The sequence below is a fragment of the Natronosalvus caseinilyticus genome (genome assembly GCF_017357105.1).
GTDB lineage: Archaea > Halobacteriota > Halobacteria > Halobacteriales > Natrialbaceae > Natronosalvus > Natronosalvus caseinilyticus.
The window spans coordinates 848,086-904,327 of the sequence record NZ_CP071596.1 but is presented as its reverse complement, the minus strand read 5'-3'; the positions used below and the strand labels follow the sequence as shown (position 1 = coordinate 904,327).

Annotated in this window: 54 protein-coding genes and 6 pseudogenes (2 of these 60 running past the window's edge); 36 read left to right on the top strand and 24 right to left on the bottom strand. The window is 64.0% G+C overall.

Annotation, left to right across the window (positions count from 1 at the left end):
* Both J1N60_RS04345 and J1N60_RS04340 read left to right on the top strand, forming a co-directional pair.
* Positions 1-813, top strand: partial view of a zinc-binding dehydrogenase gene (locus J1N60_RS04345; RefSeq protein WP_312910998.1) — the 3' portion only. Its footprint begins 231 nt before the window's first position; 813 of the gene's 1,044 nt are visible here — the last part of the coding sequence; the start codon falls outside the window, past its left edge; the stop codon is at positions 811-813.
* Positions 814-915: 102 nt separating this feature from the next.
* A complete protein-coding gene (locus J1N60_RS04340; protein ID WP_312910996.1) occupies positions 916-1,257 on the top strand; it encodes a DUF7977 family protein in 342 nt (113 codons plus the stop codon).
* Positions 1,258-1,370: 113 nt separating this feature from the next.
* Here the strand turns inward: J1N60_RS04340 and J1N60_RS04335 are convergent, their stop codons facing one another.
* Complete coding sequence (locus J1N60_RS04335) at positions 1,371-1,904, bottom strand: hypothetical protein (RefSeq protein ID WP_312910994.1); 534 nt, start codon at positions 1,902-1,904, stop codon at positions 1,371-1,373.
* A gap of 195 nt (positions 1,905-2,099) precedes the next feature.
* On the opposite strand from J1N60_RS04335, the gene J1N60_RS04330 reads away from it, so the two are divergent.
* The 4 genes from J1N60_RS04330 (at position 2,100) to J1N60_RS04315 (ending at position 5,741) form a co-directional block, all read left to right on the top strand.
* Positions 2,100-2,558: a Tfx family DNA-binding protein gene (locus tag J1N60_RS04330; protein WP_312910992.1), complete on the top strand. Its 459-nt coding sequence runs from the start codon at positions 2,100-2,102 to the stop codon at positions 2,556-2,558.
* A 987-nt stretch (positions 2,559-3,545) separates the two neighbouring features.
* A complete protein-coding gene (locus J1N60_RS04325) occupies positions 3,546-4,331 on the top strand; it encodes an SDR family oxidoreductase (RefSeq protein ID WP_312910990.1) in 786 nt (261 codons plus the stop codon).
* A 92-nt stretch (positions 4,332-4,423) separates the two neighbouring features.
* Entirely contained in the window at positions 4,424-5,041 is a 618-nt protein-coding gene (locus J1N60_RS04320) for a DUF8215 family protein (RefSeq protein ID WP_312910988.1), read from the top strand.
* 25 nt (positions 5,042-5,066) lie between these two features.
* Positions 5,067-5,741, top strand: a complete 675-nt coding sequence (locus tag J1N60_RS04315; RefSeq protein WP_312910986.1) for a hypothetical protein — start codon at positions 5,067-5,069, stop codon at positions 5,739-5,741.
* Positions 5,742-5,774: 33 nt separating this feature from the next.
* Here the strand turns inward: J1N60_RS04315 and J1N60_RS04310 are convergent, their stop codons facing one another.
* A complete protein-coding gene (locus J1N60_RS04310) occupies positions 5,775-6,086 on the bottom strand; it encodes a DUF7091 family protein (RefSeq protein WP_312910984.1) in 312 nt (103 codons plus the stop codon).
* Positions 6,087-6,291: 205 nt separating this feature from the next.
* Here J1N60_RS04310 and J1N60_RS04305 point away from each other — a divergent pair, with 205 nt between their 5' ends.
* The 3 genes from J1N60_RS04305 to J1N60_RS04295 all read left to right on the top strand — a co-directional run bounded on the left by J1N60_RS04305 (position 6,292) and on the right by J1N60_RS04295 (position 8,461).
* Complete coding sequence (locus J1N60_RS04305; RefSeq protein ID WP_312910982.1) at positions 6,292-7,221, top strand: replication factor A; 930 nt, start codon at positions 6,292-6,294, stop codon at positions 7,219-7,221.
* Positions 7,222-7,848 carry an RPA family protein gene (locus J1N60_RS04300; protein WP_312910980.1) on the top strand — a complete coding sequence of 209 codons (627 nt, stop codon included), beginning with the start codon at positions 7,222-7,224 and terminating at the stop codon, positions 7,846-7,848.
* A 214-nt stretch (positions 7,849-8,062) separates the two neighbouring features.
* Positions 8,063-8,461 carry a DUF8146 domain-containing protein gene (locus J1N60_RS04295; protein WP_312910978.1) on the top strand — a complete coding sequence of 133 codons (399 nt, stop codon included), beginning with the start codon at positions 8,063-8,065 and terminating at the stop codon, positions 8,459-8,461.
* A gap of 54 nt (positions 8,462-8,515) precedes the next feature.
* Here the strand turns inward: J1N60_RS04295 and J1N60_RS04290 are convergent, their stop codons facing one another.
* Complete coding sequence (locus J1N60_RS04290) at positions 8,516-8,971, bottom strand: DUF5814 domain-containing protein (RefSeq protein ID WP_312910976.1); 456 nt, start codon at positions 8,969-8,971, stop codon at positions 8,516-8,518.
* A gap of 727 nt (positions 8,972-9,698) precedes the next feature.
* Between J1N60_RS04290 and J1N60_RS04285 the strand changes: the two genes are divergently transcribed.
* Entirely contained in the window at positions 9,699-10,166 is a 468-nt protein-coding gene (locus tag J1N60_RS04285) for an HNH endonuclease (protein WP_312910974.1), read from the top strand.
* 30 nt (positions 10,167-10,196) lie between these two features.
* Here the strand turns inward: J1N60_RS04285 and tatC are convergent, their stop codons facing one another.
* The gene (gene tatC, locus J1N60_RS04280; RefSeq protein WP_312912533.1) at positions 10,197-11,141 is read right to left on the bottom strand and encodes a twin-arginine translocase subunit TatC; all 945 of its coding nucleotides are present in this window, start codon (positions 11,139-11,141) and stop codon (positions 10,197-10,199) included.
* 815 nt (positions 11,142-11,956) lie between these two features.
* On the opposite strand from tatC, the gene J1N60_RS04275 reads away from it, so the two are divergent.
* Together J1N60_RS04275 and J1N60_RS04270 are read left to right on the top strand one after the other, a co-directional pair.
* Positions 11,957-14,293 (top strand): twin-arginine translocase subunit TatC, encoded by a 2,337-nt coding sequence (locus tag J1N60_RS04275; protein WP_312910972.1) that lies wholly within the window; start codon positions 11,957-11,959, stop codon positions 14,291-14,293.
* Positions 14,294-14,380: 87 nt separating this feature from the next.
* On the top strand, positions 14,381-14,557 hold the full coding sequence (locus J1N60_RS04270; RefSeq protein WP_312910970.1) for a ribbon-helix-helix domain-containing protein: 177 nt from the start codon (positions 14,381-14,383) through the stop codon (positions 14,555-14,557).
* A gap of 51 nt (positions 14,558-14,608) precedes the next feature.
* Here the strand turns inward: J1N60_RS04270 and J1N60_RS04265 are convergent, their stop codons facing one another.
* The 4 genes from J1N60_RS04265 to J1N60_RS04250 all read right to left on the bottom strand — a co-directional run bounded on the left by J1N60_RS04265 (position 14,609) and on the right by J1N60_RS04250 (position 18,987).
* On the bottom strand, positions 14,609-15,454 hold the full coding sequence (locus J1N60_RS04265; RefSeq protein WP_312910968.1) for an arsenite methyltransferase: 846 nt from the start codon (positions 15,452-15,454) through the stop codon (positions 14,609-14,611).
* Positions 15,447-15,818, bottom strand: a complete 372-nt coding sequence (locus tag J1N60_RS04260) for an ArsR/SmtB family transcription factor (RefSeq protein ID WP_312910966.1) — start codon at positions 15,816-15,818, stop codon at positions 15,447-15,449. Before J1N60_RS04260 ends, J1N60_RS04265 begins: the two co-directional genes overlap by 8 nt.
* Before the next feature lie 165 nt (positions 15,819-15,983).
* Complete coding sequence (locus J1N60_RS04255) at positions 15,984-18,389, bottom strand: DEAD/DEAH box helicase (RefSeq protein ID WP_312910964.1); 2,406 nt, start codon at positions 18,387-18,389, stop codon at positions 15,984-15,986.
* 85 nt (positions 18,390-18,474) lie between these two features.
* A complete protein-coding gene (locus J1N60_RS04250; RefSeq protein ID WP_312910962.1) occupies positions 18,475-18,987 on the bottom strand; it encodes a PH domain-containing protein in 513 nt (170 codons plus the stop codon).
* A 204-nt stretch (positions 18,988-19,191) separates the two neighbouring features.
* Between J1N60_RS04250 and J1N60_RS04245 the strand changes: the two are divergent.
* From J1N60_RS04245 to J1N60_RS04220, 6 genes and pseudogenes are all read left to right on the top strand, one after another.
* Positions 19,192-19,377 (top strand): annotated as a pseudogene (locus J1N60_RS04245) (DUF91 domain-containing protein); the annotation flags it as partial.
* A gap of 99 nt (positions 19,378-19,476) precedes the next feature.
* On the top strand, positions 19,477-19,629 hold the full coding sequence (locus J1N60_RS04240) for a DUF2080 family transposase-associated protein (RefSeq protein WP_312910960.1): 153 nt from the start codon (positions 19,477-19,479) through the stop codon (positions 19,627-19,629).
* A 243-nt stretch (positions 19,630-19,872) separates the two neighbouring features.
* Positions 19,873-21,375 (top strand): transposase, encoded by a 1,503-nt coding sequence (locus tag J1N60_RS04235; RefSeq protein WP_312910958.1) that lies wholly within the window; start codon positions 19,873-19,875, stop codon positions 21,373-21,375.
* Between the two features lie 28 nt (positions 21,376-21,403).
* A pseudogene (locus tag J1N60_RS04230) lies at positions 21,404-21,997 on the top strand (DUF91 domain-containing protein); the annotation flags it as partial.
* Positions 21,998-22,092: 95 nt separating this feature from the next.
* On the top strand, positions 22,093-23,172 hold the full coding sequence (gene endA / locus J1N60_RS04225) for a tRNA-intron lyase (RefSeq protein WP_312910955.1): 1,080 nt from the start codon (positions 22,093-22,095) through the stop codon (positions 23,170-23,172).
* A gap of 164 nt (positions 23,173-23,336) precedes the next feature.
* Positions 23,337-24,953: a tryptophan--tRNA ligase gene (locus J1N60_RS04220; protein WP_312910953.1), complete on the top strand. Its 1,617-nt coding sequence runs from the start codon at positions 23,337-23,339 to the stop codon at positions 24,951-24,953.
* A 198-nt stretch (positions 24,954-25,151) separates the two neighbouring features.
* Here J1N60_RS04220 and J1N60_RS04215 read toward each other — a convergent pair whose 3' ends face one another.
* Together J1N60_RS04215 and J1N60_RS04210 are read right to left on the bottom strand one after the other, a co-directional pair.
* Positions 25,152-25,622 carry a DUF5518 domain-containing protein gene (locus J1N60_RS04215; RefSeq protein WP_312910951.1) on the bottom strand — a complete coding sequence of 157 codons (471 nt, stop codon included), beginning with the start codon at positions 25,620-25,622 and terminating at the stop codon, positions 25,152-25,154.
* 125 nt (positions 25,623-25,747) lie between these two features.
* Positions 25,748-26,803, bottom strand: coding sequence for an aldo/keto reductase (locus J1N60_RS04210; protein WP_312910949.1), 1,056 nt, complete (start codon positions 26,801-26,803; stop codon positions 25,748-25,750).
* 226 nt (positions 26,804-27,029) lie between these two features.
* On the opposite strand from J1N60_RS04210, the gene J1N60_RS04205 reads away from it, so the two are divergent.
* The 3 genes from J1N60_RS04205 (at position 27,030) to J1N60_RS04195 (ending at position 29,320) form a co-directional block, all read left to right on the top strand.
* Positions 27,030-27,701, top strand: a complete 672-nt coding sequence (locus J1N60_RS04205) for a DUF7344 domain-containing protein (RefSeq protein ID WP_312910947.1) — start codon at positions 27,030-27,032, stop codon at positions 27,699-27,701.
* Positions 27,702-28,015: 314 nt separating this feature from the next.
* Positions 28,016-28,927, top strand: a complete 912-nt coding sequence (locus J1N60_RS04200) for an acyltransferase (RefSeq protein WP_312910945.1) — start codon at positions 28,016-28,018, stop codon at positions 28,925-28,927.
* Positions 28,928-29,008: 81 nt separating this feature from the next.
* On the top strand, positions 29,009-29,320 hold the full coding sequence (locus J1N60_RS04195; protein ID WP_312910943.1) for a DUF7577 domain-containing protein: 312 nt from the start codon (positions 29,009-29,011) through the stop codon (positions 29,318-29,320).
* An 85-nt stretch (positions 29,321-29,405) separates the two neighbouring features.
* Here J1N60_RS04195 and J1N60_RS04190 read toward each other — a convergent pair whose 3' ends face one another.
* Positions 29,406-30,179 carry a hypothetical protein gene (locus J1N60_RS04190; protein WP_312910941.1) on the bottom strand — a complete coding sequence of 258 codons (774 nt, stop codon included), beginning with the start codon at positions 30,177-30,179 and terminating at the stop codon, positions 29,406-29,408.
* Positions 30,180-30,727: 548 nt separating this feature from the next.
* On the opposite strand from J1N60_RS04190, the gene J1N60_RS04185 reads away from it, so the two are divergent.
* Positions 30,728-31,006, top strand: coding sequence for a hypothetical protein (locus J1N60_RS04185; RefSeq protein WP_312910939.1), 279 nt, complete (start codon positions 30,728-30,730; stop codon positions 31,004-31,006).
* 88 nt (positions 31,007-31,094) lie between these two features.
* Positions 31,095-31,937: a polyprenyl synthetase family protein gene (locus J1N60_RS04180; RefSeq protein ID WP_312910937.1), complete on the top strand. Its 843-nt coding sequence runs from the start codon at positions 31,095-31,097 to the stop codon at positions 31,935-31,937.
* Between the two features lie 9 nt (positions 31,938-31,946).
* Here the strand turns inward: J1N60_RS04180 and J1N60_RS04175 are convergent, their stop codons facing one another.
* Both J1N60_RS04175 and J1N60_RS04170 read right to left on the bottom strand, forming a co-directional pair.
* Positions 31,947-34,880: a PAS domain S-box protein gene (locus tag J1N60_RS04175; RefSeq protein WP_312910935.1), complete on the bottom strand. Its 2,934-nt coding sequence runs from the start codon at positions 34,878-34,880 to the stop codon at positions 31,947-31,949.
* 148 nt (positions 34,881-35,028) lie between these two features.
* Entirely contained in the window at positions 35,029-36,123 is a 1,095-nt protein-coding gene (locus J1N60_RS04170; RefSeq protein WP_312910933.1) for a DUF373 family protein, read from the bottom strand.
* 225 nt (positions 36,124-36,348) lie between these two features.
* On the opposite strand from J1N60_RS04170, the gene J1N60_RS04165 reads away from it, so the two are divergent.
* The 8 genes from J1N60_RS04165 (at position 36,349) to J1N60_RS04130 (ending at position 41,425) form a co-directional block, all read left to right on the top strand.
* Positions 36,349-36,927, top strand: coding sequence for a cysteine hydrolase family protein (locus J1N60_RS04165; protein ID WP_312910931.1), 579 nt, complete (start codon positions 36,349-36,351; stop codon positions 36,925-36,927).
* 112 nt (positions 36,928-37,039) lie between these two features.
* Positions 37,040-37,597: an RNA 2',3'-cyclic phosphodiesterase gene (gene thpR / locus J1N60_RS04160; protein WP_312910929.1), complete on the top strand. Its 558-nt coding sequence runs from the start codon at positions 37,040-37,042 to the stop codon at positions 37,595-37,597.
* Between the two features lie 319 nt (positions 37,598-37,916).
* Positions 37,917-38,039 carry a hypothetical protein gene (locus J1N60_RS04155; protein WP_312910927.1) on the top strand — a complete coding sequence of 41 codons (123 nt, stop codon included), beginning with the start codon at positions 37,917-37,919 and terminating at the stop codon, positions 38,037-38,039.
* Positions 38,036-39,061, top strand: coding sequence for a hypothetical protein (locus J1N60_RS04150; RefSeq protein ID WP_312910925.1), 1,026 nt, complete (start codon positions 38,036-38,038; stop codon positions 39,059-39,061). The genes J1N60_RS04155 and J1N60_RS04150 overlap by 4 nt, the downstream gene beginning before the upstream one ends.
* A 96-nt stretch (positions 39,062-39,157) precedes the next feature.
* On the top strand, positions 39,158-40,243 hold the full coding sequence (locus J1N60_RS04145) for a hypothetical protein (RefSeq protein WP_312910923.1): 1,086 nt from the start codon (positions 39,158-39,160) through the stop codon (positions 40,241-40,243).
* Positions 40,244-40,324: 81 nt separating this feature from the next.
* The gene (locus tag J1N60_RS04140; RefSeq protein ID WP_253431754.1) at positions 40,325-40,477 is read left to right on the top strand and encodes a 50S ribosomal protein L39e; all 153 of its coding nucleotides are present in this window, start codon (positions 40,325-40,327) and stop codon (positions 40,475-40,477) included.
* 2 nt (positions 40,478-40,479) lie between these two features.
* Positions 40,480-40,758, top strand: a complete 279-nt coding sequence (locus J1N60_RS04135; RefSeq protein WP_312910919.1) for a 50S ribosomal protein L31e — start codon at positions 40,480-40,482, stop codon at positions 40,756-40,758.
* Position 40,759: 1 nt separating this feature from the next.
* The gene (locus tag J1N60_RS04130) at positions 40,760-41,425 is read left to right on the top strand and encodes a translation initiation factor IF-6 (protein ID WP_312910917.1); all 666 of its coding nucleotides are present in this window, start codon (positions 40,760-40,762) and stop codon (positions 41,423-41,425) included.
* 102 nt (positions 41,426-41,527) lie between these two features.
* Here J1N60_RS04130 and J1N60_RS04125 read toward each other — a convergent pair whose 3' ends face one another.
* Positions 41,528-41,851 carry an ASCH domain-containing protein gene (locus J1N60_RS04125; protein WP_312910915.1) on the bottom strand — a complete coding sequence of 108 codons (324 nt, stop codon included), beginning with the start codon at positions 41,849-41,851 and terminating at the stop codon, positions 41,528-41,530.
* A gap of 220 nt (positions 41,852-42,071) precedes the next feature.
* Here J1N60_RS04125 and pfdA point away from each other — a divergent pair, with 220 nt between their 5' ends.
* Positions 42,072-42,548, top strand: coding sequence for a prefoldin subunit alpha (gene pfdA / locus J1N60_RS04120; RefSeq protein WP_312910913.1), 477 nt, complete (start codon positions 42,072-42,074; stop codon positions 42,546-42,548).
* A 14-nt stretch (positions 42,549-42,562) separates the two neighbouring features.
* Positions 42,563-43,981: a signal recognition particle-docking protein FtsY gene (ftsY, locus tag J1N60_RS04115; protein WP_312910911.1), complete on the top strand. Its 1,419-nt coding sequence runs from the start codon at positions 42,563-42,565 to the stop codon at positions 43,979-43,981.
* A gap of 59 nt (positions 43,982-44,040) precedes the next feature.
* On the opposite strand, the gene J1N60_RS04110 is transcribed toward ftsY, so the two are convergent.
* The gene (locus J1N60_RS04110; RefSeq protein ID WP_312910909.1) at positions 44,041-44,679 is read right to left on the bottom strand and encodes a DUF502 domain-containing protein; all 639 of its coding nucleotides are present in this window, start codon (positions 44,677-44,679) and stop codon (positions 44,041-44,043) included.
* Positions 44,680-44,846: 167 nt separating this feature from the next.
* On the opposite strand from J1N60_RS04110, the gene J1N60_RS04105 reads away from it, so the two are divergent.
* Positions 44,847-45,224, top strand: coding sequence for a thiol-disulfide oxidoreductase DCC family protein (locus J1N60_RS04105; protein WP_312910907.1), 378 nt, complete (start codon positions 44,847-44,849; stop codon positions 45,222-45,224).
* Between the two features lie 180 nt (positions 45,225-45,404).
* Positions 45,405-48,923 carry an LAGLIDADG family homing endonuclease gene (locus J1N60_RS04100; protein WP_312910905.1) on the top strand — a complete coding sequence of 1,173 codons (3,519 nt, stop codon included), beginning with the start codon at positions 45,405-45,407 and terminating at the stop codon, positions 48,921-48,923.
* A 55-nt stretch (positions 48,924-48,978) separates the two neighbouring features.
* Here J1N60_RS04100 and J1N60_RS04095 read toward each other — a convergent pair.
* The 5 genes and pseudogenes from J1N60_RS04095 to rio1 all read right to left on the bottom strand — a co-directional run.
* Positions 48,979-49,521: pseudogene (locus J1N60_RS04095) on the bottom strand (transcription initiation factor IIB); the annotation flags it as partial.
* 10 nt (positions 49,522-49,531) lie between these two features.
* A complete protein-coding gene (locus J1N60_RS04090; protein WP_312910903.1) occupies positions 49,532-50,755 on the bottom strand; it encodes an RNA-guided endonuclease InsQ/TnpB family protein in 1,224 nt (407 codons plus the stop codon).
* A 9-nt stretch (positions 50,756-50,764) separates the two neighbouring features.
* Positions 50,765-50,908 carry a DUF2080 family transposase-associated protein gene (locus J1N60_RS04085; protein WP_312912532.1) on the bottom strand — a complete coding sequence of 48 codons (144 nt, stop codon included), beginning with the start codon at positions 50,906-50,908 and terminating at the stop codon, positions 50,765-50,767.
* Between the two features lie 141 nt (positions 50,909-51,049).
* A pseudogene (locus J1N60_RS04080) lies at positions 51,050-51,394 on the bottom strand (TFIIB-type zinc ribbon-containing protein); the annotation flags it as partial.
* 110 nt (positions 51,395-51,504) lie between these two features.
* Positions 51,505-52,371 (bottom strand): serine/threonine-protein kinase Rio1, encoded by an 867-nt coding sequence (rio1, locus tag J1N60_RS04075; RefSeq protein ID WP_312910901.1) that lies wholly within the window; start codon positions 52,369-52,371, stop codon positions 51,505-51,507.
* A gap of 162 nt (positions 52,372-52,533) precedes the next feature.
* Between rio1 and J1N60_RS04070 the strand changes: the two genes are divergently transcribed.
* The gene (locus J1N60_RS04070; protein ID WP_312910899.1) at positions 52,534-53,712 is read left to right on the top strand and encodes a M24 family metallopeptidase; all 1,179 of its coding nucleotides are present in this window, start codon (positions 52,534-52,536) and stop codon (positions 53,710-53,712) included.
* Positions 53,713-54,004: 292 nt separating this feature from the next.
* Here J1N60_RS04070 and J1N60_RS04065 read toward each other — a convergent pair whose 3' ends face one another.
* The 4 genes and pseudogenes from J1N60_RS04065 to J1N60_RS04050 all read right to left on the bottom strand — a co-directional run.
* Complete coding sequence (locus J1N60_RS04065) at positions 54,005-54,304, bottom strand: type II toxin-antitoxin system PemK/MazF family toxin (RefSeq protein WP_312910897.1); 300 nt, start codon at positions 54,302-54,304, stop codon at positions 54,005-54,007.
* A pseudogene (locus tag J1N60_RS04060) lies at positions 54,258-54,893 on the bottom strand (RNA-guided endonuclease InsQ/TnpB family protein); the annotation flags it as partial. The pseudogene J1N60_RS04060 and the gene J1N60_RS04065, both read right to left, overlap by 47 nt.
* 226 nt (positions 54,894-55,119) lie before the next feature.
* Positions 55,120-55,719, bottom strand: a pseudogene (locus J1N60_RS04055) (RNA-guided endonuclease InsQ/TnpB family protein); the annotation flags it as partial.
* Positions 55,720-55,921: 202 nt separating this feature from the next.
* Positions 55,922-56,242 carry the 3' portion of a MarR family transcriptional regulator gene (locus tag J1N60_RS04050; RefSeq protein WP_312910895.1) on the bottom strand. Its footprint extends 30 nt past the window's final position, so 321 of the gene's 351 nt are visible here — the last part of the coding sequence; its start codon lies beyond the right edge, outside the window; it ends in the stop codon at positions 55,922-55,924.

Genomic DNA, 56,242 nt, shown 5'->3' with positions numbered 1-56,242 from the left:
CGATTCGAGGAGGGCGACCGGGTCGCCCTCTCCGCGGGCGTCTCCTGTGGCGAGTGCGAGTTCTGCCGCCGCGGGAAGTACCCGCTCTGTGTCTCCTACCACGTCATCGGCGAGCACGTCCCCGGCGTCCACGCCGAGTACGCTGCCGTCCCCCAGGACAACCTGATCCCCGTTCCCGAGGGCGTCGACTGGGTGACCGCGGGGTCGACCACCCTCGTCTTCCAGACCGCCTGGCGCATGCTGATCGACCGCGCGGACCTCTCGGCGGGCGAGTCCGTACTCGTCCTGGGCGCCAGCGGCGGCGTCGGCCACGCTGCCCTCCAGATTGCCGCCCACGCGGGCGCGGAGGTATACGCTACGGGTAGTAGCGAGGAGAAACTGCGATACGCCGAGGCCCACGGCGCCGACCACGTCGTCGACTACGAAGAGGAGAACTTCGCCGACTGGGTGCGCGCCGAGACCGGCAAGCGCGGCGTCGACGTCGTCGTCGACTACATCGGCGCCGGCACCTGGCGCGACTCCATCCGGAGCCTCGCGAAGGGTGGCCGCCTCGTCACGTGCGGGGGCACCGCCGGGCCGAATCCCGAAACCGACATCCCCCGCATCTTCTGGAACCAGCTCACGATCCTGGGCTCGACGATGGCCACCCCCGGCCAGGTCGATGACGTGATGGAACTCGTCTGGGACGACACCTTCGAGCCCGCCGTCCGCGAGGTGCTCCCGATGAGCGAGACCGGCCGCGCCCATGCCCTCCTCGAGGACCGCGAGGGGTTCGGGAAGGTTGTCGTCCGCCCGGACAGCGAACTCGAGTAGTCGAAGACGGGCCGTGGTGGACGGACGAGAAAGTCGGAGACCGGCCCTGACGTACGAACGAGAACCGTGAGGGCTATGCAGATGCGCTCGTAACACTCACACGTGACCTCGAGCGACGACGGCGGCTACGTCCACGATCCGAACGCGTTCGACCGGGAGGGTCGTCGTAGTGCGGACGACCGAAAGGCGAGCGCGGACGCCGAAGACGAGCCGAACGACGACGCCTGGCTCGAGCGACCGATCCACCCCGAGGCGGGCGACCGGGAGTTCGGCCGTCGCGGCTGGATACTCGTCGGGATGATCGTCCTCGCGTTCATCGTCGCTCCCGGCCTCATCCTGCTGACGCCGCCGGACATGGACTACTGGTTCGCGCTGTTGATCCTCCCGCTCCTGCCGGCGACGATGCTGGCGCTGACGGCGGTGTGGGCGACGACGCGGCCCTGAGCCCGAACGGGGCGGTTCTCCGTCTCCTTGAACTGCGACTTTTCACTTCTTTGGCGCGAACGTACTTCCTCCTCGAGGCTCGTCTCGAGTCGAACCGTCCTCTCCCTCCCCTCTCACTCCTCGACGTCCACGAACGCATCGTAGAACGCGCTCGTGAGGTGGCGCCGTTCCCACCGCTCCCGAGCCTCGTCTCCGATCAGCGACGCCCAGGCCGTCAGGACGACGGTGCAGGCGGCCAGTCCCGGGAGAACCGCGATCGCGGTCGTGATCAGTGGCTCGAATACGAAGAAACCGACGAACCTCGATCGGAGGCCGGAGACGTCCGGGCCGAACAGGAGCCACCGCGCCGGATACGGCGCGAGGACGACGATGGCGACCGGGTACGGGAGCACGTTCAACACCGGCCCGCCGTAGCCGCGGACGAACGCGAGCGAGAAGTACGTCCAGACGGCGACGCCCGCAACCGCGCCACCCACCCGTTGCGGGTCGATATTCGACTCGAGCGCGAGCACCGAGAGGTCGCCGTAAACGACGGCGACGGCCCCGAAGTACGCGAGGAGACAGACCGCGATCCCGCCGAGTACGGTCGACGCGTGTGCGAGTCGCGACTGGGTGGCGAACGGGTCGAAGCCGAGCGGGCGTTTCATCCTCACCTCGAGTCGTGGTGGAGACGGAGGTTGAAGGTTGCGAGTGCGGCGGTGGAACGTGAGGTGACGAGAGCGGCGACGGGACCTCATAGACCGCCCAACGACCGGAGACGCTTTGGGGATCCCCTCACCTAGGTCGGGTATGGACGCGATCACGGCCGCGACGGCCGCCGTCGAGTCGAGGGGGTATCGACCGTGATCGAGGACGCCGAGGAAATCCTCGAGGAGGTCGGCTTCGACCCCGAGGCGAGCGTCCTCACCCACCGCCAGGCCCAGGTGCTGGCGCTCCGCGAGCGCGGCTTCTCTCAGGCGTCGATCGCCGACGCGCTCGGGACCTCCCGCGCCAACGTCTCCTCGGTGGAGGGGAGCGCCCGCGACAACCTCGAGCGCGCACGCGAGACCATCGCGTTCGCCGAGGCGCTTCGAGCCCCGGTTCGCGTGCAGGTCGAGGCGGGAACGGACCTCTACGACGTCCCCGAGGCGGTGTACGCGGCCTGCGACGAGGCGGGCGTCAAGGTCGAGTACACCGCGCCGGACCTGATGAAGGTGGTTTCGGACGCCGCGGGCGACGCGGTGACCGGTCGACGGGTGGCGACGGACCTCGTCGTCGGAGTCACGAGCAATGGATCGGTCCGGGTTCGCCAGTCCGATTGAGCGAGCGCGCCGTCGAGCGACTCGAGACCCACGACGGCAATGCTCGTGCGACGGCCCTGTTCACCGACTATGAACGGCGAAGTTTTTGCGCCTGTTCATCCCATAATCACGGTAATGGTCCGGAAGAGATGTACAGAGGTAGCCTATGGACGAATCTAGGAAGAGATCCTGGAGTTGGGTGGTTATCGCTCGAGATGGCTTCAAAAAGCAGTGGCAGGCGTGAGCAAGACGAAGAGAAAGAATATGAGCAGCCCAAAAAGAGGGGAAATCACGCTCTCAAAAAGTCATAATCGGTTTCCGTCTTGCGTTTTCTGAGTTAGCGGTCACTAGGAAGAGAAACGCTACGAAGAGCGTCTCAGATCCATTCTACGAAATTGAATTCGGCGATATAGAGCCTTCTCTGTAGGGAACTCACTTTCCCACTCGAGTCGAACGTGTGGCCGACCAGTACACGATTCAAAAGTTCATAATCGGATTCCTGCTATCGGTTTTGAGGTCCTGGAAACTACTGAACGTACTGAAGAGATTGAGACAGCGTTTGAGAGTAAATCGGGCTATAGAGGACATTTCGAACCGGTTATGCGCGTTTGACGCTTGGAGACCGGGATTCACTCTGTAAGTCCCAATCACGAAATCGAATCCGCTCGGCCACCAGTGTCGGCAATCATCAAAACAGACGAGAAAGGTCACGGATTGCCTCGAGAGCCCCCGTACTCGTCTATTGTGAATTGAATCACTCTCTCGAGTGAAATCGCCATCGTATAATCTCTCCTAGACTCTCTTCATAATCGGCCCTCAGAGCAGAGACTAGACCTATTCTTCCGGACAGAGAACCCGATTATGAACGATCTGAAGCGTAAGTAGAGGTATTCTCCGATATTGAATCACGATCGGTCGTGAGCGACCCGAGTCCGTACCCGACCGTCTGCTTGCAGACCGACTTGCCACGGCCCCGAGAGATTTGTCCTCGGCGAGCGTAGTCGCCCCATGGACCTCGACGTCGACGGCAATGCGGCACTGGTAACGGCATCCTCGAGCGGCCTCGGCCTGGCGAGCGCGGCGGTGCTCGCCCGCCAGGGCGCGGACGTCGCTATCTGCGGACGCGACGCGGACCGACTCGAGACGGCTCGCGAGCACGTCGATTCGCAGGGAGACGGCGACGTGCTGGCGAAGCAGACCGACCTCACGGATCCCGATCAGGTGTCGGACCTGGTCGAGACCACTGCGGAGGCCTTCGGTGGCATCGACCACCTCGTCACCTCCGCGGGCGGCCCCCCGAGCACGACCTTCCTCGAGACGAGCGAGCGCGAGTGGTACCAGGCCTACGACCTGCTGGTGATGAGCGTCGTCTGGACGATCGAGGAAGCCCACCCCCACCTGCTCGAGTCCGACGAGGGATCGATCGTCTGTATCACCTCCCGGACGGTCCAGGAGGTCGCCGACGGCCTCCTGCTCTCGAACGCAGTCCGACGAGCGGTTATCGGCCTCGTCAAGACCGTCTCGCGGGAGTTCGCACCCGAGATCCGGGCGAACGCAGTTCTCCCCGGTACTATCGAGACGCCCCGCATCGAGGAACTGATCGAGGCTCGCGTCGAGAACGGCACCTACGAGGACTACGAGTCGGGCCTCGCGGCGATGGCCAACGACATCCCGATGGGCCGGATCGGCGATCCGGAGGAGCTGGGAGCCGTGGTGGCCTTCCTCTCGAGCCCCCACGCGAGTTTCGTCACCGGGGTCGAGGTGCCCATCGACGGTGGGCTGTTGCGGAGTTAGAGCGCCTCACGGGAGGCGACTCGTGAACACCAGTCGCAGTTCGTGCGGACGCCCCTCCCAGCATTTGTGTCTCGAAGTGGTAGCCGCCAGCGATGACGCGCGAGTCAGAGCCCGGACGGGGCCGGACGTCGGATCACGACCGGGCGTCGAGCGATCGACCATCGGAGCCGAACCGGGCGCCCGGACGGGCCACCCGCCCTGCCTACTCGAGCGAGCGCCGAACCTGGTACGGCCACGGCACGCTGGCTCGAGCCGAGAAGCCGCCGGTTCGGCGCTACCTCCATGACGTGACCACCGTCTTCGCGGAACTCGCCGTGCTGGGACTGCCGGCGATCACCCTGGCCTTCCTCTCGCCCGATCCGCGCGTCTACGGCGTCTCGAGCGCGATGCTCGTCGCCTGGCTGACGATGACGGCGGTCGCCGCCGGGGTTCGCGGCGGCTGGGTTCGCCCCCTCGGGACGGACGTTCGAGGCTGGCTCTCGCTCACGCCGTGGCTCGTCGGGCTCCGGATCGCCTACTACAACCTCGTGCTCGGTACGATTGCGTTCGGGAGCCCCGCAGTCGGGGACGCGGTCGGGTTTCCGCCTATCTCGCTCGTCGTGGTCGTCGGGTCGAGTGCCCTCGCCGCCCTCGCGTTCCCGCGACTGGGCGAGTGGATGTATGGGCGACTCGAGGGCGAGCGAGCCCGCGCCAGGGAAGACGGCGTTTGAAGGTGCTGGTCGTCGTACACTCCCTATGTCGAACGACGCCACAACGACCGGACGGACGATCGAACGAGAACCAGCGAATACGAGTGCACTCGATAGCGCCGCGTTCGTCGCAGCCGCGATCACGTTCCTCGCTGGCGGCGTTATGGTAATCTGGGCAAGTCCGCCCCCGTCGGAGTCACCAGTGTTCGGGATACTCGCCCACGGCCTGTGGGCGCTCGCCGCCGCGCTTCTGGCGATCGGTGCGATCGCACTCGTCCTGTCGAACGGCCGCCTGCGACGGAGCCTCGCGGGGACGCTTTCCATCGGGGCACTCGGACTCGGTGTCGTCGTCGGCCTCCAGTGGGTGACCTGGGCCTACGTGGACCTGCGAGCGGCCGAGGCGGACGGGTACGATCTCGCCCTCGAGACCGTGATCACACCCTTCGGTGCCGGCCACCTCCTCATGTACGCGATCCTGATCGGCGGCGGGGTCGCCCTCCTCGCCTGGGCGCTGGCCCGCACGCGAGCGGCCCGCCGAGGACTGAGTCTGGCGGGGGTCGCCGTTGGCGCGCTCACCGTCGGGACCGCGGTCCTCTCGACGCTGGCCGGTCTCGGGGGCGGCAGCGAGGGCCACTGGCTGTTCGACGTCGCGACGCTGCTGATCCCGCTCTGTTACCTCTGGGCAATGGCGGTCGGCATCGACCTGTACCGTCGGTCGTAGCACCGTCGATCCCGAAAAACCCGCTCCCACCGATCACCAGGTCTCGATACGTCCCTCGTGAACGTCCTCGACGCAGCCCTCGCAGTCGGGGTGGTCCGCCTCGTAACACGCCGGGCGGAACTCCTCGTCCAGTTTCGCGGCTCGTTTCTCCGCGAATCGGCGGCAGACGATCTTCGTCCGTCCCGCGTCGTCCGTCGGGAGACTCCGCGCGTTTCGCGCCACGCGATACGCTTCCCGTGCCTCCTCGAGCTGACCGTCCGCCGACCGACGAACCTCCGCGTACTGGGTTCCCGCCTGCTCGAGTTTCGAGCGCAGAAATCGCTCGAGTCGACGCCGATCTGCCATTGTGGGTTGCGTTCGTGGGCCGGACACATATACTGTTGGCCAGAGCAGCTGCTCGAGTCTCTTTCTCGATCGAGGAAGGGACGAAGACGACCGACGCATCGAACACGCTCGAGGACCACTTTCACCCCGGTAGCGGCAGTTTAAATACGATCGGGCACGAACACCGGCATGCCTCCCATGGATACACAAGAGGAGGCGTGATCCGATGAGCGACGTACGCCAACACGCAGAAGACATACACGCGCAGTTTTCAGACCACATCGACCTCGAGGTCGAAGACGTCGAGAAGCGACTCACCACGCTGGTCGACGAGTACAAAGTCCCGATGGACGAGGCTCGCCGATCCGTGACGACGCACTACCTCGACGAGGCCGGCCTCGAGCGCGAGGACATCTCGAGCGGCGGCAGCGAGCGCGCCCAGATCGAGGACGTCGACGAACCCGAGGAGTGGATCGACCTCACCGCCAAGGTCATCGAACTCTGGGAGCCCCGCAGCGACTCCATCGCACAGGTCGGCCTCCTGGGCGACCCGACGGGCACCATCAAGTTCACCAAGTGGGCCAAATCCGACCTCCCGAGCCTCGAGGAGGGCGGCGTCTACGACCTTCGTAACGTCGTCACCGACGAGTACCAGGGCCGGTACTCGGTAAAACTCAATTCGACGACCGTCGTCGAGGAACTCGAGGAGGACCTCGAGGTCGGCGACGACACCAGCGAAATCGAGGGGGCGCTGGTGGACATGCAGAGCGGCAGCGGCCTCATCAAGCGCTGTCCCGAGGAGGACTGTACCTACGTCCTCCAGAACGGGCGCTGTCCAGACCACGGCGAGGTCGAGGGCGACTTCGACCTCCGCATCAAGGGAGTCGTCGACGACGGCCTCGACGCCCACGAGGTCATCTTCGACGCCGAGGCCACCGAGGGGCTGACGGGGATCAGCCTCGAGGAGGCCAAGGACATGGCGATGGACGCCCTCGACACGACCGTCGTCGCCGACGAGATCCGCGAGCGAGTCGTCGGCACCTACTACCACATCGAGGGCCCGACCTTCGGCCGCTACGTGCTGGCCGACGAGGTCGAGGAGCTTGACGGGCCGGTCGACGCCGAGGAACTGCTGATCAAAGCGAGGTCGATGTAAATGTCTCAGACGCAACTCACCCGCGAAGTCGCCAAGCGCGTCTTTGCCTCCGAATTCAACGACTCGACGTACGCGTTCAAGGAATCCGACGACGAACGCGCCCCGAACTACGCCCTGCTGCCGACCGGCGACCGCGCCAACCGCGTGTTCTTCGTCGGCACGCTCACCGAGACCGAGGACGTGGGCGACGAGAGCGAGTACTGGCGCGGGCGCGTCGTCGATCCCACGGGGACGTTCTTCGTCTACGCCGGCCAGTACCAGCCCGAGGCCGCCGCAGTCCTCCGGGACACGGAGCCGCCGGCGTACGTGGCCATCGTCGGCAAGCCACGCACCTACGAGACCGACGACGGTACCGTGAACGTCTCCGTCCGACCCGAGTCCATCGCGGTCGTCGACGAAGCCACCCGCGACCGCTGGGTCGTCGAGACCGCCGAACGGACCCTCGACCGCGTCGAGGCGTTCCAGACGTGGGAAGCCGAGCAGGAGGCGCCCGAAAGTGGATCCACCGTGCCCACCAACGAGTACGCCCAGATGGCCCGCGAGCAGTACGACTCGCCCGTCGAGAACTACCGCCGCGACGTCATCCAGGCCCTGGAGAGCCTCGAGGACCTCGAGGCCTCGGCCTGAATCGGGACTGAATCGCACCACCCTGTCGTATTCCCTTTTTGTGGACGACGATCCGTCGGCTAGCAGCGATTCGAGCGAAGAGAGAGGAGAGCCCATGCTGGAAATCGTCACCCCATCGCCAACGAAGCGAACCGACGGCGGCGATGACGTGTCGTAACCGGTCGTCTGACAAACGGTTAAGTGCCTCGCGCGACGATAGGTCATCGATACCGACATGGGCAACAAGAACAAGACCATCTCGTTCCGGGTGAACGAGGACGCCTTCGCGGCCCTCCAGGAGATCGCCGAGGAGCGCGACATCTCGTTGTCCGCCGTCTTCCGGGACTACGTCGACCTCCTGGTCGACCACGACGGGCAGGTGGCCGTCGTTCCCGAGGACGAACTCGAGGCCCGAAGTGAGAACGAACAGTCGTTCCCACCCACGGTCGAGGTTCCGAAGAGCTTCGTCCGCGAGCACGAACGCCTCGAACTCGAGGCCGAACACCTGCGAGAACAGCTCGAAGAGCACAAATCCTACGTCACCGACCTTCGGGACCGCCTCGAGGACGAGGAAGACGAGGTCCTCCTGCTGGACGACCTCGACGACTCGGGCGACTCGCCGACGGTTCGATAGCTCGTCGGACGAGCACCGAAGCCGGCGTCGAAGCTGTCGAACGGGCTCGTGCAGTTACCGCGACAACTCCCGCTTCACGCGTCGAATCTCTTCTTCGGCCTCGCCGTCCCCTTCGACTCGAGCCAGTCCCTCAGCGGCCTCGAGCGTACGGACGCCGCTGTCGAGAAACGAGAGAACGTCCCCGGAGTAGGCGTAGACCATGTAGTCGTCGCTCATCACGTCCACGATGGCGTCCGGACCAAGCCCCTGAGCGCGTAACTCGAGCAGGTAGCGGACGAACTTCCGCTCGGGACACCCGCAGTAGGGATTGTTGTCGCAGTCGCAGTCCAGGAAGTCCGTCGCGAAGTCGAGCACCCGGTCGCGGGTAGCGTCGTCGAGTTTCTCGAGGCCCTGACCCTGGAAGAGCACGTCCAGTGTCGCCCCCTTGAACGCCCCCTTCGGGATGTTCGTCTCGAGCTGGGAGCTGAGCTGGCGGTGGTTCTTGACGTAGATCTTGTCGGTGATGGCCACGCGTTACCGTCGATACTCGCGGCACGGGCAAAAACGGCTCGGATAGTTCGCGGCAAGGAGAGACGGAAATTCGATTACGCTATAGATAATATAGTATTTAACCGACTGTCGAAGTACGAACGCGCTAGAGATCCCCACGGTGTCTCGAGAGTCGTAACGTATTTGAAGTTGACCGGGCTAGAAGCGCTTGCAAGCGTGTCCGGGTTGGGGTAGTGGTTATCCTTCAGCCTTGTGGAGGCTGAGAGGCGGATTCAATTTTCGCACCCGGACTACATCAAATTATTTACAAGAATTCAGGTAGTCACGACTGGTGCTATCCGCTAATTTATATAGGAAAACAGGGCCAGAGTGAGCGATGCATGACTGTCCGACGTGTGGCAGGCGATTCGAAACGAGACGTGGACTCGGCGTTCACCACAGTTCCGTACACGGCGAACGGCTTCCAAATCGAACCTGTGATCGCTGTGAATCCCGATTTTACTCCGACTATCAGAAGAAGTACTGTTCAGACGAGTGTCTCGACGCATCCGTTTCCTTCGCCGGGTCCGACAACCCAAACTGGAAAGGAGGAAAGGAACAGGCGAAATGCGAGCTGTGCGAGTCTACGTTCGAGTATTATCCGTCCGACAAGCCAGGTTTGTACTGTCCCCAGTGCGTTGAAAGCGAACAATGGCGCGAGCACCCATCAGTTGAGGGGAATGCTAACGGACAGTGGCAAGGCGGTAAAGTGACCGTCGAGTGCACCGTCTGCACCGACTCGATCGAACGATACCCGAGCGCGATCGGCGACGTCGTCGTCTGTGGCGAAGACTGCCGAAGACGCTGGCTCTCGGAGTCGTTCACCGGCGAAGGGCACCCCAACTGGAAGGGTGGGGACACCGGCCCCTACGGGAAAGGGTGGGCAGCGATCAGACGACAGGCACTCGAGCGCGACGGCTACCAGTGCGTCCACTGCGGAACGACGAAGGGCGAACTCGGTCGCAACCCGGACGTTCACCATCTGATTCCGGTTCGAGCGTTCGCCGAGGCTGACAGCGTCGAACGGGCCGATGCCCACGTCCTCGAGAACGCCGTCTCGCTCTGTCTGCCGTGTCACCGACGAGCGGAGTTCTGCCAAATTAGCGTCGAGACGCTTCGAGCGGACGCAGGACTCGAACCGTCAGGAGCGTTCGGTGAGTTGCTCGAGGGTGCGTAACGAGCGTTTTGTGAAAAGTGGCGATTCTGATCACTCCCGCCCGGTCCACTTGAGCAGGAGCAAGGTCCCCTCGAAGAGGATGATCATGATGATCGCGACGATGATCGGCGCCATCAGCGTCGGGTCGATCGTGAACATGAACGACAGGCCGGCGAACGCCGCCCAGAAGTACAGCCGTTTGTCGGCCAGCCACCGACGGGTCGTCACCCCCATCAGGACCGCGAGAATGACGAGCAGCGGGATCTGGAAGACGATCGCGAGGAAGCCCGTCAGCGTGATTATGAGGCCGAACGTCTCGCCGAGGGCGTACGCGATGTCCGCACTCCCCTCCGAGTAGAACGTGAAGTACTCGAACAGGATCGGTAACACGACGATGAACGAGACGAACATCCCGATCCCGGCGAGGACGACGCTGGTCGGCACCGCCGCGAGGTAGTACTTGCGCTCGTTGGGGTACAGCCCCGGGCGCATGAACAGGTAGCCCTGGTAGACGAGCATCGGAATCGCGGCCATGATCCCCGCCAGCGCGGCGACCTTGATCCGGGTCAGCCAGAGCTCGAGCGGGGCGTAGACGTGCGGCGGCGGCACCTCGGCGGCCGGTCCGGGGAAGACGTTCTCCCAGATGAGTCCGATGGCCTGTGAAGACCACAGCAGGGCGATGGACGTCGCGGCCGCGCCCACGAGGAAGACGACGGCCAGCCGGAGAACCATCTCCTCGATGTGGTCGGCCAGGGGCATCTCCTCGTCGTCTGGCGGGGTCGAGATGCCGCCGATGTCGTCGTCGGGGTCCGGATAGCTCGGCTCCTGGCGGTCTCGCGCCCCGTCGTGGTGGCCGTGGCCGTCGGTCTTCGCCTCGGGGCTGGCGGTCGCATCGGCGTCGGTGTCGGTCTCGCCCGGCGGTTCGGGGGCGGGTTCCTCGAGGTGGCTGAGGTCGGGATTGGTGCCGACGCCGGCGGGGTCGTCTTCGTCTTCGATATCGTCGACCTCGTCTTCGCCGTCGAGGTCGTCGTCATCGACGTCAGCATCGTCCTCAGACTCCTCGTCCTCTTCGGACGATTCGAGACTGGGGCCGAATTCGAATTCGGTATCGGTTTTGGCTTCGTACGCGGCCTCGTCATCGCCACCGGTACTCGAATCCTCGGCGCTCGAACGGCCCCTCCCCTTTGGACCGAGTTGTGGGCGTTCGTCGAGCGGAACGTCTTCGAACCCGCTGGGCGCGTCGCGGTCATCCGTCCTCTCACGATCCGTGAGTCCGGTCGGTTCGTCGTCAGCCGCGTCCGGAGTATCGGGGTCGCCGTCGCTCGAGGGTTCGTCGGCCTCCCCGTCGGCACCGCCGGAGGGATCGTCACCACTGGTGCCATCGGCAGTGGTGTCCTCACCGGCGTTCGCGTCCCCATCGTGGTCACTCGTGGCCGTGGCGACGTCGTTTTCGGATCGGGAATCGGTAGCGGCCTCGCCGCTCGAGTCCCGCGGCTCCTCGGCCTCATCGGTGTCCGACCCAGCATCCGACTCGTCCGACATCTATCGGGATATAGATAGACGCCCGGTTATAGGCCTTTTTCTTACGCCACGGGATTGAGAGTCGAGGAAGGTGACACAGTCGGGCGCCGAAACGACTCTTCAGTCGCCATCGTCCCGGCCGGCCTGGCCCACGGTACCGGCCTCAGTGGAGCGAATTCGGTCGAAGGCCATCGATCCAAAACGGCCTCCGAGAGACCGAAAACGGACGTCCATCACGAGTGTTGACTCGAAAAGTTGATAACTGTATATAAGCTACCCAGGGACACCGAATGAGCGCTATCGACGAGGACACCGTCCGGACGATCAACGCCGGACGGGACACGCTCGGGGCGATGCTCTCGAGTGCCCAGGCGAATCTCCAGAAGGTCTTTATCATCTTCGTGATCGGCTTCATCGGATCGTTCTACGCGCTCCGACTGTACATCTGGGGCTTCCTCAAGGCGACGGCGAAAGCCGAGATGGCGCCAAACGTCGCCGACCAGGCGACGGTCATCACGCGGACGCCGTTCGAGGTGATACTGCTCCAGGCGAAAATCGGCATGATCGTCGGCGTCATCGTCGCGATTCCGGCGCTGCTTTACTTCTCGCGCGACAAACTTCGAGAACGCGGCATCGAGAGCGCCGTCCCGATTTCGGCAGCTTACCTCGCCACCTTCGTCCTCCTCTCGCTCGTCCTCTTCGTCGTCGGACTGATCTACGCCTACGGGGTCTTCTTCCCCTACGCGTTCGGCTTCCTCGCCGGGAACGCCGTCGCGATGGGCGTCAACCCCAGTTTCGGGATTACCGAATTCACCGAATTCATCGCCCTCCTCACGGTGTCGTTCGGCCTGGCCGCCCAGCTCCCGCTGTTCATGAGCGCCCTCTCGTACACCGAAATCGTCCCCTACGAGACGTTCCGGGACAAGTGGCGCCACGCCATCGTCGCCATCACGGTCTTCGGCGCGCTCTTCTCACCGCCCGACCCGTTCACCCTCGTCATGTGGGCAGCACCGATGGTCATCCTCTACGTGTTCAGCCTCGGCCTCGCGAAACTCGTCGCCAACGTCCGCCGGAAGGGCGAAGCCGAACTCGAGAGCGGAACCGGCCTCGTCAAACGCCGGGTCCTCCAGTTCGGCCTCGGCATTCTCACGATCGCTGGCCTCTCGAGCCTCGCCATCAGTTACGGCGCGTTCGAGTACCTCGAGGAGGAGGTCTACCCCGCCCTCCCCGCCTGGATTCGACCCGGCGGCGGCACGATCCTCGAGACCCTGCCGGCCGAACACGGCCTCACGGGAACGATCGTCGCGGGACTGATCGTCGGCCTCGGCGTCGCGCTCGTCGCGCTGATCGGCTACACGATCGTGGTCCTCCAGCGGCCGATCTATCCCCGCGAATCCGCGCTTCGAACCGCGACGGACCCCTCCGAGATCGATCTGCAGATACTCGACGCCGACGCCATCGAGCGCGCGCCGCCACAGGTCTTCCTAAAGATGACCGAGGAGGAGGCCATGGAGGAGGCCCGCGAGGCGATGTACGACGACGACAAGGCGAAGGCGCAGGCGATCCTCGACCGGTACGATTCGCTGAACGCGGCCGCTGACGCCGACGCCGACGCCAGTGCGTCAGCGACGGCACCCGGCGAATCCGCCGAAACCGAAGGCGGCGACACCGGCGACGCCGACGAAAGCGGCGGCATCCTCTCGAGCACGGCCGCCGGCATGCTCGACCCGTTCACCGAAGACGAGACGACCGAGGAGGACATCGGCGGCTACGCGTACGACTTCGCGTTCATCCTCAACAGCCTGACCTCGAAGATGTTCCGGCTGGTCGGCCTGTTCATGGTCGTCATGGCCGGAACGTTCTTCTGGCTCTACCAGGGCGGCGTCGGCGACGTCCTCGAACTGTTCCTGAGCCGTATGCCCGAGTCCGTCCTCGAGGAGGTCGCCGTCGAGAGCGATGTCGATCCGAGCGGCATGGATCTGCAGACGTTCCTCGAACAGACCGACCTCGTGGTCGCGATCCACCCCGTCGAGGTGCTGATCTTCGCCGTGAAGGTGAGCGTCATCGCGGGCTTCGTGGCCGTGCTTCCCCTCTTGCTCTACTACGCCTGGCCCCCAGCCAGGGAGCGCGGCCTGGTCCGGGGCGACCGACGCGTGTTCCTCGTCTGGGGCGGGACGATCGCACTCGGGTTCGCCGCCGGGACCTACCTCGGGTTCTTCTGGATCGCCCCCTCCGTGATCTCCTACCTCGTTGCGGACGCGCTCGCCAACGGGATGGAGGTCTCCTACCGGATCAAGAGCTTCTTCTGGCTCGTGATCTACACGACCGTCGGCATCGGGTTCCTGTTCAACATCATCGTCACGATGGCGCTGTTCCACGTCGGCGGTATCGTCAGCTATCGGACGATGCTCCGGCGCTGGCGACCGGTCGTCGTCGGTATCTTCACCGTCGCCGCGTTCGCGAGTCCGAAGGGGATCTTGACGATGTTCCTGATGGCGATCCCGCTCGCGGTGACTTACATGCTGGGGCTGGCCGTCCTCTACGTGCTCACCGGCGGCGGGCGGTTCTTCGGCGGCGGTGGCTCGACGTCGGCACCCGATCCCGATGCCGAGCGAGAGACGGCCTGACACCTATCACAGACAACCACTCGCCAGCGTTCTGGCCCGCCAATTCGTCACAAACCGCTTAATAACTCCGCCTCCAAAGTGGGGCACATGCCGAAGATCAGCGTCGAGATTCCCCAGGAACTCCTCGAGGACCTCGACGAACACGTCGGCGACGAGGGAAAGTTCGTCAACCGCAGCGACGCGATTCGCGCCTCGATCCGCAAGACGCTCGACATCCTGGACGAGATTGACGAGCGACACGACCGGCTCGAGGAGGAGTCGTAGGACGCCGTCGCCTTCGTTTCCGATTTCGTCGCGTCGACTCTGGCCGATGACTCACCGGACCGGCTTCCGTGCTTCGATGGTCGCGGAGACGACGTACTCGCTCAGATCGCGCTCGTCGTCCCACTCGCGAATGAACGACTCGCTGTCCGCCTTCGGTTCGATGGAGATGTTCTCGAACCCTGCCTCGATAAGCATCGACTCGAGGGCCGAGATCGACGACGCGCCCGCGACGCAGGCGGCGACCGAGGACGGATCCGCTCGCACCTGATCTGAAAGCGGAGCAGTGGTCACCACGTCCGAGATGGCGAGGCGTCCACCTGGTCGAAGTGCGCGAAACGCGTCGGCGAACACCTGCGGTTTGTCCGGCGAGAGGTTCACGACGCAGTTCGAAATGATCACGTCGATGGACCCGTCGGCGACCGGAAGGTGCTCGATCTCGCCGAGGCGGAATTCTACGTTCGTCGCGTCGTTTTCTCGCGCGTTCTCACGAGCCTTCTCGACCATCTCCGGCGTCATGTCGACGCCGACGACGCGGCCCTCTGGCCCGACTTCCTGTCCGGCGAGGAAGCAGTCGAAGCCCGCACCAGAGCCGAGATCGAGGACGGTCTCGCCCAACTCCAGACTCGCGATTGCGGTCGGGTTTCCACAGCCGAGTCCCAGGTTCGCGCCCGACGCGACGCTCTCGAGGGCATCCTCGGCGTAGCCCATCGACCGCGACCGGTCGTCGTACGTCTCCGCATCGTCGGTGTCGCTCCCACACGGCGACTCGCCAGTGTCGCCACAGCAAGTTGCTGAATCGGTGGCGATATCGGCGTACCGCGCTCGCACCGCCTTTCGCTGTTCGGCGGCGCTGAGTCCGTCGCTTCCCGTTTCCGTGGCCGATCGATCTTCACTCATCCTCGAGCCTCCGGGTTTCGTCGAGGACCGCGAGCAGTCTGTCGGCTCGCGACGTCGTGTCGTAGTACCGCCACCGGCCGTCCTTGCGCCGCGTCACGAGACCGGCGGCATACAGTCGCGAGAGCGCCTGGCTGACCGCACCCTGGCTCACGCCGAGGGCGGGCTCGAGTTCGCAGACGCAGACGTCCTCGTCGCTGTCGGCGATGAGCCGAAGCGCCTCGTACCGCGTGTCGCTCCCGGCCGCCGACAGCGTTCGGACGTCGGCGGCCAGTTCCCGTTCCGTCAAGGCGTGTTCCGCCGCGGGACAGCAACTCGCGTCTCGATTCGACCGAGTGGATTCGTTCGTCGAGTGGTGCGCAGTCATTTTAGCTATCTCTAATATTATCATGTGCTAATATAGATGTTTCGACGGAGATGGCTCGTATCGACGTCTACTGGAGAACATACTACGCTCGCTCGTTCGAACTATCTACATGAGAAGTACCCCCGAGCCTCAAAAACCGTTCGCAGACAGCCCTCGAAGCCGACGCTACCGACGAACCTCGACCGTCCGCCGCTCCTCGAGCGGGCGTAGCGGCTCGTCGGGGAAGGCAACGCTGACGGTGTACTCGAGTTCGTCCGCGTTCGCGCCGAAGACGCCAATGGGGACGGTCTCCGAATCACGGAGGTACGTGCTGGTGCTGGTCATCTCGACGCCGTTAACGGTGACGCGAACGCCGGCCCTGGCCGGTTCCCCCACGTTTCGAATCCGGACCTCCTGGACGGCGTTCTCGCCTGCGCCGATGGTCTCGGGAAAGTCTCCCCACTCGAGTTCGACCGCGGGGAGCGTCTGTGCGCCCTCGTAGACGCGTTCGGCTATGCTCTCGCCCAGCCCCGCGTCGACGAGCCCCGAGACGCCGGCCGCGACGACGTCACCGGGCGTCGAGAGCCCCTCCGTCGAGAGCTTGCTCGCCCGACCGGCGGCGACGCCGTCGATGGCCGTCAGGCCGACCGCGTTGTCGGTGACGCCGTTCTCGATCCGTGCCTCGAGGCGGCGAGCGAGGTTGGCGTCGTGGGGCGTCGCGAACCGGTCGAGGAACGCGCGCAAGGCGGCGAGCAGGCGGAGCGCGTTCTGCCGAATCACCCAGGCGTCGCTCCGGAGGTCCGGTGGAGTATTGCCGGTGTCGGCGGCGCTTCGCAGGATGGCGAGTACCTTGCGCTGACCGGCGTCGAGGTCGCCGCTCTCCTGGCTGACGAGCGCAGCGTTGATCGCATCGCGCTCGGACTGGCGGGCCGAGACGGAGTCGAACTCGCCAGCCGTGGCGACGGCTTCGAGGACGTCGTCGGCCTCGAGGGTCGTTCCCGGCGCCGACGCGCTAGTGGCGGCGGTGTCGTCGTCTCCCCCGGCGCCCACGGCCCGGTCACACAGCGCCGCAAAGCCGGCGGCCGTCTCGAGGCGCAGGTAGTACGTGGAGGCGAGCACCCCGCGGGGCGTCGCCTCGACCGAGAGGTCCTCGCCAGTCTCGACGAAACCCTGCTCGACCAGCTCCTCGAGGCAGTCTCGAACCCGCCGACGGAGGTTCTGGAAGTCGTATGACTCCGGACGCGACTGGCCGCGGACGTAGTAGAAGGTGGTCTCGAGCCAGTCCATCACGTCCTCGAGGTCGGTGATGGTGCCCATCGCAATTTCGGCGTTGAGGTGGGTCTGGAGGCTGTCGGCCAGCCGGGACTCGATCTCTTTCCCCTCTCGAAGGAGTCGGCGGTAGTCGTCCGCCTCGGCGCCGTCGCAGACGACCCAGCCGTAGCCGACGTCGTCGTAGCCGGGTCGGCCCGCGCGCCCGAGCATCTGCAGGATGTCGAGCGGACTCATGTCCACCTCGCCCTCGAGCGGGTCGTGGTACTTCGTGTCCCGGATGACGACGCAGCGAGCGGGAAGGTTGACCCCCCAGGCGAGCGTCGAGGTCGAAAAGAGGAGTTCGATCTTGCCCTGTTTGAACCACTCCTCGATCAGGTCCTTGTCGTTCTTCGAGAGGCCCGCGTGGTGAAAGCCCACGCCGTCGAGCGCCGAGTTTCGCAGGGTATCGTTCTCGAGGCGTTTGGTTTCGGTGTGAAAGTCGTAGTCGCCGCGAGCCCCCATCGGGATATCGCGCTCGCCGATCTCGTCTCTGGCCTTCTTCGCCGCCTGGACGGTGTCCTGGCGGGAGGCGACGAACACCAGCGCCTGACCGTCCTCCCGAAGGTGGGGTTCGGCGAGGTCGAGCGCCCGGTAGAGGCGACGGTACTTGTCGGCGAAGGAGTTCTCGCCGTGGGTGTAGGTCTTGACGCCCGTTTTGAGGTCGACCGGGCGGTACTCGTCGCCGAACTCGAACGTACACGCCGGCGGGGCGTCGAGCCAGGCCGCCACGTCGTCGACGTTCGGCATCGTCGCCGAGAGCGCGACGACACGAGGATCACAGAGCCGACGGAGGCGGGAGACGGTCACCTCGAGAACCGAGCCGCGCCGGTCGGCGTCGAGCAGGTGGACCTCGTCGATCACGCAGACGTCGACGTCCGTCACGAAGTCGTACCGCGGCGAGTCGTGTTTTCGAGTCGCGGAATCGAGCTTCTCGGGTGTCATCACGAGGATGTCCGCGCGCTTCGCCCGGCGGGGATTCAGATCGCGCTCGCCCGTGACGACGTACACCGAGTAGCCGAGCGAGTCGAAGCGGTCCCAGTCGGCTTCCTTCTCGTTTGTCAGCGCTCGCAGCGGCGCGATAAAGAGGGCAGTACCACCGTCGGCCAGTGCGTTACAGATCGCGAGTTCGGCCAGGGCCGTCTTCCCCGACGCCGTCGGCGCGCTCGCGACCACGTTCTCCTCGCGCTCGAGTAACGCGGGCAGGGCCTCGCGTTGCATCTCGTTGAACGCCTCGAACGCGAAGGCGTCGGCAAAGTCGGGTAGAACCTCGGCGACCTCCATCACTCGGACACGGGGTGTGCCCGGTGAAAGGCGTTTCTGTCCCGGCCAGCGACGGGGGCGCGAGGCGTCTCGTACCGAACCCTGCTCACGTCGGCTGAATACCCGAATCGCCCTCGAGCTCGGCGCTCAACCGGCCCGCCGCGCGCTCGGGGTTCGGTACGTGCGTGAACGTGAGTTCGGGGTCGGCCGAGCCCGCCGTGTAGACCGTCAGCTGCCCGTACCCGAGCAACCGCTCGAGGACGCCCTGCTCGAGGGTCGTGTTCTGGACGCGCTCGAGGCGAAACTGGGTGACGTCCCGGGAGAGGATGCCACGTTTTCGGTACAGTTGACTCGTGGTGAGGACGTAGCGCGTGCTCGTCCAGCGGAGGTAGGTCGCAGTGACGACGACGAGACCGACGGCCCCGACGCCCAGTCCGATCACCCTCGCGAGGCCGTACTCGGCCCCGGCCGACAGGCCGAGGACGACGATCCCGAAGAGCATCAGTCCGAGACCCATCGGCAGTTTCCACCCCATGTCGATCGGATGCGGCCGGCTCTCCCAGACGACGGTTTCCCCGTCGGCGAGGTGGAGCCAGTCCGCCTCGTACGTCTCCCCCATACTAACCGGTATCACGACCGGGGTCAAAAAGTCTCGTCTCGCTCACATCGAACGCGAAGCCGGACGTGATAGGAGACGCGAGTAGAACGGATACGAACGCGAACACAAAACACGAGCGCGAATCGGGGCCCGGTAAGCGTCGAGGAAACGTGCCGAAACACACCGCCTCGAGAGTTTATATACCATCACGCGGCCAGACCAGTCATGCCCGACAGCATTCGCGTCCTCTCCGGTGACTGCACTGTGATCGCCGACGGAACCGACCGCAAGGAGTACCGCGGCCGCGTCACGACCATCGTCAAGCCCGACAACACCGTCCTCGTCCACGACGTCGACGGCTACCAGCCCGTCGCCTGGCTCACCCGCGCCGATAGCGTCTCGAGCGACCGCGAGGGTTGCGTAACTGCTACAAAAATCAGCAGTGAACAGCAGTCATTCAACACAAATCGAATCCAAACGCTTAATAGATACTGAGTATATATAGTGGATATGGCTGAGTTCACGTTCGAGGGTCGGGAAGCCCTCGAAAAAGAAGCGAAACCCGTTGGCGGCGGCGCACACGTCCACGTCCCAAAAGACTGGATTGGTGAAAAAGTCGCCATCATCCGCCTCGAACAACACGAGCCCGAAGACGAAGAGTGACTCAAGATGGCGTCCACACATCTCTCACTCCCGATACGACTCCCTAACGAAGAGCGAGAGCGCCACGCTCGATTAGATACGCTTACGACCCGCGTAGCCAACACGCTCCTCGAGCGATACTGGACGCCAGACCACCTCATCGGGATTGACGAACACCCCTACCAAGCGTGGAAATACTTCGACGAGGATGACGCCTTCGCAGGCGTTGACCTGTATCTCCCAAGTCGATACAAGCGATGCGTGATGCAGAAAGTTGGTGAGACGCTACGGAGCCACGCCGACAAACGCAACGCATTCCAGTCCATCCAGCCGGTTCTTCCCGACCACAAGATTCGACGCATCGACACCCGTCGAATCAAGGAACAACTCTGGGACTCCGAGGAATACCTCAAATCAGGGTACGTTGACCTGCTTATCGGGCAACTCAACTCGTACTACGACCGCCACGGTCGATACCCCGACTCGTATTTCGAGATGCAAGACCGCCCCTCGTACTCGAAAGGCGTTCTCCCATATTCTGCTGACGATGGCCCGACGAGTGGACAGGCCGTGAAATACGAGTATGATGAATCTTCTCAGACGCTCACAGTCGAACTCAAAACACCCGACACACTCGAACCCGAAACTCGGGGAGATTGGACGTGGACGGAACACGAATCGGGTGGGTACGAAGCGTTCCACGAATTGCTCGAACACGGCGGTCTCTCCGCACCTTCGTTCCACCCCACACAGACCAAAACCGATGACGAGTACTACGAACTGTCGTTCCCCGTCGAAGTCGAACCCCGAGAGAAATCCGACGACGTAGAAACCGCCTTGGCGATTGATGGTGGCCTCCGAAAAGATGCCACCACCGTCGTCGTCAACGAGGCCGGGGAGCAACTCTCTGTACCGTATTTCATCCAGAACACGGAGCGAGAACGGATGCAAGCCCTTGCTTGGGAACGCAACCAACTCAACGCCAAACTTGCGTATTTGCGTCAGCAAGGGAACGACCACACGGACTCATTCGAGCAAGTCCACGCAGAGTACGAGCGGGTTAACACCAAGATTCGTCACAAGCGCGAGCAACTCGTCCACGACGTAGCCAACCAAGTCCTCGCACTCGCTCTCGTGTACGACGTGGACGCGATTGTTCACGAAGACTTGCGGAGCCTTAGCCCACCGCGTGGTGAAGGTCAACTCTCGTGGGAACTCTCCTCGTGGGCGCGTCGAGAGATTATCTCGAAAATCGAGTATCGGGCCGACATCGCCGGACTGAACGTGAAGCGGGTGCGTCCGGGTAACACGTCCCGCTCGTGTCCTCGATGTGGCTCCACCGGCCACACTACGAAGTCGCCCGACCACTTTCACGAGGTGTGGTGGGGCGGGCACTTCCGCTGTGACAACTCCCGATGCGGCCATCAAGCCGATCGCGACTACGTTGGTGCGGTCAACGTGGCCCGCGTGTTCTTCGGCGAGACGGCAACACTGGACCACGAGTTCACGTCTTCCTATACGGGAGATTCTGAAATCGTGCCAGCACGCCGTTCCGCTGGCCCGCGTCTCGCGTTCGGTGACGCCCCCGTGGCGTATCTCGGACAGTCGGAGAAAGATGTGACTGCTGGTGGCGGGTCGTGCTTCATAGCGCCCGCTGTCACCCCGACAGAGACGAAAAACGATAGCAGTAACCATTCAGTGGCAAGCCCAGCGACACACAGCACCACTCGATTCGTCAAGCAGACTGCTGTTTACTGCCGAAAATAGGAACGGTGAGAATGGAGACGGGGACGGATTCACCCTCGTCGCGAAGAAGGACACCCAGACGCTCCGGGTCGCCGCCCACGTCGAGGACGGCTTCGCCACCTATCCGGCCTCGAGCGCCGGTACCCCCGTGGGCGAGTGTCCAGACGACGACTGTACCGGCGTCCTCGTCCGGTCGAACAGCATCCACTGCGTCGGCTGTGGCGACCGCTACGGCATCCCGCGGGATGCGACCCTCCGCGACGACCGCTGTGAGTGTGGCCTCCCTCGCATGCGCGTCGAACGCGGCCTCGCCTTCCACGTCTGTCTCGACCGTGGCTGTGAATCGCTCGACGACGCCGTCCGCGAGGCGTTCGACCGCGAGTGGGACTGTCCGAACTGCGAGGGCGACCTGCTAATCCTCCGGCGCGGCGGCCTGATCGCTGGCTGTGAGCACTACCCCGACTGCGACACCGGGTTCGTCATCCCGACGGGCGTCGTCGACGGCGAGTGTGCCTGCGGCCTCCCCACGTTCGACACCATGACCGGCACTCGCTGCCTGGACGCGACCTGCGACCGCGGTCGAGCGGGGGTGCTCGAGTCCGAGGCGACAGCCGAAGAGGGGTCGGTGACGGCCGATCACTGACGACTCGCCGCATAGACGCCTGCCCGGCGACGTGACCCACCAGCACCGACGACGGGATCCGCAGGGGCTTTGTGGCCCGCCCGACACCTCCGGGTATGGAACTCGAGGGACGGTTCGATGGCGACGTCGTCCGCGTCGGCAACGACGCCCGCCAGCGGTTTCACGACTCGCGTGGCTACGGCTACCCACTCGAGGGCAACGAGATCTCCCTCGCGCCGGTCGAGGCCGCCCACTTGCTGTACCGGGGCGACCTGGCGGCCGTCCGCGACGGCAACGAGCGACTGTCGTTTCGCTCGTTCCTCGCCCGCGAACCGGGACCGGAACCTGACTTCGGCGTTCGGTTCCTCGTCTACGCCGACCTCCGCTCGCGCGGGTTCTACCTCGCCCCCGCTCGCGAACCGTGGGTGACGGACCCGCCTCGAGCCGAGTTCGCCGTCTTCCCCCGCGGGAAGGGGCCGGGAGACGGGGAGATCGAGTACGCACTGAGCGTGGTCGGCGAGCGAACCGACGTAGCCGCGAGCGACCTCGAGAGCGGCGCCCTCGCCGTCGTCGACGAGGAGAGCGAGATCACGTACTTCGACGTCGGCCGGCCCGAAATTTCGGGAACGAGCGAGACGGCCCTGCCCGAGGACGTGGACGCCGACCTGCTCGCCGACCGCGTCGTCATCTGGAACCCCCCACACGAGCTCTACGAGCGGACGTTCTACGGCCAGCCGCTCGAGGGCCGGGAGTACGACCGACCGACCCTGCAGTGTTCGTTGCTCGAGGCGGCCCACCTCGCGGCGGCGGGCGCGATCGACCTCGACCCGGCGGCGGTGCTCGAGCGCGGTCGCGACGTCGAGGGCGAGCGATTCGACCGGCGACTGGCCGTCTACACCGCGCTCCGTGAGGCCGGCGTCGTTCCCAAGACGGGCTACAAGTTCGGCGCGGACTTCCGGACCTATGCGAACGTCGAGTCGGTCGACGACCTCGGCCACTCCGAACTCCTGATCCGGGTGCTACCGGCCGACCACGTCTTCGAGCCACGAGACCTCTCGCTCGACGTGCGGCTGGCTCACGGCGTCCGGAAGACGATGGTGTTCGCGCTGGTCGGCGAAGTGGGTCCGGGAGGTGACGCCGACGGCGACGTTGACGCCGACGTCGAGTGGCGGTCGCTCGAGCGGCTGACCCCCTGATCGAGCCTGATTGGAATTCGGTTTTCGTTTCGGTTTCGGCTTCGAGACCCGCTACAGCGGTCGATCTCCCACCAACGCGGTTGCCGCCTCGATGGCACCGACGCTCGAGGCCCGGACGCCGGGGAAGCGAAGGTTTTTGCGCACCGGGCGGCGAATCCGGGACAATGACCGGGACGGGCACGGATACCATCGAGGACGCCGAGGCCGACGAGGCCGCCGAGGAACCGCTGACTGACGGAGGGGGCGCTGGCGCCGACGAGGTCGCCCTCGACCCCTGGGGCTCTTCGAGCGTCTCCGACTACCGCAAACTCTTCGAGGAGTTCGGCATCGAGGAGTTCGACGAACTCCTCGCGGACCTGCCCCACCCTCACTACCTGATGCGTCGGGGCGTCATCTTCGGTCACCGCGACTACCGGCCGGTGCTCGAGGCCATGCGCGAGGGCGACCCCTTCGCCGTCCTCTCGGGGTTCATGCCCACCGGCGACCCCCACATCGGACACAAGCTCGTCTTCGACGAGATCATCTGGCACCAACAGCAGGGCGGGGACGCCTACGCGTTGATCGCCGACCTCGAGGCGCACTCCGCGCGCGGGCTCACCTGGGACGAGATCGACGAACACGCCCGAGACTACCTGCTCTCGCTGCTGGCGCTCGGGTTCGACCTCGAGGACGGAACGATCTACCGCCAGTCGACCGAGCGCGAGGTGCAGGACCTGGCGTTCGAACTGGGGATCGAGGCCAACTTCTCCGAACTCGGGGCCATCTACGGCTTCGACGGCGAGACCGACGTCTCGCACATGCAGTCGGTCGTCACGCAGATGGCCGACATCCTCTACCCCCAACTCGAGGGGCCAAAGCCCACGGTGATTCCCGTCGGTCCCGACCAGGACCCCCACGTCAGGCTCGCCCGGGATCTGGCCTCCAGGATGCGCTACTTCGGCGTGACGACGGCCTACGCGAGCTTCGAGGCGACCGAGGACGAACTCGAGATTATCGGCGCGGCCTACGACGCCCGGGAGTCGTACGCGGACGACGCCGACCAGCCGCGGTGTGTGGAGGCTGCCGAGTGGCTCTCGTCCGCCGACAGCGAGGTCGGCCCAGGACTCGAACTCGAGGCTGACACGGACGACGTCCTCGAGCGCGCCATCTCGAAGCTCGAGAACGCTGGCATGGAACCCCTTCGTCCCCGAACGCGGTTCCTGAACCGCCGGGCGACCGACGAGGCCTTCGAGGCGCTGATCGACACCGTCGAGGGCGAGAAACGGGTCTTCGAGGAACACGTCGACGCCTTCGACCTCGATCACGACGAGGCCGCCGAAATCGCCCGTACGATCGAACTCGCTCACGACGGCTACGGCTTCCAGCCGCCGTCGTCCATCTACCACCGGTTCATGACCGGACTCACGGGCGGGAAGATGTCCTCCTCGATTCCGGCCAGCCACATCTCGCTGCTGGACGACCCCGAAGACGGCTACGACAAGGTGAAGGCGGCGACCACGGGCGGACGCGAGACGGCCGAACTCCAGCGCGAGCTCGGCGGTAGAGCCGACGAGTGTCCCGTCTACGAACTCTACGCCTACTTGCTCGCCGGTGACGATGACGAGTTCGCGAAGCAGGTCTACGACGAGTGCGTCGGCGGTGAGCGCCTCTGTGGCGACTGCAAGGAGCAGGCTGCCCACCTCATGAAGGAGTTTTTGCGAGACCACCAGGAGAAACGCGAGGAGGTCGCCGATCTGCTCGAGGCTGCGGACATCGAACTCGAGTCACCGCGGAGAGGGTGATCGCGTCGCGACGGAGGAATTGGGGGAGCAGAACGCTCTTTCTCTCACGGCGGTAGCAAAGTTGGAACGCGAGGGCCGTCTCTGTTCGGAATACAGGATATTGGTCCGTGAGTCGAAATCGAAGTCGAGTCGAACACGGCTCTCGAGAAGAAGTGGCGTGAGCGACGCCCGTGGCGAGCGGTCAGCAAACCGTTTCCGCTAGAGACGACCGAACACGTCGCCGAACTCCGCGTTCAGGTACGCGCCGACCCAGCCGCCGAACCCGCCGGCGAACGTACTGTAAAACACCATGAAGAGGATCAGGCCACCGTCGACGAACTCGAGTCCGCCGACCAGTTCGCCGACGCCAACGACTGACCCCAGCCCGAGCACGAGCGGCAGGACGATCAACGCGGCGTAGACGAAACCCGCATACAGACCGGCCATGATCCCGTCTTCCCTGTCGGCCCCCTCGAGGTAGCCGGCGACGATGCCGCCGAGGAGCACCGAGAACGTGAGAAAAGAGGCGAAGACGGCGACGAGGCCGCCGAGGAGGCCATTCATCGTGGCTGGACGGGTCTCCGGCGCGTTCGGTTCGCTCGAGGGGGCTTGTTCGACCGGTTTGACCGCGTGTTCCATTTCGTCCGTTCCCTTCGGTCCGTCCGGGGGAGAGGTTTCGGGCGACGACATGGCCGTCACTCTCGGGCCGACCGACGAGAATGTTCGTATTCGTGTGTAGTCCGTAATCGAAGAAGTTCGTCAGATCAGGACCGCCACCACTCGAGCGCCACCGTCCTTCTCAGGGCGGGGCGCGATCAGTCAGCAGCCAGTTTGTCCAGACCCGCCGAGCGGATGTCCTCGCCGTCGATCGACGACCGAAGCGAGTCCATGCCGTCCTCGCGGTCGATGCCGAAGTCGTTCTCGTATAGGTCGGCGACGCGAGCCAGTTCCTCGTCGCTTAGTTTCGGCACGTCGCTGGCGGCCGTCCACTCGTCGATGTCCGCCGCGGTGCGGAACGTCGGCGTGACGCTGGCGACCGACTCGTGGCTCAGGAGCCAGGCGATGGCGGCCTGGCCCATGGTTCGCTCGCCGTCGCGCTCCAGGAAGCGCAGGGCCTCGAGTTTCTCCCAGCCCGTCTCGTACCAGGCGTCGGGGCGGAAGCCGCGGTGATCGCCCGCGTCGAGTTCCGTCTCCGGGGTCACTTGCTCGTTCAGGATGCCCGAGGAGTGAGGCACGCGGGGAATCAGGCTCGTCGAGGAACCGGTCCGGTCGATGGTCTCGAGGAAGTGGTTCCCGACCTCCTGCTCTAAGACGTTCCAGACCAGTTGCACGGAGTCGAACTCCGCCTCGATGGCGAGGTCGCCCTCGGCCAGCCAGCCGATGGAGGGACCCAGCGCGAGGCCGCGGGCGCGAATCAGCCCATCCTCCTCGAGTTCGTCGAGGAACTCGAGGACGTCCGGGGTGATTTCGTCGACGTTCGCGTTGTGCAACTGGAGGACGTCCAGGTAGTCGGTGTCGAGTCGCTCGAGGCTCTGCTCGACGGCCTCCCGGAGGTAGTCGGGGTCCATCTCCTTGGGCAACTCGCCGTGGCCTGCCTGTGGGTTGTTGTAGAAGTCGTAGCCGACTTTGGTGGCGATGGTGACGTCTTCGCGCACGTCCGCGAGGGCCTCCCCGACGAGTTCCTCGCTTCGTCCGTGGCCGTAGACGTCGCCCGTGTCGAAGTAGGTGATCCCCCGGTCGAGGGCGTGGTCGATCATCTCGATCGCGTCGGCTTCCGAGCGGTCGCCCCACCAGTCGGTGCCGACGACCCAGGCACCGAAGCCGACTTCGCTGACCTCGACATCGGCGGTTCCGAGCGTCTGATACTGCATATCTCGGGCTTGGGAGCGAGGGGACTTAGGGCGTGCGGAACGCCGCTCGTTCGTCGCGAATCCGTCGACGCGGCGGGGAACGTCCGGCGGTCGTTCCAACCCGAGAGCGATGCGTCCAGTCCGGGTGCTGAACGGTATACCAATAGCAGTCGTTCACGACCGTTGACCGACCACCAATCTGTTTTGGAACGATGCTTAACCGGCTATGGTAGTAAGCAGCGTTTGTATGAGCCAGACGGACTCTGCGGCACGTAATCTGTCGATTGATTCGACGTTTAACGCCATTACCAGCCGACGGCGACGGCGTATTCTGGCGTTCGTCGGCGAACGGCGCGAGGGCGGAATCGACCGGCTCTCGGTCGACGAGGTCGCCCGTGAACTCGCTGCCGAGGAGCGTGGGAAACCGGTCGCGTCGATCACCACGGACGAGCACGAGGAGCGCCGAACGGCGCTCGTTCACGTCGAGTTGCCCCTGCTCGAGGACGCCGGATTGCTCTCCTGGGACCGCGAGGCGGACGCCGTCTCGCTACCCGACGACCTCGTCCTCGACGGGGCGACCATCCGAAAGACGACCGAGCGCAACGACACGAACTGGGACGCCGTCTTCGAGGCGCTCGCGAACGAGCGGCGCCGAGTCGCCCTCGCCGTGCTCGATGAGGCGTCCGAGCCGCTCTCCGTCGCCGTCCTCGCCTCGGAAGTCGCCGCCGAGACCGGGGCCGATGAAGCCGACGTGCGGATCACCCTGACCCACCAGCACCTGCCCGCCCTCGAGGCGTCCGGGTTGGTCACTGTCGGCGAGAAGGGCGTCATGTACGCCGACGACCACCTCGAGGACGGGATCGTCGACACCGACTTCGACACGCCCTCGCGTCCGCTCGTCGCCGGAACGTCGCTCTGATCGGTCCGCTGGCACCGAGTCACGACAGCCGCTTTCCGTCTTCTCGCCGCGCTCGAGGACCGTTCAGATGATCGCCGAGTATGCCTTCGTCGAAGAGCGTCCCGACAGTCGAGGCTGATAGAAACTGATTCGCGAGCGAGAGAACCTCGTTCTCGAGTGTGAGAATCCATTCTCGAGCCCGGGGAATCGCTATCGGCGAAACCTCGGCTATACACCGATCGGTAACGTCGGGCTACTCCGATACCGAACGCTCTCGAGATGGAGCGAAAATCGAGAACCGAACGTCTATGACCTTCGCCACAGTACATCGCCACATGACCAAGCGGTACGCCTCGCTGCCGGACGAGGCGGAGGCGGGGATGCGGGAGTTCGTGACGAGCGTCGACGAGCGTCTCTCGAGCGAGGAGAGCACCTGTTCGGTCGTCGAGGACGTACTGATCGACCTCTCCGGGGACCGGGACGCCTACGAACGCTGGCAAGCCGGTGGCGACGTCTCGCCGGCCGAACTCGTCAGGCTCCAGAGTTACGACCCCTGTAACACGACCCTCGAGAGCGAGTACTACGCAGAGAAGGACGAAGCGAAGTTCGAGCGCTCGAAACACCTCCAGTGGCTCTGGCGACAGTTCGACAGCCTGCCACTCGCCGACAACGTCGAGTTCGCCCTCCGGTTCAGGCGGATGCTCGCCGATCACCTCTTCGAGGACTGTGGGGAGAACTGTCGCTTCTTCAAGGGGATCACGTTCACGTACGGCCACAACATCACGGTCGGCGACAACACGGTCATCCATGACAACGTCCACCTCGACGACCGCGGCAGGCTCACGATCGGTGACCGGGTCTCCATCTCCGATGGCGCACACCTCTACAGCCACGACCACGACGTCGTCGACCAGACGGAGGTCCGAAACTTCCACACCGTCATCGAGGACGACGTCCGCCTGACCTACGACTCGATGGTGCGTGCAGGGAACAGAGTCGGCGAGAACGCCATCGTCGGCGCCCGCGCCATCGTCCAGAACGACGTGCCGGCCCACCACATCGCCGTCGGTATGCCCGCAAAGAGCATCAAGATCAAACCCGGCTGGGAGGACGTCGCGACCCCGCTCGAGGACGCCGGCGAGAACCGACAGGCCGAACGCGAGATCGAGTACGATCTGGACGACGACCTCGAGCAGTTCGACGAGTTCCAGCGCGACCTGACGCCGCCCGGACGCCGAACGAACTGACGGCGCGTTCCCAATCCGGACTATCACGAGCGGCGATAGTACGGGCAATAACCAAGTAGGTTGAGAACGTATAGCACACTAATGAGCCTCTGGGTCTGGCTCGTCGGGTACGTGCTGTTGTTCGCCTTACTCCACCTGGTGCTCTACTACGCGTACGTGCGCCGCGACGGTGAGACCAGCCTTCCCGCGTCCGTCACCGATGGCGAGCACGCCGGCCTGCAGTCGTCGCCGCGATTGGATCGGGCCCGCACTCACCACGACGGCACCGACTCACTCGACGCCGACCTCGAGGTCGACGGCGAGACGACGACCTGTCCGCACTGTGGCGCGCCGAACGAACGAGAGCCGACGTTCACGTACTGTCGGGTGTGCGTCTCGCCGCTCAGACGGTAGCCGCGACGAATCCGTGTTCTCGGTGCAGGTCGGGTCGTTGGGTTCGTCATTTCCGAGCCAGTAGGTGGCACGTCAGCGCGGGTCGTCATCGCTGTGAACCATCGTCACCGTCACCGTCCCCACCCGCCAGCGCCGTTTCGAGCGCCTCCAGGTGATCGACGCCGACGACGGCGACGACCGACCCCTCCGCCCGGAGGGACTCGAGGTGGTCGATCATGCACGATTCCCGCGTCTCGTCGCGGTACGTCGTCGCGTCCGCCCCGTCGCCCTGGAGCTGGAGGAGCGTTCTGACGCCGGAGACGTGGCGTCGCTCGTGTTCGGCCTGCGTCGCGGGCGAATCGTCCGCCGTACAGGCGTACTCGATCGGATCGTCGCAGGCGACGGTCACCGACGTCGCGTTCGAGACGGTGGCGGCGACGCGACAGGTCAGCGCCGTCCGCGTCGCCCCGCCGAGACTCGAGAGGACCCGCCGAGCGGTCGACGCCGGGACGCGGTCGGCGAGCAAGCGAGTGAAGAGGCGGCGGAGAAACGACCAGTTGGGAGCGTCGATGCCCACGACGTCCGCTCCCGGTGCGGCGCGAATCGCGGCCGCCATCTCGCCGCCGAATTCGGGCGCGGGCGTCCCCTCGCTGTCGCGGGCGTAGGTTCGATACAGCGGAACGGCCGTACCCGGGAGTTCCAGGGCCAGCGTATCTGGCTCCAGATACTCGAGGACGGTTTCGACGCGGGCGATGCTTGCAGGGTGGTCGTGAACGACGCCGAGGAGCGTTACGTCCGTCTCGCCAGAGAGTCGGCGGCAGAACTGCGTCGTAATCCGTGGATCGTCGAAGCGGTCGACGAACGACGGGTCGCCAGTCATGAATCGAGTAGTAATATGTGACTACCGTCATAACCCTTCTGGCCTCGGATCGTTCGCACCTCTCGCTCGCGATGGCCGTCGGCGTCGGCTATCCGTCCGACCGCCGCTCCAGCGGCGTGTAACCGCCACTTACCCGCGTGAGGAATCAGCGTAACCGATCGTTGTCGGCGTCGCTCTCGAGTCTCGAGTCTCGAGTGTCGTCGTAACGTGCTCGCGATAGCGACAGACACGGCAGCACCGGAGCACGGCAACGCGGAGTGCAAAGAGAACGTCGAACCGCATCGAGAAGGCGTCTCGAACGACGAAGAAACGTCAATTGTTCGTGACATCCAGCAACCCGGGTACAGTCTGGCACCGTCGGAGCAGGGACGTACCCCCTGGCGACGTCCATGGCCGTTCCACCACCTCTGCTGTTGCTGGCCACCGTCGCCACCCGAACCATGGGAAACGGCTCTCTTGAGCGTTGTGGCCGTCAGCCGGAATCGGCCGGCGAACGTGGCACCGGGCGTGAAAACGGGCTTTTCTCCTCGAGACGCGTAGATACGCGTATGGACACCAGACAACGCCACACTCGACGCGGAGTCCCCGGCCAGAAACCGGCGGGACGGAGCCCCGCGCGACGAACTGACCAGCGTCTCGAGGCCGTGCTCGCTCGACTCGACGCGACCGAGCGCCGCCAGCGATTGCTCGAGGGCACCGTGAGCGGTCTGGCTCGAGAGCAGGGCGCCTCCATCGCCGGGTCGTGCGGTCGTTGCGAGCGGAGCTACCTCCTCGTTCGTTCGGACGCGCTGTACTGTCCGGCGTGTGGCTACAGACGCGCGCTGTGAAGGGACCCAGTTCGACACGCGCGTTGACGACTACGCGACGGTGATAGCAACCGTCACCTACTTTTGAGGGCCGTCCTAAGCCCCCTCAATGGAACTGCTGGAGCACCGTCGAGCGCTCCTCGAGGAGCGACTCATCGAGGTCGTCGACGGCGTCGAGCCGGAGGCGCTCAACGACGGCGTCCGTCACGCGACCCTCGCCGGGGGAAAACGCGTCCGCCCGACGGTGACCGTCCTCGCCTGTGAAACCGTCGGTGGAGCGGCGAACGACGCCGTCGACTTCGGCGTCGGCATCGAACTCGTCCACACGGCGTCGCTCGTCGTCGACGACATCATCGACCGCTCGGCCCTCCGGCGAGGCACCACCAGCGCCTGGTCGGAGCTGGGGTACGGCCCCGCGATCATCACCAGCGACGGCCTCCTCGGGGAAGCCTTCGCGCTGTTCTCGAGCGACCCCGCCGCGATGCAGGTCGTCTCCGAGGCGATGGTCGAACTCGGTGTCGGCGAGGCGACCGAACTCGAGGCGAAACCCGAGACGGAAGCCGAGTACATGACCCTTGCCCGGCGCAAGACCGGGGCGCTGTTCCGGGCGGCCGCCGAACTCGGCGCCATCGCGGCCAACGCGGACACGTTCACGGTCGAGGCCCTCGGCGAGTACGCCGAACGGGTCGGCGTCGCCTTCCAGATCCGCGACGACGTTCTGGACGCCGTCGCCGACCCCGAGTCGCTCGGCAAGCCGACCGGACACGACGCCGTGATGGAGCGCCCATCACTCGTACAGATTACGGACATGACGCCGGCCGAGGCGAACGGCCGGGCCCGAGCGGAGGCCGACCGGGCCATCGACGCCCTCGGGACCGTCGACGTCGCGAACGCCGAAGCGCGAGACTACCTGCTCGAGCTGGCGGAGTTCGTCGTCGAGCGAGAACGCTAGCACCGATCATTAGGCCGTCTCGAGGCCACGGAACTCGAAGCGAGCACCGCCCTCTTCGCCCTCCGTGATCGAGAGCTCCCAGCCGTGAGCCTGGGCGATGTCGCGAACGACCGCGAGCCCGATGCCGGTGCCACTGCCCGACGTGTAGCCGTACTGGAGCACCTCGTCCCGTTTTTCTGCTGGGATTCCCGGCCCCGTGTCCTCGACGGCGAACCCGGGCTCGTCCTCGAGCGACCGGACGCGAATCGTGACCGCCTCGCCACCGTACTCCACGGCGTTTCGAAACAGGTTCTCGAGGAGCGAGTGGAGCTGGTCCTCGTCGACGAGCACCCGCCCGAGATCGTTGTCCATCTCGAGCGTCGCCTCGCCCGTCTCGACGTTCTGCCAGGCCGCCGTCGTGGTCGCAGCGAGCGAAGCGGGGTCCGGATCGGAGACCGTCCGGCCCTCGCGCGAGGTGGTCAACAGGTTCTCGATGATCGTCTCCATGCGGTCGAGGGACTGCTCGATCTGGTCGAAGTCCTCCGGGTTCCCCTCCCGTCGCGCCATGTCGGTGTAGATCTGGGCGATACCCAGCGGATTGCGCAGGCCGTGGGAGACGACGCTCGCGAACTGCTCGAGCTTCTGTATGCGTTCGTTTCGCTCGGTGATGTCCTGGAACATCGACAACCCGGCGACGGACTCGCCCTCGACGGTGGTGATCGGGACGACGTGGACCGCCCACTGGCGACTCGCGTGCTCGATCTCGATCGATCGCTCGGTACCCTCGAGCGCGTCGCCGTAGGTCTCCTCGAGTAGCTCGCCGGCCTCGCCACCGATCGCTTCCATCGGTGTCCGCCCCTCTATGCCATCTACAGACAGGGGGAGCCTCTCGAACGCCTGTCCCGCCGCGAGCGTACACCGGAGGTCCTCGTCGAACAACATGACGACCCCGTTCGGGAAGTGCTCGGCGAGGGTGCGGTAGCGTCGCTCGGATTCCGCCAGCTCCTGTTCGCGCTCGATGCGCTCGGTGACGTCCCTGAAGTAGACGGAGACGCCGGTTTCGGAGGGGTAGAGGTTCGCCTCTACCCAGAAGTCGAGCGGCTCGAAGTAGAGTTCGTAACTGGTCTGCTCCTGGGTCTCCATCGCCGTGTGAAACGCGTCCCAGACCTCGTCGACCTCGGCCGCCTCCGGAAACATCTCCCAGAGCGACTCGCCGAGTAGCTCCTCTTCGCTGGCCTGGAGCAGTTCCTCGGCGCGTTCGTTGACGTGCGTGAATCGATACTCGTCGTCGAGCGCGTAGAACGCGTCGGAGACCCGTCCGAGCAGTTCCCCGAGTTCGGACTCGAGTTGTTGCTCGCGTTCTTTGACCCCGGTGATGTCCTCGGCCGTAGTGATGATTCGCTGGAGATCGCCGCCGTCGTCGTAGACGGGAGCGGCACTCACGGAGAGCCATATTCGGTCACCGGAAGGACGTTCGACGACGACTTTTTGGTCGAGAACCTGATTGCCGGTTTCGAGGACGCGAACCGCGGGCCGATCCGACGGCGAAAACGACGTGCCGTCAGCGTGCGAAATCGTCCACTCCTCGAGGCTCTCGGAACCCTCGGCGAGGTCCGGCTCCGTGAGTCCGAACAGCTCTCTCGCGCGGTGGTTCGCCAGGAGGAGCGAGCCTTCGGCGTCCCGGACCGAGATCGCGATCGGCGAGGTCCGCAAGAGTTGTTCGGTCAGGTCGCGCTCGCGGCGGAGTTGCTCCTCGTACTCTCGTCGCTCGGTCATGTCTCGCGTGACCTTCGCGTACCCGACCAGGTCGCCGTCGTCCCTGATCGCGGTGATGACGACGTTTGCCCAGAACCGCGAGCCGTCCTTCCGGACGCGCCACCCCTCGTCTTCGACCTGCCCCTCCTCGCGCGCCGTCGCCAGCAGCCGCTCCGGTTTCCCGTCCGCGGCATCCTCCTCCGGATAAAAGGTCGAGAAGTGGTCGCCGACGACGTCGTCGGTGGTGTAGCCCTTGATCGCCTGCGCACCCGTGTTCCACGTGACGACCGTCCCGTCGGTGTCGAGCATGAAAATCGCGTACTCGTCGACCGCCTCGATCAGCGTCCGCAACTGCTCTTCACGTTCGTACAGCGCGACCTCGGATCGCTTCCGATCCGTGACGTCGTAGTAGAGTTCGATTCGCCCGCCCGCATACTGGCCGGCCGTGATCGGATTGCTCCGGTGCTCGAGCCACCGTTCCTCTGCTCCGTCCACCGACTGGAGGCGACACTCGAATCGCTCGGCGGCGGTGTTGTCCTCGTAGCTCGAGCGGATGACGTCGACGAACGACTCCGGATCGGCCACCCGGTCAGCGATCGTCTCCTCGAGCACGTCGCGCTTGTCGCGACCGACGACGGCCTCCCGCTCGAGGTCGAAGAACCGCTCGATCGTCCGGTCGGCCCACACGATCTCGAAGTCCGAATCGAGGAGGAAGACGCCGACGTCGGCCTCGTCGAGGACCGAAGCCATCGACTCGAACGCGTCCTGGACGCTCTCCAATTCGGCTTCTCGTCGCTTCCGGTCGGACTGGTCGCGAACGACGCAGACCGCCCCTCGAGACGGGCCGCCCGCCGACACGACGTTGAGTCGGAGTTCACAGGGAATCGAGTCGCCGGAGGCGGTCTGGATCGCGAGTTCGAACTCGAGCGTCGAAGCGTCGGTCGTCGACCGCGATCGAAATTCGGCCTTCAATCGTTCCGCGTCGTCGTCCGCGAGGAACGCGGAGGGGCGTGCACCCACCAGTTCCTCGCGATCGTATCCCGTCAGTTCGACGAGGGCGTCGTCGACGGCGACGAGGCGACCGTCCGCATCGAGTTGACAGACCCCACCGGGGACGGCGTCGACGAGCGTTCGATAGAGTTCCGAGAAGGAGGCGTCTGCGCCGGGTGGAGAAGACGCAGTCCCGTCGTTTTCCGGACGTTCACCCATATACCCGTTTGCCACTCACTGGATGTATAAATACTCTGTTACCCACCAATACGGCCCGTCGATGCGTTTCCGTCGACGGAATCGTGCGGGCGTCTGACCGCCGGAAACGGCCGTCTTCGTTCAAGCACCACCAGTAATCGCCCTCGTCTCAAGCACCCTCGACGCGACGGGCGCCGTCCGACAGGCGCGACTCCGCGACGGCGAACGTGAGCGTGCTCACGATCCCCAGGAGCGTCCCGCCCGTCAACGCCGTCGCGAGATACGGGATGCCGGCCCGGTCGAGGAAGAAGGCGCTCACCGCGTGGAGGACGATCGCCATCGCGATCACGTAGAACGGGGCGTTCAGGTAGCGCAACTCGAGGCTACCAGCGATGTACTCGTCGGTGATCTGGCCCAGACTGGTCGTGATGCCGGCGGCGGCGATCCACTGGATCGAGCCGTAGACGAACGCCGCGAGCGCGACCGGAACGCTCCCGCCGGTCTCGTCCTGGACGGTCTCGATCGTGTCGAGGCCGCTGACACCCCCGAGCACCATCAGCGTGGCGGCGACGACGTACGCGATGAGGGTCATCCGCCCGGCGTACAGCGAGAGGCGGAGTCGCTCGACGGTCTCGTCGAGGTGCTCGCCGAGGCCGAGGCCGCGCGAGATCAGATACAGGCCGAGCAGCGCCGAGGTTACCCCCAGCATCAGCCCCGGCAGGTTGAACAGGCTGCCGAGGAGCGCCAGGGGGTACACCAGGAGCAAGATCCCGATCGGGATCAGGACCGTCCCGCGGGTCTCGGGGTCGGCCAGCACCTGCTTCATCGTGTAGTACATCGACTCGAGATTCTGGGCCTGGCGGACGACCACCCGGCGGACGCCGTCGATGGGCACCCGCGAGCGGATGATCGGGACGACCGACTCGTCCTGGGCGCCGTCGGTGACGAGCAACGCGGTGACGTCCTCGCCCGTCGTCAGACTGGCCAGCACGGTGTCGACTTCGTCGCCGACCTTGCGGTTGGCTTTGACGTCGGATCCCTCGAGGCCGGTGACGACGGCGACCTCGACGCTCTCGTCGCGGGAGTCGAGGTCGTCGTAGATGTGGAGCCCCTGGAAGACGACGTTGACGTCGGAGTCCTCCGGGTCCGCGGTCGCGAGGGCGACGGCCGCCTCCTCGACGTCTTCGCGGCCGATGACGGGCGTCGAGAATCCGGTCTTCCGACCGAGGTCGTCGTCGAGGTCGACGCAGAGGACCAGCAGCATCGTAGGGACGTTGGGTTGCCCGGTATTTCCCTCTTCTGGGAGTGAGAGGGCGTGGCATACCCTTCCGAAGGTGAGATGCTGGTGAGACTCTCTTCTGCGAGCGAGACCGCGTGTCGTGATCGAGGCCTGGTGACAGGGAAAGCACTCGAGCGAACGAACGACCACAAGAGATCGCCACGAGCGGCCGGTCGAAGCGTTCAACGCGCTCGAGCCCCACCCACCGGCATGAACGGACTCGAGACCGCGCTCCCCGCGAACGCGACGTTGCTCTTGATCGACGTCCAGCGAGGCTTCGACGACCCCGCCTGGGGCGAGCGCAACAATCCCGACGCCGAGGCGCGAATCGCCGACTTGCTGGCGGCCTGGCGCGAAACCGGTCGGCCGGTCGTCCACGCGAAACACTGCTCGAGCGAGGTGGACTCGCCGTTGCGACCGGATCGGCCGGGAAACGCGTTCAAGGCCGTCGGTGAACCCCGCGACGGCGAACCCGTCCTCGAGAAGCGAGTCAACGGCGCGTTCGTCGACACGGACCTCGAGAAACGCCTGCGTACACGGGACGTAGAGACGGTCGTCCTCTGTGGCTTCACCACCGACCACTGCGTGTCGACGACGACCCGAATGGCCGAGAACCGCGGTTTCGATCCGGTCGTCGTCGCGGACGCCACGGCGACGTTCGACCGCAAGGGCTACGACGGGACGACCTACGACGCCGAGACGAGCCACCGACTCGCGCTCGCCCACCTCAATCGAGAGTTCGCGACGGTCGCGGAGACGGCGGCGGTAGTGGACGCGGCTCGAGTATGATCGGTCGTCGGGGTCAAAGTATACTATTCATAGTGTAAAAGTATATAATATATAGTTTAGGATCACCGCGACCGCCACCAGCATTCAAGCCCTCAGGCCCCATAGCGCCGGTATGCGACTGTTCGTCAGCGTCGACCTCCCGGAATCGCTCGCCGACGCCGTCGCCGCAGTCCAGGAACCGCTCTCGAGCGCCGCCGGAATACGGCTCACCGACCCGACACAGGCGCACGTCACGCTCGTCTTCCTCGGCGACGTCGATCCCGACCGGGTGCCCGACCTCGAGCGAGAACTCGAGGCCGCCGTCGACGATGCCGAGATCGACCCGTTCGAGGCTCGCTTTGCCGGTCTAGGTGTCTTCCCGAGTCTCGAGTACATCCGCGTGGTCTGGCTCGGCGTCGAGGACGGACACGAAGAACTGACGCGCCTCCAGGCGGCCGTCGAGAATCGGACGACGGCGATGGGCTTCGAGGCCGACAACCACGAGTTCACGCCTCACGCTACCATCGCGCGAATGGACCACGCCGGCGGGAAAGAGCGCGTCCAGTCGGTCGTTCGCGAGCGCTCGCCGACCGTCGGCACGACCACCGTCGAGGAGATCCGGCTCACCGAGAGTCGACTCACCGACGACGGTCCCGTCTACGAGACGCGCGAGCGTTTCCCGCTCGAGTAGTCGGTTCGTCGCGGCTTTTGCCCGAGCAACCGATTCACCGCAGTTCGCCACGACGTTCGCTCGAGTCAATTTCGACGTCCGGTCTCCCGTCGGCGAACCACCTGTTCTCTCCGCTCACTCTCCGTCGTTCGTGACAGTCCGAAGCCCGCGTCAGTATCGCTCGAAAGACCGTCATTGAAAATAGACTGTTTCGTGATACGTACGCGGATTTCCCGATTCGAGTAGAGTCACCAAACAACCAGTAGATAGTCTGTAACTCACGTTATCGACGAAATACAGCGAGAAGAGTAATACCAGACTCTGTTGTAACAGAACAGGTATGATCGAGGGATCGAGGACGGTCGACGTCGGTCGAAGCCTGACTGTCGTGAACGCAAACGCGGCCGTGAGCGCGATCGCCACCGCGGTGATTGAAACGGGCGCCGATCGGCCGATGCCATGACCGAGACCGACGGATCCCGCGGTTCTGGAGGCGACGGAACGACAGTCGAGGCGACAACCGATACAGCGGACGACGCAACGGCCGACACGGCGGACGGCGCGTTCGTCGACGGCGTCACGACCCGACGAGAGGTGCTGGCAGCCCTCGGCGGCGCGGCCGTCCTCTCCTCGACCACCGAGACGACGACCACGTCGGTCTCCGAAGGGCCGGTCCACCTCCGCGTCTACCCCGGCGCCCTCCCGACAACCGGGTGGGCCCGCTACGGCTGGCAGGGCGTCTCGAGCGGCTGGCCACCGCCGTACGAGGACGCCCTCGAGGCCATCAGGGACGCGTTCGACCAGGTGACGTCATACGCCACAGAGCAGGGACGGCTCGAGGACGTCGACGTGATCGTCGAACGCGGCGGCCAGGTCGACCTCTCGCTCGCGTCCGGCTCTTCCCCGCGGGACGCCGTCGCGCCGAGCCAGCAGGGCGTTCTCGACGCCTTCGCCGAGGTGCTCGAGGAACGAGGAGCCGTCACGGGACGGTGTAGCCACCTCCTGTGCTGGTGGGGGCCGGTTCACTACGCAATCGGGTACGGCGGCACCCGGCGGCCGAATCGCCACGTCGATGCGGTCGAGGACGAGGATGCACAGGTCATCGCCAACCTCGGCGCCACGGAGACGTGGGACTCCCGCGACGTGACGAAGAACATCGCCATCCACGAAGCCTTTCATACCTTTCTCACCGGCGATGTCGTCGAGACGGTGATCGACAGCCGGTGTGAACACGACCTCGGGACCGCCGTCCGCGTCGACGACGACACCCTCGAGGTGTCGCCGATGGCGACTGCCTACGCCGGCCCGGAGGGAGTCGGCGGCGGGACGCGATTCCACGGCACGGCCTGTTACGATCACGACGCGTTCTACCGCCACGACGGCTACGACGGGGTCGAGAACTGGCGGTACACGACGACCGTCAGCGAGGCGACCCTCGAGGCCGTCACGACCTACGTCGAGCACTACCTGCTCGAGGACGGGTGACTCGGGCACGCTGCTCGGGTGCGCCTCGACGTACCGTCACACGCGACCGTCTACCGACGCAACACCTTTGAGCGGACGGGTCCTACGAACGTTCGAATGGAGCACGACCTGACCCGCCGACAGCTGCTGGCCGGCCTCGCCGGCGGCGGCGCCGTCCTTGGCGGCGGCCGAGCGGTCGACAACGTCCTCCTGGGATACGACCGCATCACGGGGACGAACCTCGTTCGGCAGGACCTCGACCCTCTCGTGTCTGCGGAACTCCGTCCGTCGGGGACCGACGTCGCGACCGTCGACGGCTACCGGATCGAACACCGCGACGGTCGGTTTTCGCTCGTCGGTGGTAATGGCAGGGACGACGACAGCGGTAGCGACGGCGGCGACGGCAACGGTGGCGGTGGCGGTAGCAAAGAGGACGAAGACGAGGGCAGCGACGTCCTCACCACCGTCTCCCCCGCCGACGATCCGGCCGACGCGGCCGCCGTCGACCGCGAGTACGACCTCGAGGACGGCCCTCTCGAGCAACTCGTCGTCGACCTCGGAGCGCTCGAGTCCGGCGACGTCAGGTTCGTCTACGACAGCTATCCCGCGTTCTTCGACTTCGTCCGCGACCACGAGGCCAGCCCCTATACCGTCGCCGCCCTGCGTGGGTACCGGACGGCCGACCCGGACCGCATCGAAGCCTTCAGCGGCGCAGACCCAGCGGATCCCGAAGCTGTCGCGGAGGGCCTCGTCGACGGCTTTCGCGAGTACTCGAGCTACGACATTCCGCGCTACGTCGCGGGGTCGGTCGAGGACAACGTCATCTTCGGCGCCTACGATCTCCGCCAGCACTTCGAGTCCGGAACCGACTACGAGGCCATCGTCGACGGGGAGAACACCGGGCTCTTCTGTTTCGAGCTTACCCGCCGCTCGGTCGACGCCCTCCAGGCCGTCCACCCGCTCGAGCAGACGGTTCCAGTCGTCGGCGGCTACGTCAGGGACACGCGACACAAGCACGTATACACGATTCTCGCGAGCGTCGTCGACGTCGACGGCGAGACGGTGATTCCCGTCACCTTCCTCGATTACACCCACTCGACGGCGTACGACGACCTGCGGGTTCGCTGGGTGATGGGCGAGGGGCTCGACGCCTACGACCGGCGCCACCGCGCGACGAGCATCGACTGGTATCAGTTCGCATAGCGGGACGACGGAGTGCTCACTCGGCCCACCGACGGCCAGATGGACAAGATTTTAAGCCAGCGTCGGTTACCTGCGTCCACTATGGGCAAAAAATCGAAGGGCAAGAAGAAGCGGCTTGCCAAACTCGAGAACCAGAACAGCCGCGTCCCCGCGTGGGTCATGCTCAAGACCGACATGGACGTGCAGCGAAACCCCAAGCGACGCAACTGGCGTCGAAACGACACTGACGAGTAACCATGAGTGCAAGTGATTTCGACGAACGCGTCGTCACCATCCCGCTGCGTGACGTGAAGAAAGGCCCCAACCACGAGGCCGCTAACTACGCGATGTCGGTCGTCCGCGAACACCTGGCGAAGCACTTCGCCGTCGACGAGGACGCCATCCGCCTCGACCCCTCGATCAACGAGGAGGTCTGGGCCAACGGTCGGGCGAACCCGCCGCGGAAGCTCCGCGTCCGCGCCGCCCGGTTCGAGGACGCCGGCGAGGCGATCGTCGAGGCCGAGGTCGCCGAGTAACTTGCTTCGCGCCGCGTTCGGCGGGTCGTCGTACATCGGCGTCTTCGCCCGTGCGACCGACTCGCACCTGTTCGTCCGCCCCGACGCCGACGACGACCTCGTCGCAGCACTCGCCGAGGAACTCGCTGTCGAGGCTGTCCAGACGACGGTCGGCGGCTCCTCGACCGTCGGTGCGCTAGCGATGGGTAACGAGAACGGCCTGCTCGTCAGTTCGCGCGTCCTCGAGTACGAACGCGAACGCCTCGAGGAGACCCTCGACGTGCCCGTCACCGAGTTGCCCGGCCAGATCAACGCCGCCGGCAACGTCGTCCTCGCGAACGACTACGGCGCGTACGTCCACCCCGACCTCCCCCGGGAGGCCGTCCAGGTCGTCGGCGACGCCCTCGAGGTGCCCGTCGAGCGCGGCGACCTCGCCGGCGTCCGAACGGTCGGGACCGCGGCCGTGGCGACGAACGACGGCGTCCTCTGTCATCCCAAGGCGACTGATGGCGAATTAGACGCCCTCGAGGACGCCCTCGACGTCCGTGCGGACGTGGGGACGATCAACTACGGCGCGCCGCTGGTCGGCTCGGGCCTGCTCGCCAACGCCCAGGGGTACGTCGTCGGGAGAGATACGACGGGGCCGGAGCTGGGCCGTATCGAGGACGCGCTCGGGTACATCGACTGACGGCAGACGAGTCGCGTTTCTTGCCCGTGATGGGCGATCCAGCAGTTTTTGCGGACGGTCGTGAGACGGCCTCGAGCGGCGGCCACGCTTCACTGTTTTTACCTACTCTCGACGCTCGAACCGATGGCGAACGACCTCGCTCTCGTCGTCCCACTCGAAGGTCTCGTGAGCACGCTCGAGCAGGTCGCGGTACGCCTCGAGGTCCTCGAGGCCCTCGAGGCCCTCCTTTCTGGCGTCAGCGTCGGTCAGATCCCCGAGGGTTCGTTCCGTGACGTCGACGACCTCGAACGTCGCGTCGTCGACGACGAACGTATCGCCCACTTCGGCGTAGGCTCGTCCGCGGTGAATCTGGGTGATTTCGCCGTCGGAAGCCTGCGATCGCATTCGAGACGAGGGGAGCAGGGTTCCCGGCTCGAGTTCAGTCATACTCGACCGAACGGTCGCCGGGGCAAAAACGCTTGAGCCTACGGTGAGGATGGTCTCGAGCGCGCCTGCCGTCTCGAAGTCCGGTTTCACTGATCCCTATCGAGCCAGCAGGGAAGGGAACATTCTTCCGACTGCCTGACGGACCAGTAGTCATGCGAACAATCGATAGCCGCGAGGCGACACACGCGCGAACCACCGCCGTAACCGAGGTGGCTCACTGATGGGCGCCAGTCAGCAGCAGCTCCAGGAACTCTCCCAGCAGCTCCAGGAGATCGAAGAACAGATCCAGGTCCTCCGGAGCGAGGTCGAGAGCGTCCGCGACGAGCAAGACGCCGTCGACGAGGCGACCGACGCCATCGAACAGCTCGAGACCGGCTCGACGGTCCAGGTTCCCCTGGGCGGCGGCGCCTACGTCCGGGCGACGATCGACGACATCGACGAGATCATCGTCGAACTCGGTGCCGACTACGCCATCGAACGGGATCAGGATGGCGCTGCCGAGACGCTCGAGCACAAGAAGGACCGCCTCGGCGACCGGATCGACGACCTCGAAGAGGAGATTACGGAACTCGAGAGCGAGAGCGGCCAGCTCGAACAGCAGGCCCAGCAGCTCCAGCAGCAGGCGATGCAACAACAGATGCAGCAGATGCAGGGTCAGGGCCAGGGTCCGGGATCGGATCAGGGTCTCGACGAGTAACGTAGGCGACGCCCATGTTCGACAACCTGAAGGAGAAACTCGGCAGTTTCCGCAAGGACGCCGAAGAAGCCGCGGAGGCGAACGTCGAAGACGTCGACGAGGACGACCTCGAGAGCGGCGACCTCGAGGAGCCGGTCGACGCGCCTGAGTCGGAACCCGTAGAATCGGACGTAGAGGACGAACCAGCAGCGACGGCGCCAGCGACCGCGTCCGACCCGCGCCCGGGTGTCGAGTCCGACTTCGAGGACGAAACGGCTGCTGGTGCAGGTACCGAATCCGAACCCGAGGTCGCGGAGACGACCGACGTTGGCGCCGACCCTCGAGACGACGCCACCGTTGCAGAGACCGACGCCGCACCCGTCGAAGACGGAGCGCTCGAGGAGGATGCCACGACCGACGAGGAGGTCGTCGGAGGGGGTTTGGTGAGCGAAGAGGGAGACGGAGATGAAGACGAAGACGAGGGAGGCCTCGAGTTCGAAGAGGACGAAGCCGGAACCGAATCCGAAGCTAAAGCCGAAGCTGACACCGACGCAAACGAAACCGGCGGCATCGGCTTCGGCCGCAAGGCCAAATCCCTCGTCCGCGGAAAGTTCGTCATCGAGGAAGAGGACCTCGAAGGGCCCCTCCAGGAACTCGAACTGGCTCTGCTCTCGAGCGACGTCGAGATGGGCGTCGTCGACGAAATCGTCGACAACATCCGCGAGGAGCTCGTCGGCGAGACGCGCACGTTCACCACCTCGACGGGCGCGGTCGTCGAGGAGGCCCTCAAAGACGCCATCTACGACGTGATCAGCGTCGGCCAGTTCGACTTCGACGAGCGAATCGCCATCGAGGACAAGCCGGTCGTCATCGTCTTCACGGGCGTCAACGGCGTCGGCAAGACGACCTCCATCGCGAAGCTGGACCGCTACTTCGCGGAACGGGGCTACTCGACGGTGATAGCCAACGGCGACACCTACCGCGCCGGCGCGAACGAACAGATCGCCGAGCACGCCAGAGCCCGGGACACCAAACTCATCGCCCACGACCAGGGCGGCGACCCCGCGGCCGTGCTCTACGACGCCGTCGAGTACGCCGAGGCCAACGACATCGACGTCGTCCTCGGGGACACCGCCGGGCGTCTCCACACCAACGAGGGGCTGATGGACCAGCTCGAGAAGATCGGTCGGGTCGTCGACCCCGACATGATCCTGTTCGTCGACGAGGCCGTCGCCGGCCAGGACGCCGTCAACCGCGCCCGGGAGTTCAACGCGGCCGCCGAAATCGACGGCACCATCCTCACGAAAGCCGACGCCGACTCGAACGGCGGAGCGGCCATCTCGGTGGCCCACGTCACCGGCAAGCCGATCCTCTTCCTGGGCGTCGGCCAGGGCTACGAGGACCTCGAGCGCTTCGACCCCGACGAGATGGTCGAACGGTTGCTCGAGGAGTAGTTGCAGACGTTCTCACTTTTTACAGCGGCGGACGACGGTTTCCGAGAGTCTCGAGCAAATCAGCGATCCTCGTCCACGCCGTTAGACGCGACGCCGAGCGTCGCAGTCATCCGCACGGCCTCCTCAACGCTGACGTCGACGTCGGAGACGGCGTCGTCGGGAACGTGGACGATGAACCCGTTCGTCATCGGATTCGGACCGAGCGGGATCATGACCGTCTGCATGTCCCCCGCATCCGCGCTCTCCTCGATTTCCGTCGGGGTGTCGGCGGTCAGAAAGCCGAGGACGTGTGCGCCCCGATGCGGGAATTCGACGAGTTTCACGTCCTCGAACTGGTCGACCTCGTCGTCGATCAGGACGTTGCTCGCCTGGCGAACGCTCGTGTAGATCGTTCCAATGCCGGGAATCGTCTCGAACGTGCGGTGGAACCAGTGAGAGAGGTACGTACCGGGGGTGTACTCCGCGGCGAGTCCAACGAGGAGGAAGAATGCGAGCAACGCGAGAATGGTCAGCACCTGTATGACTGCCGTCGACGGCTCGTTGTCCCAGAGATAGCCGACGCCGGTGATCACTGGCGTGAGGATCCCGAGGACGAACTCGAGGACGACGAGGAGGACGATGAGCGTGACGATGATCGGGATCGTGATCACGACCCCGTTGACGAACCACCGCCTCAGCCGCGACGACAGCGCGTTCATACGTCCGCTATACGATGCGAATCCCTGAAATTCGTTCGGCCTGCAGTGATCAGTAGGCGGTGATATCTATTCACAGATATCTCTGGCCGTCATCACTCTGGCACTCGAGGACGGCCAGCGACCCCTCGAGGGACAGACCTTTCGGTCGCCCAACCGTCGATGGAGACATGACGGAGACGCCGCCACCGCGACTCGTCTACGACGACGACTGTGGCTTCTGCACCTGGTGTGCCGAGTACGCCGGCGCCCGCGGCGCGTTCGAACTCGTCGGCTTCGAGGAACTCTCGCCGGATCAACTCGCCCGACTGCCCGATGACTTCGAAACCTGCGCCCACCTCCTCACCCAGGACCGGGTCTACTCCTGCGGCGAAGCCCTCGAGGAGGCCGTGGCTCGCCTCGAGACGCCCGATCGGTTCGTAGCTCGAGCGTTCAGGCGACTCCCCGGACACGGTCGGCTGCGGGAGTGGGGGTACCGCACGGTCGCGGACAACCGAGTCCTGTTCGGCAAGGTCGCGAGCCGGGATCCGCCGGCGAGACAGCAGTGACAGCAGCCGTCACCTCGTACGAACGATAGTGTGCCTGGCTATACCATCTATACCATTTCCGAACAACGAGTCTCGAACGTCTCGAGTGGTCGAATTGCTCGAGGAACGAGAGAGTCAGGCTGACCACTTTCAGACAGCTATACGACCATTTATACCTCATGCCGACCCTAGACGATTCCAATGGCGCAAGCGGGCAACTCTGAACTCGTCGACGCGTTCGAGCAGTTCTTCCGTAACTACTACGACAACGAGATCAAGCAGCTCGCCCAGCGCTATCCCAACGAACAGCGCTCGCTGTCGGTCGACTGGCAGGACCTCTACCGATTCGACCCGGACCTTGCCGACGACTTCCTGAACCAGCCAGAACAGCTCCAGCGCTACGCCGAGGAAGCCCTCCGACTCTACGACCTGCCGATCGACGTCAGCCTCGGGCAGGCCCACGTCCGCATCCACACCCTCCCGGACACCGAGTCCCCCGAGATCCGCGAGATTCGTGCCCGCCACATGAACACCCTCGTCCAGGTGCGCGGCATCGTCCGGAAGGCCACCGACGTCCGCCCGAAGATCGAGGAGGCCGCATTCGAGTGCCAGCTCTGTGGCACCCTCTCGCGGATTCCCCAGTCGACGGGCGACTTCCAGGAACCCCACGAGTGCCAGGGCTGTGAGCGACAGGGACCCTTCCGCGTGAACTTCGATCAGTCCGAGTTCGTCGACTCCCAGAAGCTGCGCATCCAGGAGAGCCCCGAGGGGCTGCGCGGCGGCGAGACGCCCCAGGCCATCGACGTCAACATCGAGGACGACATCACCGGCGAGGTCACCCCCGGCGATCACGTCTCCGCAGTGGGCGTCCTGCGCCTCGAGCAACAGGGCAACCAGCAGGAGAAGTCGCCCATCTTCGACTTCTACATGGAGGGAATGTCCGTCCAGGTCGACGAGGAGCAGTTCGAGGACATGGACATCACCGACGAGGACAAGAAACAGATCTACGAGATTTCCCAGCGCGAGGACGTCTACGAGGACATGGTCGGCTCCATCGCGCCGGCCATCTACGGCTACGAAGAGGAGAAGCTCGCGATGATGCTCCAACTGTTCTCGGGCGTGACGAAGCAGTTACCCGACGGCTCGAGGATTCGCGGGGACCTGCACATGCTACTTATCGGAGATCCTGGTACAGGGAAGTGTGTTTCAGGTGATACTCGAGTGACGCTCGGCGACAGGCGCAGCGTACCTATTCGGGAACTCGTCGAGTCGAACCTCGAGAATCCGAAACCCGTCGACGACGGGTGGTGGGACGAAGTCGACCTCGAGGTCCCCTCCCTTCAACAGGACGGCACCATATCGAATCAACGAGCTACCAAAGTCTGGAAGCGTGAAGCACCCGACCAGTTGTATCGAATTCGGACCTCGAGCGGACGCGAAATCGAAGTAACACCGTCGCATCCGTTGTTTGTTCAGCAAGACGGTCACTTCACACCAGTACGAGCGAGTGAGCTACAGGAAGGTTCGTTTATTAGCGTTCCTCGTCGTCTCCCAACGGAAGGAAACGACTCGCTCGAGGGAGATGTCCGACGGTCCCAGTCGAGAAATGCCGTTCGCCTCGACGTACCAACCGAGTGGACCCCTTCTCTCGCCCGGTTAATCGGGTATATTGTAGCAGAGGGGTACGTCGAGAAACGCCCTGATAACACAGGTTTCGTCTCGATTACAAACAATGATCGGGAAGTCCTGAAAGATGCTACGCGCGCTCTTTCGGATCTCAATTTGAATATAACGGTTCGGGAGGCGCATCCTGGTAAAGAGGCTCGCGAGATACTGTGTTCATCTGGCGAGTTCGTAAGTTTCCTCCAGTCACTCGATTCACGGTTACTGCAGTCATCACACGAACAACGGGTTCCGGCGCAACTTTTACGCACCTCGACAAGAATCCAAGCCGAATTCGTTAAAGGACTGATTGAGGGAGAAGGGCACGTCTCCAAAACTCAGCGCGAACTCACAGTAGCGTCGATGAGCGAAGAATTGCTCGAAGGCGTCAGATCGATTCTGCTATCCCTCGGAATTCGCTCTCAACTGCACGAGCGACACAATGGAAGTCATCGACTCCGAATTAGCGGCAAAGAGTTCGGAGCGTACGTATCCAAAGTCGGGTTTGTCACGGATCGGAAGCAAAGTGCTGCGGACGGTTACACTGGAACGGCCGGGAACACGAATACCGACATAGTTCCCAAAATTGGAACAGAATTACGGCGTATCAGAGAGTCGCTAGGCCTCACACAGGCTGAATGCGGAATTCCTCGGAGTACGTATCAGCATTACGAACGGGGTTCTCGTAACCCTAGTAGAGAGAGTCTAAAAAAAGTGGTATCCAGGTTCGAACGGTCACTTTCGTCTGAGAAATCGAAGGTAGATAGCCCACTATCCGCAGATGGAGGGTCACTCGAAACTGCCGTACAACGGCTTCAACACTTCATCGAAGGGGACGTTTGCTGGGACCGTATAGAGATTATCGAAGCGGTTGAACCCGACGAGGACTGGGTCTATGATCTCGAAATCGAAGGCACGCACAACTACATTTCAAACGGGGTCATCTCCCACAACTCTCAAATGTTGGGGTACATCCAGAACATCGCACCCCGTTCTGTCTACACCTCTGGCAAGGGGTCGTCCTCGGCCGGCCTCACCGCTGCAGCTGTGAGAGACGACTTCGGCGACGGCCAGCAGTGGACCCTCGAGGCCGGCGCCCTCGTCCTCGCCGACCAGGGAATCGCGGCGGTCGACGAGCTAGATAAAATGCGACCGGAAGATCGCAGCGCCATGCACGAAGCCCTCGAGCAACAGCGGATCTCGGTCTCGAAGGCGGGCATCAACGCCACCCTCAAGTCCCGCTGTTCGCTGCTCGGGGCGGCCAACCCCAAGTACGGCCGCTTCGACCACTACGAACCTATCAGTGAGCAGATCGACCTCGAGCCGGCGCTCATCTCGCGGTTCGACCTGATCTTCACCGTCACGGACCAGCCCGACGAGGAGAAAGACCGCAATCTGGCAGAACACATTCTGACGACGAACTACGCCGGCGAGTTGACGACCCAGCAACGGGAGATGCCCCAGCTCGACGTCTCCACCGAGGAGATCGAGTCGATGACCGAGGAGGTCGACCCGGTGATCGACGCCGACCTGTTGCGCAAGTACATTGCGTACGCCAAGCAGAACTGCCACCCGCGGATGACTCAGGAGGCCCGAGAAGCCATCAGGGACTTCTACGTCGACCTCCGCTCGAAGGGGACCGACGAGGACGCCGCGGTGCCGGTGACGGCCCGAAAGCTCGAGGGGCTGGTCCGACTGTCGGAAGCCAGCGCGCGGATCCGCCTCTCCGACACGGTCGAGGAGGAAGACGCCACGCGCGTGATCGAGATCGTTCGCTCGTGTCTGCAGGACATCGGGGTCGATCCCGAGACCGGCGAGTTCGACGCGGACATCGTCGAGGCGGGGACCTCGAAGTCCCAGCGCGACCGGATCAAGAACATCAAGCAACTGATCAGCGACGTCGAGGAGGAGTACGACGAGGGCGCGCCGATCGACGTCGTCCTCGAGCGAGCGAACGAGATTGGCATGGATCAGTCGAAAGCCGAACACGAAATCGAGAAGCTCAAGCAGAAAGGCGAGGTCTACGAGCCGAGTACGAACAATTTGCGGACGACGTAGGCGTCGCTTGCACTCGCGTTCGGGCGTCGCCAAAAAAGTGGATCGCCTCGAGTTCTCACTCCACCTGATCGACCAGTTCGACCGCCGATCGGATCGTGACCGGCGAGACGTCGGCGACGTCGGCGGCGGCCCGCTGGGTGATGGCCTCGCAGTCGAGCACGAGCGAGGCGTGATACAGACAGACAGCGGCGACGCCGCCTGGATTTCGGCCACCGATCAGACCCCGTTCGAGGAGGGCGTCGACGCGTTCCTGGGCGTACCGCTCGACGTCGGCGTCGAGATCGAGTTTCGACGCGAACCGCGGCAGATACTGGGACGGGTCGATCGGACCGGTCGGCAGGCCGAGTTCGCGGTTGAGGGCGTCGTAGGCGGCCTTGAGTTCGTTTTCGCTGGCACGGGAGACGGCGACGATTTCGTCGACGGTTCGGGCGATCGACCGCGTTCGACACGTCGCGTAGACCGAGGCCGCGGCGAAGCCCTCGAGCGACCGACCCTGGAACAGGTTCTCCGACTGGGCCGATTTGAAGAGGGTACACGCCTGTTCGCGGACGGATACGGGTAGCGAGAGGCGACTTCAAATGCGACGGATCTCGGTGAACTACCCCACCCTACCGCTCGATTGACGGCTCGCGCTTAAGGGTGGGGCTTCCTGTTTCAACGACACGCTTTGCAGATACCGAAGTATCCACAGGGAGTGCAGTCTCCACAGGCGTTGATTCGGAGCGTCCCGCTCCTAACCGCCTTTTGATACCGCGAGAAAGAATGTTCCACGCCGCGTTCGCATCTCTATCCGCCTCGAACCCACACGCCGGACAGGAGTGTTCGCGGACCCACAACGGCTTGTCCGTCGAAACGCCGCAAGACGCACACTCTTTCGTCGTTCCGCGCGGATTCACGGCGACGAAGTACGTCCCTTCGCGCTCGCACTTATATTTGAGCATCCGGAGGAACGTCCCCCACGCCGCTCCTGCTCGGTTGCGCGAGTTGCTCGGTAGTTCGACCAAGCCCTTCAAGTCCAAGTCCTCAACCGCCACGAGGTCGTACTCGCGGGCGTAGTAGTTCGACAACTTGTGGAGAAAGTCACGGCGCTTGTTCTTCAACTCGGCGTGACGCTCGGCCACGACGCGGCGCTGTTCCTCCCAATTCGCAGATCCGTGTTCCTTCCGCGAGAGGTCGCGCTGTGCGCGTTCCAACCGCTCGCGTTCGTCGGACAGGTCGACCGATTCGACGGCGGTTCCATCGGTGTCGTGGGCATACTTGAGAATCCCCACGTCGACGCCGACGCACTTCTCAGGATTCTCCGAATTCTCCGGCGGGTCGTCGGGCGTTTCGACGCCGAGGATTGCGTACCACTCGCCGGTGGGTTCCTGCTTGACCGTCACGGTCTTGATTTCGGCGTTACCGGGCAAGTTGCGGTGGAAGATGATAGAGATTTCTCCGAGTTTCGAGAGCCACAGTTTTGTCCGGCCGCTCGTGTTCTTGAGCTTGAAGCCGGATTGACTGTAGGTGAAACTGCGGTACTCGTCTGGTGCCTTCCACTTGAGTTGGCCGACGTGGTAGCCGTTCTCTTTGCGGCCTTTGAGCGTCGAGAGGTTGTCGTACAACCGCTGAACGACTTTCTGTAGGACTTTCGAGTGAACGTCTTTCAGGTCGTTCCACCACTTCTTGAGGCTCGGCAGGAGTTTCTGCTCGGAGTACGCAGACGTGTCATCGGTGCGATTGAGTCGGTGGAGGAAGTGGTTGTAGACCTGCATACAGGTATCGACAGTCCACGCTAACTGTTCTTTGAGGGCGTCGGACGGTCGGAGTCGATACCTGTAGTTGTAGTTCATCAAGTGGTGCTACTCGTCGGTGGGTTCGGTGATTCGGACGACTTTCACGTCCGCACCACGCCAGTTCTTCGGGACGAGGACGTGAGCACCGTTCCCGGTGGCTTTGGCCGTCCCGTCGATGACTTCGTGGCCTTCGATTTCGTGTCTATCCATCATCTGCGTTTACACTATGTTTCAACATAAAGATGGCGGTGGGCCAAGCATCGAACATGTTTGAGAACCGTGCGGCGCTATATCCCTCCCTACTCGCTCGCTCCGCTCGTTTGTTGAGGGACTTAGCGCCTCAATTCAGGTAAATCCGTAGACGCGGTTTCGATCCGCTTTGGTCGCGATGCGAGCGCGGTTGTGTTCGCGCCTGAGTCTGGCGAACTGACGACGTTTTCGGCCGGTGAGACGCGTGCCCGAACCGTAGCCGATTTCGGTCGAGAGACCGCGGTCGTGTCGCGACCGCGTGAGCGGCGCGCCGGTTCGGCGCCGAGACTGGTCCTGGTCGCCGTAGGATCGCCACTCCGGGCCAGGATCGATCGCGTGTTCTCGACAGACGAGTCCACACTGGCTACAGATCTGTTCCGTCCCCGTCGATTGGATGGTCCCCTCGCACTCGGGACACCGGTCCTGATGTGCACCTTGTTCCACCATACATTCGTTGGGACATTGATAGTATTTAAACTATACTATTAGAATTCTACCTTCATTTTTATCTATAAATATTGAAATACGTTTGAATATAACACCTAATTTCCACCGTGTCAGGCTCGAGACGGATCCGGTTCGGGCTGGGTGACGAACTCGAGAACCTCGTCGTCGGTCACCTCGAGGCCCTGTCGCCGGAAGAAGGAGGCGACGTTGTGGCAGTCTCGCTCGAGGAAGCCGCGACTGTTGGGGTGGTGGACGGTGACGGCTTGCCCGAGGTCGATGACGATGAGCTGATTCTCGTGGACGATGACGTTGTACTCGCTCAGGTCGCCGTGGATCAGGCCGGCCGAGTAGAGTCGACGCATGTACTCCCGGATCACCTCGTAGGCTGTCCGCGGATTCTCGACGTGGACTTCGCCGAGGCGCTTTGCCCGACCGTCCGCGTCGTTCCCGAGATACTCCATCACGAGGACGTTTCGTTCGGCCGCGATTGGCTCCGGGACGCGAACGCCGGCGGCGCGGGCGCGCTCGAGGTTGGCCAGTTCTTTGCGGACCCAGGCGAGGACGACATCTTTCTTCTTGCCGCCCAGTCCCTCGAATCGGGGGTCGCCCTCGAGGTAGTCGCGCATCTGGCGGAAGTTCGAGGCGTTGATCCGATAGATCTTCACGGCGACCTCCCGGTCGTCACCGAGGGCGTGGTAGACGTTGGCCTCCTTGCCGGTCGAGATGGGGCCGCCGAAGGCCTCGACGTGGCCGTCCTGAACGAGTTTGTACAGCGCGGCGAAGGTGGCGTCGTCGAACACCGACTGTTCGACCTTGAACTGGTCGGCGTCTTTGATGCGTTCCTCGAACTGTTCGAACTCGCGGTCGCGCTTGCGGGCGATGCGGTCGGCTTCCGTGTCGGTGACGTCGATTTCCTCCCACTCGTCACCGGGGGTGTCCGCTTCCTCGAGGTCGACCAGTTCGAACGCGGCTGTCATCTAGGTTGACGTAGGGCGCGAAACGGGTAAAGGGTAGGTATGAGCGATTGACCTGACTCGACAGCAGAGACGACCGGGCGCAGAGGTAAACAGTATCTGTATCTATTATACACGAAAAACTTTTAGTATTCCTGGTGGACCACCACCGTAGGGCCTGCTACCATGTCTCGAGATGTCTTCGACGAACGCGAGTACGAACGTCGGGTCGAGCGAGCGAAAGCACGGTTGCGCGAGGAGGAACTCGACGCCATCGTCGTCACCGATCCGGCCAACATGAACTACCTCACCGGCTACGACGGCTGGTCGTTTTACGTCCACCAGGCCGTCGTCCTCACGGCTGACCGCGACGAACCGGTCTGGGTCGGCCGCGAGATGGACGCCAACGGCGCCCGGGCGACGACCGCCCTCTCCGAGGAGAGCATCCGGGCGTACAGCGACGACCACGTCCACTCGCCGTACGACCTCCACCCGATGGACTACGTCGCGGGCGTCCTCGAGGACCTCGAGGTCGCTGACGGCCGAATCGGCCTCGAGATGGACGCATCCTACTTCACCGCGAAGTCGTACACCCGGTTACAGGGGAACCTCCCGGAGGCGACGTTCGAGGACGCGACGCTGCTGGTCGGCTGGGTTCGGATCAAAAAGTCCGAACAGGAACTCGAGTACATGCGCCAGGCCGCTCGCATCTCGGAGAACGCGATGCAGGCAGGCCTCGACGCGATCGCGGAAGGCGTCCCCGAGTACGAGGCCGCGGCCGCGATCTACGATGCGCTGATCACCGGCACCGGCACGTATGGCGGCGACTACCCGGCGATCGTCCCGCTGATGCCCTCGGGCGATCACACCGACACGCCCCACCTCACGTGGACCGACCGCCCGTTCGAGGACGGCGATCCCGTCATCATCGAGCTATCGGGGTGTCGTCACCGGTATCACTCGCCGCTGGCCCGGACGACGTTCGTCGGCGACCCGCCCGAAGAACTCGAGCGAACGGCGGACATCGTGGTCGAGGGGATCGAGGCGGCCCTCGACGCCGTCGAGCCGGGAGTCACCTGCGAGGCCGTCGAGAAGGCCTGGCGCGACACGATCGCCCAGTACGGCCTCGAGAAGGAGGACCGAATCGGGTACTCGATGGGACTCGGCTACCCGCCGGACTGGGGCGAGCACACCGCGAGCATTCGCCCGGGCGACGAGACCGTCCTCGAGGAGGACATGACGTTCCACATGATCCCCGGCATCTGGACGGAGGAAATTGGGATGGAGATCAGCGAGACGTTCCACGTGACGGGAACTGGCGCGGAGACGCTGGCTGAGTTCCCGCGGCGGTTGTTTACCGCCTGACGGAACTCCGACCCGTTGCACATTCGAGCCGCGAACGTCGCTCTCGAGACGACGGTGAGGACTCGTACCGGACGAGGAACGGCCGATAGGGATCGCGACGGAGAAGGCGCCTCACGGACTCTGGCCGTGAGTCTCCCGTGGCTATCGGCTGATCAGTCTCTCGACGGTCCGGAACGGATCGACGTCACTGACGTTCGCCTCGTCTCCGTATTTGGACACCACGTTGCTCGGCAGACACCACCTCCCCCCCCCCCCCTCCCACGGCGACGGGAAATTCGATCGGAGTCGGTGGTCAGCACTGCTCGAGACCGATGTACGAACCGAGCTGTCTGACGACCTCGTCGACGAGTTTCTCGTCGAGCGTCCCGAGCTCACGGTCGATTCGAGTCACGTCGATCGATGCGACCGCCCACGGGAGGATCGAACTATCTTTCGGGAGGCCACCATCGATGATATCGCCGTCGGCAATCTGGACGCGCTCGTCGTACCACGTTTTCGTCGAGAGCGTGACTGCGATACACTGGTCGCCGTGAATCGCCTCGGGGTCAAGCCCCGAGGCTTCCCGTTTCCACGACGTGCTTTGCAGACACACGCTGAAAGTCAGGTGTGTCCGTAGGGAGCACAGTCTCCACGGGCGTATTTTCGGGCCATCCCAGCCCTAATTCAGAAAAGCCGCGTTGAAGGACGTTCATCGCCGCGTTCGCGTCCCTGTCCGTCTCGAATCCGCACGACGGACAGGAGTGTTCCCGTACCCAGATGGGCTTCGCCGTCTCCACACCACACGATGCACATTCTTTAGTGGTGCCTCGCGCTTCGACCTGAACGACGTGACAACCGTACAGGTCGGCCTTGTATTCGAGGAGGGTGATGAGTTGTCGCCACGCCGCGTCCTGCTTGTTGCGGGCGTTATGCGACTGCTCAAGCATCCCCTTCACGTTCAAGTCCTCGACGAATACAGCGTCGTACTTGAGGACGAGCCACGTCGTGAGTTTGTGCTGGTAGTCCAGCACCTTCCGACGAATGTGTCGCTTGACCTTGGCGACCTGCTTGCGTTGTTTCTCGTAGTTGTTTGAGCCCTGCTCTTTCCGCGAGAGTTTGCGCTGTTCGCGTCGGAGCCGCTCGTACTCGTCTTCGAGGTCGAGCCAATCCACTGTCTTGCCGTCAGACGTATGGATGTAGTTCTGCTCTGTAGGATCGCTAGACGACGCTGAGATCAGCCTAATATCATCGGATAACAGTCACCCACTTGGCTAGTATCTGGAATTCACCGCAGTCTCTTGATTCTGCAAGAATATGTCCATCCAGTTATCATTATCCGGAAAATATTCGGTCAGATCCTATCGCGATTAACCAGCCCCAATTGCTCCAAAGTCGCCGCAGTCTAGTGATCCTACAGAGCATGTAGTTCAGGATACCGAGGTCGATACCCACGCTGTTGCTTGAATCCAACTTGTCTAGCGCGGGTTTCTCGGGCAAGTCAGCGTCGTCGGTTTCGAGGCCGAACGAGACGAACCAGTCACCGGTCGTCTCTTTTTTGACCGTGACTTCTTTGATGGACGCTTTATCTGGGATTTCACGGTGGTAGCGGAGTTTGATGTCACCGATTTTGGAGAGCCAGAGTGTCGCGTGTCGGCCACTCGTGTTTTTGAGTTCGAAGCCGGACTGCGAATACGTCATACTCTGGAACGCCCGTGGTGACTTCCACTTGAGCATCCCCACTTTGTTCCCGTTTTGTTTCTTCTTAGAGAGGTTCGAGAGGTTGTCGTAGAACCGTGTGACGGTTCGTTGCAGAGCCTTCGAGTTGACCTCTGAGAAGACGGGGAACTCGTCTTTCCAGCCGGGAAGTCGGTAGTGGTGTTTGTACGCGGAGCCGATGTTGTCGGCGTCAACGTGAGTGTACTCGTATAGGGTGTAGTTGTACGCTTGGCGATGAACATCGATGTGACGTTCCAGTTCACCAGCTACCTCTTGTGTCGGGTATGCAGGGTAGCGGTGACCGTATTCCATCGCTGTCTCTTGATTAGCGATGTGTTTACTTAATGGTTTGTATCTCTGCCTATCGGATTCAACCCCGGGGTCAAGCCCCGGGGCATTCTCCTATACCGCCTGTAAAACGGCGTCTCGTCCGTGCCAATGAGCAGCCACGGTCGGCTGGCGTCCTCGCCCTTGAACGGATCCTCCGCGATGACGATCGTTCCTCGATCGTACGTCATTCGCTCGCTCGGTCACTCGCTTCGATCCACTCGTCGCGATCCTCTTCGCCGTAGAGTTCGTCGAACCGCTGAACTGTCCGATGGAACTGGTGGGCACGACGAAGCCGTTCCGTGTCGTCCGTAATGGCCCAGTACGACCCCTTGTGCCGGACGAGGTCCCGTTCCTTCAGTCGGTTGAGGACCGCCGAGATCGAGTTTTCGTTGACGTCCGCTCGTTCAGCGATCGTCGACGCCTTCCACGCCTTGTCGCTGTTTTCAAAGAGGAACCGGAGCACTCGTTCGGCGTTACTCGGCTCCTCGAGTTCCGCGGACGAGCG

Bases quoted from the DNA above. Each gene is read 5' to 3' on its own strand.
- J1N60_RS04335 (WP_312910994.1), bottom strand. From the start codon at position 1,904: ATGAAACGCCCGCTCGGCTTCGACCCGTTCGCCACCCAGTCGCGACTC.
- J1N60_RS04325 (WP_312910990.1), top strand. From the start codon at position 3,546: ATGGACCTCGACGTCGACGGCAATGCGGCACTGGTAACGGCATCCTCG.
- J1N60_RS04320 (WP_312910988.1), top strand. From the start codon at position 4,424: ATGACGCGCGAGTCAGAGCCCGGACGGGGCCGGACGTCGGATCACGAC.
- J1N60_RS04315 (WP_312910986.1), top strand. From the start codon at position 5,067: ATGTCGAACGACGCCACAACGACCGGACGGACGATCGAACGAGAACCA.
- J1N60_RS04310 (WP_312910984.1), bottom strand. From the start codon at position 6,086: ATGGCAGATCGGCGTCGACTCGAGCGATTTCTGCGCTCGAAACTCGAG.
- J1N60_RS04305 (WP_312910982.1), top strand. From the start codon at position 6,292: ATGAGCGACGTACGCCAACACGCAGAAGACATACACGCGCAGTTTTCA.
- J1N60_RS04300 (WP_312910980.1), top strand. From the start codon at position 7,222: ATGTCTCAGACGCAACTCACCCGCGAAGTCGCCAAGCGCGTCTTTGCC.
- J1N60_RS04295 (WP_312910978.1), top strand. From the start codon at position 8,063: ATGGGCAACAAGAACAAGACCATCTCGTTCCGGGTGAACGAGGACGCC.
- J1N60_RS04275 (WP_312910972.1), top strand. From the start codon at position 11,957: ATGAGCGCTATCGACGAGGACACCGTCCGGACGATCAACGCCGGACGG.
- J1N60_RS04270 (WP_312910970.1), top strand. From the start codon at position 14,381: ATGCCGAAGATCAGCGTCGAGATTCCCCAGGAACTCCTCGAGGACCTC.
- J1N60_RS04265 (WP_312910968.1), bottom strand. From the start codon at position 15,454: ATGAGTGAAGATCGATCGGCCACGGAAACGGGAAGCGACGGACTCAGC.
- J1N60_RS04260 (WP_312910966.1), bottom strand. From the start codon at position 15,818: ATGACTGCGCACCACTCGACGAACGAATCCACTCGGTCGAATCGAGAC.
- J1N60_RS04255 (WP_312910964.1), bottom strand. From the start codon at position 18,389: ATGGAGGTCGCCGAGGTTCTACCCGACTTTGCCGACGCCTTCGCGTTC.
- J1N60_RS04250 (WP_312910962.1), bottom strand. From the start codon at position 18,987: ATGGGGGAGACGTACGAGGCGGACTGGCTCCACCTCGCCGACGGGGAA.
- J1N60_RS04240 (WP_312910960.1), top strand. From the start codon at position 19,477: ATGGCTGAGTTCACGTTCGAGGGTCGGGAAGCCCTCGAAAAAGAAGCG.
- J1N60_RS04235 (WP_312910958.1), top strand. From the start codon at position 19,873: ATGCAGAAAGTTGGTGAGACGCTACGGAGCCACGCCGACAAACGCAAC.
- endA (WP_312910955.1), top strand. From the start codon at position 22,093: ATGGAACTCGAGGGACGGTTCGATGGCGACGTCGTCCGCGTCGGCAAC.
- J1N60_RS04220 (WP_312910953.1), top strand. From the start codon at position 23,337: ATGACCGGGACGGGCACGGATACCATCGAGGACGCCGAGGCCGACGAG.
- J1N60_RS04215 (WP_312910951.1), bottom strand. From the start codon at position 25,622: ATGTCGTCGCCCGAAACCTCTCCCCCGGACGGACCGAAGGGAACGGAC.
- J1N60_RS04210 (WP_312910949.1), bottom strand. From the start codon at position 26,803: ATGCAGTATCAGACGCTCGGAACCGCCGATGTCGAGGTCAGCGAAGTC.
- J1N60_RS04205 (WP_312910947.1), top strand. From the start codon at position 27,030: ATGAGCCAGACGGACTCTGCGGCACGTAATCTGTCGATTGATTCGACG.
- J1N60_RS04200 (WP_312910945.1), top strand. From the start codon at position 28,016: ATGACCAAGCGGTACGCCTCGCTGCCGGACGAGGCGGAGGCGGGGATG.
- J1N60_RS04195 (WP_312910943.1), top strand. From the start codon at position 29,009: ATGAGCCTCTGGGTCTGGCTCGTCGGGTACGTGCTGTTGTTCGCCTTA.
- J1N60_RS04190 (WP_312910941.1), bottom strand. From the start codon at position 30,179: ATGACTGGCGACCCGTCGTTCGTCGACCGCTTCGACGATCCACGGATT.
- J1N60_RS04185 (WP_312910939.1), top strand. From the start codon at position 30,728: ATGGACACCAGACAACGCCACACTCGACGCGGAGTCCCCGGCCAGAAA.
- J1N60_RS04180 (WP_312910937.1), top strand. From the start codon at position 31,095: ATGGAACTGCTGGAGCACCGTCGAGCGCTCCTCGAGGAGCGACTCATC.
- J1N60_RS04175 (WP_312910935.1), bottom strand. From the start codon at position 34,880: ATGGGTGAACGTCCGGAAAACGACGGGACTGCGTCTTCTCCACCCGGC.
- J1N60_RS04170 (WP_312910933.1), bottom strand. From the start codon at position 36,123: ATGCTGCTGGTCCTCTGCGTCGACCTCGACGACGACCTCGGTCGGAAG.
- J1N60_RS04165 (WP_312910931.1), top strand. From the start codon at position 36,349: ATGAACGGACTCGAGACCGCGCTCCCCGCGAACGCGACGTTGCTCTTG.
- thpR (WP_312910929.1), top strand. From the start codon at position 37,040: ATGCGACTGTTCGTCAGCGTCGACCTCCCGGAATCGCTCGCCGACGCC.
- J1N60_RS04155 (WP_312910927.1), top strand. From the start codon at position 37,917: ATGATCGAGGGATCGAGGACGGTCGACGTCGGTCGAAGCCTGACTGTC.
- J1N60_RS04150 (WP_312910925.1), top strand. From the start codon at position 38,036: ATGACCGAGACCGACGGATCCCGCGGTTCTGGAGGCGACGGAACGACA.
- J1N60_RS04145 (WP_312910923.1), top strand. From the start codon at position 39,158: ATGGAGCACGACCTGACCCGCCGACAGCTGCTGGCCGGCCTCGCCGGC.
- J1N60_RS04140 (WP_253431754.1), top strand. From the start codon at position 40,325: ATGGGCAAAAAATCGAAGGGCAAGAAGAAGCGGCTTGCCAAACTCGAG.
- J1N60_RS04135 (WP_312910919.1), top strand. From the start codon at position 40,480: ATGAGTGCAAGTGATTTCGACGAACGCGTCGTCACCATCCCGCTGCGT.
- J1N60_RS04125 (WP_312910915.1), bottom strand. From the start codon at position 41,851: ATGACTGAACTCGAGCCGGGAACCCTGCTCCCCTCGTCTCGAATGCGA.
- pfdA (WP_312910913.1), top strand. From the start codon at position 42,072: ATGGGCGCCAGTCAGCAGCAGCTCCAGGAACTCTCCCAGCAGCTCCAG.
- ftsY (WP_312910911.1), top strand. From the start codon at position 42,563: ATGTTCGACAACCTGAAGGAGAAACTCGGCAGTTTCCGCAAGGACGCC.
- J1N60_RS04110 (WP_312910909.1), bottom strand. From the start codon at position 44,679: ATGAACGCGCTGTCGTCGCGGCTGAGGCGGTGGTTCGTCAACGGGGTC.
- J1N60_RS04105 (WP_312910907.1), top strand. From the start codon at position 44,847: ATGACGGAGACGCCGCCACCGCGACTCGTCTACGACGACGACTGTGGC.
- J1N60_RS04100 (WP_312910905.1), top strand. From the start codon at position 45,405: ATGGCGCAAGCGGGCAACTCTGAACTCGTCGACGCGTTCGAGCAGTTC.
- J1N60_RS04090 (WP_312910903.1), bottom strand. From the start codon at position 50,755: ATGAACTACAACTACAGGTATCGACTCCGACCGTCCGACGCCCTCAAA.
- J1N60_RS04085 (WP_312912532.1), bottom strand. From the start codon at position 50,908: ATGGATAGACACGAAATCGAAGGCCACGAAGTCATCGACGGGACGGCC.
- rio1 (WP_312910901.1), bottom strand. From the start codon at position 52,371: ATGACAGCCGCGTTCGAACTGGTCGACCTCGAGGAAGCGGACACCCCC.
- J1N60_RS04070 (WP_312910899.1), top strand. From the start codon at position 52,534: ATGTCTCGAGATGTCTTCGACGAACGCGAGTACGAACGTCGGGTCGAG.